Source organism: Micromonospora sp. FIMYZ51 (genome assembly GCF_038246755.1).
Taxonomy (GTDB): domain Bacteria; phylum Actinomycetota; class Actinomycetes; order Mycobacteriales; family Micromonosporaceae; genus Micromonospora.
Genome location: NZ_CP134706.1, coordinates 2,267,570 through 2,323,391 on the forward strand (window position 1 = coordinate 2,267,570; position 55,822 = coordinate 2,323,391).

The 55,822-nt window shown below is 71.7% G+C and carries 53 protein-coding genes (2 of these 53 cut by a window edge); 19 read left to right on the forward strand and 34 right to left on the reverse strand.

Annotation, left to right across the window (positions count from 1 at the left end; genetic code table 11):
* Positions 1-729 carry the 3' portion of a dGTP triphosphohydrolase gene (gene dgt / locus QQG74_RS11045; protein ID WP_341720203.1) on the forward strand. 783 nt of this gene lie to the left of the window's left edge, so the window shows 729 of its 1,512 coding nt (coding positions 784-1,512); its start codon lies beyond the left edge, outside the window; the stop codon is at positions 727-729.
* Positions 730-738: 9 nt separating this feature from the next.
* Here dgt and QQG74_RS11050 read toward each other — a convergent pair whose 3' ends face one another.
* The 8 genes from QQG74_RS11050 to QQG74_RS11085 all read right to left on the reverse strand — a co-directional run bounded on the left by QQG74_RS11050 (position 739) and on the right by QQG74_RS11085 (position 9,988).
* Positions 739-1,380, reverse strand: a complete 642-nt coding sequence (locus QQG74_RS11050; RefSeq protein WP_341720204.1) for a NeuD/PglB/VioB family sugar acetyltransferase — start codon at positions 1,378-1,380, stop codon at positions 739-741.
* A 205-nt stretch (positions 1,381-1,585) separates the two neighbouring features.
* On the reverse strand, positions 1,586-2,557 hold the full coding sequence (locus QQG74_RS11055) for a GNAT family N-acetyltransferase (protein ID WP_341720205.1): 972 nt from the start codon (positions 2,555-2,557) through the stop codon (positions 1,586-1,588).
* Positions 2,558-2,855: 298 nt separating this feature from the next.
* Entirely contained in the window at positions 2,856-4,007 is a 1,152-nt protein-coding gene (locus QQG74_RS11060) for an MBL fold metallo-hydrolase (RefSeq protein WP_341720206.1), read from the reverse strand.
* Positions 4,008-4,058: 51 nt separating this feature from the next.
* On the reverse strand, positions 4,059-5,105 hold the full coding sequence (locus QQG74_RS11065; protein ID WP_341720207.1) for a serine hydrolase: 1,047 nt from the start codon (positions 5,103-5,105) through the stop codon (positions 4,059-4,061).
* An 81-nt stretch (positions 5,106-5,186) separates the two neighbouring features.
* A complete protein-coding gene (locus tag QQG74_RS11070) occupies positions 5,187-6,371 on the reverse strand; it encodes a zinc-dependent alcohol dehydrogenase (protein WP_341720208.1) in 1,185 nt (394 codons plus the stop codon).
* Positions 6,372-6,594: 223 nt separating this feature from the next.
* Positions 6,595-7,359: a succinate dehydrogenase/fumarate reductase iron-sulfur subunit gene (locus QQG74_RS11075; RefSeq protein ID WP_341720209.1), complete on the reverse strand. Its 765-nt coding sequence runs from the start codon at positions 7,357-7,359 to the stop codon at positions 6,595-6,597.
* Entirely contained in the window at positions 7,356-9,293 is a 1,938-nt protein-coding gene (locus QQG74_RS11080) for a fumarate reductase/succinate dehydrogenase flavoprotein subunit (protein WP_341720210.1), read from the reverse strand. The genes QQG74_RS11075 and QQG74_RS11080 overlap by 4 nt, the downstream gene beginning before the upstream one ends.
* Positions 9,294-9,295: 2 nt before the next feature.
* A complete protein-coding gene (locus QQG74_RS11085; protein WP_341720211.1) occupies positions 9,296-9,988 on the reverse strand; it encodes a succinate dehydrogenase cytochrome b subunit in 693 nt (230 codons plus the stop codon).
* A 77-nt stretch (positions 9,989-10,065) separates the two neighbouring features.
* Here QQG74_RS11085 and QQG74_RS11090 point away from each other — a divergent pair, with 77 nt between their 5' ends.
* On the forward strand, positions 10,066-10,998 hold the full coding sequence (locus tag QQG74_RS11090; protein ID WP_341720212.1) for a LysR family transcriptional regulator: 933 nt from the start codon (positions 10,066-10,068) through the stop codon (positions 10,996-10,998).
* Between the two features lie 3 nt (positions 10,999-11,001).
* Here the strand turns inward: QQG74_RS11090 and hrpA are convergent, their stop codons facing one another.
* Positions 11,002-14,964: an ATP-dependent RNA helicase HrpA gene (hrpA, locus tag QQG74_RS11095; RefSeq protein WP_341720213.1), complete on the reverse strand. Its 3,963-nt coding sequence runs from the start codon at positions 14,962-14,964 to the stop codon at positions 11,002-11,004.
* Positions 14,965-15,201: 237 nt separating this feature from the next.
* Here hrpA and QQG74_RS11100 point away from each other — a divergent pair, with 237 nt between their 5' ends.
* Positions 15,202-15,576, forward strand: a complete 375-nt coding sequence (locus QQG74_RS11100) for a cytidine deaminase (protein WP_341720214.1) — start codon at positions 15,202-15,204, stop codon at positions 15,574-15,576.
* Between the two features lie 77 nt (positions 15,577-15,653).
* Here the strand turns inward: QQG74_RS11100 and QQG74_RS11105 are convergent, their stop codons facing one another.
* The 4 genes from QQG74_RS11105 to trmB all read right to left on the reverse strand — a co-directional run bounded on the left by QQG74_RS11105 (position 15,654) and on the right by trmB (position 20,132).
* Positions 15,654-16,013 (reverse strand): YciI family protein, encoded by a 360-nt coding sequence (locus tag QQG74_RS11105; protein WP_341720215.1) that lies wholly within the window; start codon positions 16,011-16,013, stop codon positions 15,654-15,656.
* A gap of 124 nt (positions 16,014-16,137) precedes the next feature.
* Positions 16,138-16,782: a hypothetical protein gene (locus tag QQG74_RS11110; protein WP_341720216.1), complete on the reverse strand. Its 645-nt coding sequence runs from the start codon at positions 16,780-16,782 to the stop codon at positions 16,138-16,140.
* Between the two features lie 121 nt (positions 16,783-16,903).
* On the reverse strand, positions 16,904-19,408 hold the full coding sequence (locus tag QQG74_RS11115) for a DUF3516 domain-containing protein (RefSeq protein ID WP_341720217.1): 2,505 nt from the start codon (positions 19,406-19,408) through the stop codon (positions 16,904-16,906).
* A gap of 100 nt (positions 19,409-19,508) precedes the next feature.
* Positions 19,509-20,132: a tRNA (guanosine(46)-N7)-methyltransferase TrmB gene (gene trmB / locus QQG74_RS11120; protein WP_341721196.1), complete on the reverse strand. Its 624-nt coding sequence runs from the start codon at positions 20,130-20,132 to the stop codon at positions 19,509-19,511.
* A 220-nt stretch (positions 20,133-20,352) separates the two neighbouring features.
* Here trmB and QQG74_RS11125 point away from each other — a divergent pair, with 220 nt between their 5' ends.
* Positions 20,353-20,988: a hypothetical protein gene (locus QQG74_RS11125; RefSeq protein WP_341720218.1), complete on the forward strand. Its 636-nt coding sequence runs from the start codon at positions 20,353-20,355 to the stop codon at positions 20,986-20,988.
* Between the two features lie 328 nt (positions 20,989-21,316).
* Positions 21,317-21,955, forward strand: coding sequence for a class F sortase (locus QQG74_RS11130; protein WP_341720219.1), 639 nt, complete (start codon positions 21,317-21,319; stop codon positions 21,953-21,955).
* On the opposite strand, the gene QQG74_RS11135 is transcribed toward QQG74_RS11130, so the two are convergent.
* The 4 genes from QQG74_RS11135 to QQG74_RS11150 form a co-directional block, all read right to left on the reverse strand.
* Complete coding sequence (locus tag QQG74_RS11135) at positions 21,901-23,172, reverse strand: hypothetical protein (RefSeq protein WP_341720220.1); 1,272 nt, start codon at positions 23,170-23,172, stop codon at positions 21,901-21,903. The genes QQG74_RS11130 and QQG74_RS11135 overlap by 55 nt on opposite strands.
* Positions 23,173-23,367: 195 nt before the next feature.
* Positions 23,368-23,679 carry an antibiotic biosynthesis monooxygenase gene (locus QQG74_RS11140; protein ID WP_341720221.1) on the reverse strand — a complete coding sequence of 104 codons (312 nt, stop codon included), beginning with the start codon at positions 23,677-23,679 and terminating at the stop codon, positions 23,368-23,370.
* Between the two features lie 67 nt (positions 23,680-23,746).
* Positions 23,747-24,544, reverse strand: coding sequence for an exodeoxyribonuclease III (locus QQG74_RS11145; protein ID WP_341720222.1), 798 nt, complete (start codon positions 24,542-24,544; stop codon positions 23,747-23,749).
* Positions 24,545-24,763: 219 nt separating this feature from the next.
* The gene (locus QQG74_RS11150; protein ID WP_341720223.1) at positions 24,764-25,678 is read right to left on the reverse strand and encodes a PAC2 family protein; all 915 of its coding nucleotides are present in this window, start codon (positions 25,676-25,678) and stop codon (positions 24,764-24,766) included.
* A gap of 192 nt (positions 25,679-25,870) precedes the next feature.
* Here QQG74_RS11150 and QQG74_RS11155 point away from each other — a divergent pair, with 192 nt between their 5' ends.
* Positions 25,871-26,668, forward strand: coding sequence for an EcsC family protein (locus QQG74_RS11155; RefSeq protein WP_341720224.1), 798 nt, complete (start codon positions 25,871-25,873; stop codon positions 26,666-26,668).
* 3 nt (positions 26,669-26,671) lie between these two features.
* On the opposite strand, the gene QQG74_RS11160 is transcribed toward QQG74_RS11155, so the two are convergent.
* Positions 26,672-27,520 carry a GDSL-type esterase/lipase family protein gene (locus QQG74_RS11160; protein WP_341720225.1) on the reverse strand — a complete coding sequence of 283 codons (849 nt, stop codon included), beginning with the start codon at positions 27,518-27,520 and terminating at the stop codon, positions 26,672-26,674.
* Between the two features lie 310 nt (positions 27,521-27,830).
* Here QQG74_RS11160 and QQG74_RS11165 point away from each other — a divergent pair, with 310 nt between their 5' ends.
* From QQG74_RS11165 to QQG74_RS11175, 3 genes are all read left to right on the forward strand, one after another.
* Positions 27,831-28,094: a DUF6343 family protein gene (locus QQG74_RS11165; RefSeq protein WP_341720226.1), complete on the forward strand. Its 264-nt coding sequence runs from the start codon at positions 27,831-27,833 to the stop codon at positions 28,092-28,094.
* Positions 28,095-28,108: 14 nt separating this feature from the next.
* A complete protein-coding gene (locus QQG74_RS11170) occupies positions 28,109-29,521 on the forward strand; it encodes an NADP-dependent succinic semialdehyde dehydrogenase (RefSeq protein WP_341720227.1) in 1,413 nt (470 codons plus the stop codon).
* A gap of 194 nt (positions 29,522-29,715) precedes the next feature.
* Positions 29,716-30,684: a TIGR03885 family FMN-dependent LLM class oxidoreductase gene (locus QQG74_RS11175; protein WP_341720228.1), complete on the forward strand. Its 969-nt coding sequence runs from the start codon at positions 29,716-29,718 to the stop codon at positions 30,682-30,684.
* Positions 30,685-30,765: 81 nt separating this feature from the next.
* On the opposite strand, the gene QQG74_RS11180 is transcribed toward QQG74_RS11175, so the two are convergent.
* Positions 30,766-33,378: a glycoside hydrolase family 9 protein gene (locus tag QQG74_RS11180; protein WP_341720229.1), complete on the reverse strand. Its 2,613-nt coding sequence runs from the start codon at positions 33,376-33,378 to the stop codon at positions 30,766-30,768.
* 220 nt (positions 33,379-33,598) lie between these two features.
* Between QQG74_RS11180 and QQG74_RS11185 the strand changes: the two genes are divergently transcribed.
* Positions 33,599-34,327 (forward strand): protein phosphatase 2C domain-containing protein, encoded by a 729-nt coding sequence (locus tag QQG74_RS11185; RefSeq protein WP_341720230.1) that lies wholly within the window; start codon positions 33,599-33,601, stop codon positions 34,325-34,327.
* Positions 34,328-34,333: 6 nt separating this feature from the next.
* Here QQG74_RS11185 and hrpB read toward each other — a convergent pair whose 3' ends face one another.
* The 3 genes from hrpB to QQG74_RS11200 form a co-directional block, all read right to left on the reverse strand.
* Positions 34,334-36,859: an ATP-dependent helicase HrpB gene (hrpB, locus tag QQG74_RS11190; RefSeq protein ID WP_341720231.1), complete on the reverse strand. Its 2,526-nt coding sequence runs from the start codon at positions 36,857-36,859 to the stop codon at positions 34,334-34,336.
* Positions 36,860-36,969: 110 nt separating this feature from the next.
* Positions 36,970-37,161 carry a DUF397 domain-containing protein gene (locus QQG74_RS11195; RefSeq protein ID WP_341720232.1) on the reverse strand — a complete coding sequence of 64 codons (192 nt, stop codon included), beginning with the start codon at positions 37,159-37,161 and terminating at the stop codon, positions 36,970-36,972.
* 44 nt (positions 37,162-37,205) lie between these two features.
* Positions 37,206-38,048, reverse strand: coding sequence for a helix-turn-helix transcriptional regulator (locus QQG74_RS11200; RefSeq protein WP_341720233.1), 843 nt, complete (start codon positions 38,046-38,048; stop codon positions 37,206-37,208).
* Positions 38,049-38,163: 115 nt separating this feature from the next.
* On the opposite strand from QQG74_RS11200, the gene QQG74_RS11205 reads away from it, so the two are divergent.
* The 3 genes from QQG74_RS11205 to QQG74_RS11215 are packed head-to-tail and all read left to right on the forward strand — an operon-like array spanning position 38,164 to position 40,985.
* The gene (locus tag QQG74_RS11205; protein ID WP_341720234.1) at positions 38,164-38,814 is read left to right on the forward strand and encodes a GPP34 family phosphoprotein; all 651 of its coding nucleotides are present in this window, start codon (positions 38,164-38,166) and stop codon (positions 38,812-38,814) included.
* A gap of 51 nt (positions 38,815-38,865) precedes the next feature.
* Entirely contained in the window at positions 38,866-40,395 is a 1,530-nt protein-coding gene (locus tag QQG74_RS11210; RefSeq protein ID WP_341720235.1) for an APC family permease, read from the forward strand.
* Complete coding sequence (locus QQG74_RS11215; RefSeq protein ID WP_341720236.1) at positions 40,392-40,985, forward strand: GNAT family N-acetyltransferase; 594 nt, start codon at positions 40,392-40,394, stop codon at positions 40,983-40,985. Before QQG74_RS11210 ends, QQG74_RS11215 begins: the two co-directional genes overlap by 4 nt.
* 63 nt (positions 40,986-41,048) lie before the next feature.
* Here the strand turns inward: QQG74_RS11215 and QQG74_RS11220 are convergent, their stop codons facing one another.
* Entirely contained in the window at positions 41,049-41,873 is an 825-nt protein-coding gene (locus tag QQG74_RS11220) for a SigB/SigF/SigG family RNA polymerase sigma factor (RefSeq protein ID WP_341720237.1), read from the reverse strand.
* 293 nt (positions 41,874-42,166) lie between these two features.
* On the opposite strand from QQG74_RS11220, the gene QQG74_RS11225 reads away from it, so the two are divergent.
* Both QQG74_RS11225 and QQG74_RS11230 read left to right on the forward strand, forming a co-directional pair.
* A complete protein-coding gene (locus QQG74_RS11225) occupies positions 42,167-42,919 on the forward strand; it encodes a hypothetical protein (RefSeq protein WP_341720238.1) in 753 nt (250 codons plus the stop codon).
* 215 nt (positions 42,920-43,134) lie between these two features.
* The gene (locus QQG74_RS11230) at positions 43,135-43,263 is read left to right on the forward strand and encodes a hypothetical protein (protein WP_341720239.1); all 129 of its coding nucleotides are present in this window, start codon (positions 43,135-43,137) and stop codon (positions 43,261-43,263) included.
* Positions 43,264-43,332: 69 nt separating this feature from the next.
* Here the strand turns inward: QQG74_RS11230 and QQG74_RS11235 are convergent, their stop codons facing one another.
* The 4 genes from QQG74_RS11235 to QQG74_RS11250 all read right to left on the reverse strand — a co-directional run bounded on the left by QQG74_RS11235 (position 43,333) and on the right by QQG74_RS11250 (position 47,145).
* On the reverse strand, positions 43,333-44,322 hold the full coding sequence (locus QQG74_RS11235) for a pirin family protein (protein ID WP_341720240.1): 990 nt from the start codon (positions 44,320-44,322) through the stop codon (positions 43,333-43,335).
* 11 nt (positions 44,323-44,333) lie between these two features.
* Positions 44,334-44,834: a MarR family transcriptional regulator gene (locus tag QQG74_RS11240; RefSeq protein WP_341720241.1), complete on the reverse strand. Its 501-nt coding sequence runs from the start codon at positions 44,832-44,834 to the stop codon at positions 44,334-44,336.
* Between the two features lie 231 nt (positions 44,835-45,065).
* Positions 45,066-45,653, reverse strand: coding sequence for a general stress protein (locus QQG74_RS11245; protein WP_341720242.1), 588 nt, complete (start codon positions 45,651-45,653; stop codon positions 45,066-45,068).
* A gap of 109 nt (positions 45,654-45,762) precedes the next feature.
* Positions 45,763-47,145: a glycoside hydrolase family 6 protein gene (locus QQG74_RS11250; RefSeq protein ID WP_341720243.1), complete on the reverse strand. Its 1,383-nt coding sequence runs from the start codon at positions 47,143-47,145 to the stop codon at positions 45,763-45,765.
* 181 nt (positions 47,146-47,326) lie between these two features.
* Between QQG74_RS11250 and QQG74_RS11255 the strand changes: the two genes are divergently transcribed.
* On the forward strand, positions 47,327-48,265 hold the full coding sequence (locus QQG74_RS11255; RefSeq protein WP_341721197.1) for an FAD-dependent oxidoreductase: 939 nt from the start codon (positions 47,327-47,329) through the stop codon (positions 48,263-48,265).
* Between the two features lie 44 nt (positions 48,266-48,309).
* Here QQG74_RS11255 and QQG74_RS11260 read toward each other — a convergent pair whose 3' ends face one another.
* Complete coding sequence (locus QQG74_RS11260; protein WP_341720244.1) at positions 48,310-50,436, reverse strand: SpoIIE family protein phosphatase; 2,127 nt, start codon at positions 50,434-50,436, stop codon at positions 48,310-48,312.
* A gap of 190 nt (positions 50,437-50,626) precedes the next feature.
* Between QQG74_RS11260 and QQG74_RS11265 the strand changes: the two genes are divergently transcribed.
* Entirely contained in the window at positions 50,627-51,469 is an 843-nt protein-coding gene (locus QQG74_RS11265; protein WP_341720245.1) for a hypothetical protein, read from the forward strand.
* 98 nt (positions 51,470-51,567) lie between these two features.
* Here the strand turns inward: QQG74_RS11265 and QQG74_RS11270 are convergent, their stop codons facing one another.
* On the reverse strand, positions 51,568-51,942 hold the full coding sequence (locus QQG74_RS11270) for a DUF6401 family natural product biosynthesis protein (protein WP_341720246.1): 375 nt from the start codon (positions 51,940-51,942) through the stop codon (positions 51,568-51,570).
* Positions 51,943-52,103: 161 nt separating this feature from the next.
* Here QQG74_RS11270 and QQG74_RS11275 point away from each other — a divergent pair, with 161 nt between their 5' ends.
* Positions 52,104-52,547 (forward strand): hypothetical protein, encoded by a 444-nt coding sequence (locus QQG74_RS11275; protein ID WP_341720247.1) that lies wholly within the window; start codon positions 52,104-52,106, stop codon positions 52,545-52,547.
* Between the two features lie 38 nt (positions 52,548-52,585).
* Here the strand turns inward: QQG74_RS11275 and QQG74_RS11280 are convergent, their stop codons facing one another.
* From QQG74_RS11280 to QQG74_RS11300, 5 genes are all read right to left on the reverse strand, one after another.
* Positions 52,586-52,801 carry a hypothetical protein gene (locus tag QQG74_RS11280; RefSeq protein ID WP_341720248.1) on the reverse strand — a complete coding sequence of 72 codons (216 nt, stop codon included), beginning with the start codon at positions 52,799-52,801 and terminating at the stop codon, positions 52,586-52,588.
* Positions 52,802-52,954: 153 nt separating this feature from the next.
* Positions 52,955-53,212 carry a hypothetical protein gene (locus QQG74_RS11285; RefSeq protein WP_341720249.1) on the reverse strand — a complete coding sequence of 86 codons (258 nt, stop codon included), beginning with the start codon at positions 53,210-53,212 and terminating at the stop codon, positions 52,955-52,957.
* Between the two features lie 143 nt (positions 53,213-53,355).
* Complete coding sequence (locus QQG74_RS11290; protein WP_341720250.1) at positions 53,356-53,817, reverse strand: SRPBCC family protein; 462 nt, start codon at positions 53,815-53,817, stop codon at positions 53,356-53,358.
* Between the two features lie 49 nt (positions 53,818-53,866).
* Positions 53,867-54,283, reverse strand: a complete 417-nt coding sequence (locus QQG74_RS11295; RefSeq protein WP_341720251.1) for a DUF2795 domain-containing protein — start codon at positions 54,281-54,283, stop codon at positions 53,867-53,869.
* A 46-nt stretch (positions 54,284-54,329) separates the two neighbouring features.
* Positions 54,330-55,307 (reverse strand): YihY/virulence factor BrkB family protein, encoded by a 978-nt coding sequence (locus QQG74_RS11300; RefSeq protein WP_341720252.1) that lies wholly within the window; start codon positions 55,305-55,307, stop codon positions 54,330-54,332.
* 151 nt (positions 55,308-55,458) lie between these two features.
* Between QQG74_RS11300 and QQG74_RS11305 the strand changes: the two genes are divergently transcribed.
* A protein-coding gene (locus QQG74_RS11305; RefSeq protein WP_341720253.1) for a ChaB family protein crosses the window boundary here: on the forward strand, positions 55,459-55,822 show its 5' portion. It continues 38 nt past the right edge of the window; only the first 364 of its 402 coding nucleotides appear in the window; the start codon lies at positions 55,459-55,461; its stop codon lies beyond the right edge, outside the window.

Consider the following 55,822-nt stretch of genomic DNA (forward strand, 5'->3'; position numbering starts at 1 on the left):
GTCGGTGTGCTCCAGCAGGGTGCGGTGGCCGCCGAGCTGATGGCCTGGCAGCGCGAGGGGGCGAGCCTGCGCGGGATCACCGACGCCGCGCTTACCACCTCGGCCCGCCGGCCCGGCGCAGCGATCGAACGGCTGCGCCGCCACCTGCACCGCAAGGACAGCTGGATCGCCGACGACGAGGCGTTCGCCGCCGCCGTCGAGCACGTCCGCGAGGAACTGGTCGAAGGGCTGCTCGCCCTGCCGTTCGACGGCTCGATCGAGGCCGAGCAGTACGTGGCACGCTTCTCGGCCCGCTGGACCACCCGGTTCGTCGATGCGATCACCGTCGCCGAGCAGCCGTCGATGCGCTCCGGGCACGTGCTGCTGGCGCCCGCGCAGTGGCACGAGGTGCAGGTGCTCAAGTTCGTCCACCACCGGTTCGTGCTGGCCCGGCCCGATCTGGCGCTGCATCAGCGGGGGCAGGCGCGACTGCTCGGCACGCTTGTCGAGGCGTTGCTGGAGTGGCTGCTCGACCCGGAGGAGGAGTCCCGGCTGCCCCGGCGGCTGCACGACCTGGTGGAGCTGGCCGAGGCGGAGCTGCATCCGCGTACCCAGGACCGGATCGGCAAGGCCCGTGGCCGAGCCATCGTGGACTTCGTGGCCCAGCTCACCGACGGCCAGGCGGTGGCGATGCTGGACGCGCTCTCCGGCCGCTCCGGCGCCCTCTGGACCGACGCGTTCGTGCTCTGAGGGCGCGGCTCAACGCGCCGGTACGCCCTTGACCACGCGGCCCGCTGACACGTCGCGTACCACGCACGCACCGGCGCCGACCGTCGCCCCGGCACCGATGCGCAGCCCTTGCAGCACCACGGCGCCCGCGCCGATCAGCGCGGCGGTGCCGAGGTGACAGTCGCCGGAGACGGCGGCGAGCGGGTGCAGCGAGACGTGGTCGCCGACCACGCAGTCGTGGGCGAGGGTGGCGTTCTGGTTGACGTGCAGGTGCCGCCCGGCGATGACGTTCGTGGTGATCCGGCCGCCGGCGAACACCACCAGGCCCTCGGCCGAGACGAGATCGGCGCCGACGGTGGCGTCCGGATGCACCAGGCTGGCGGCGGGCAGGCCGAGCGCGTCGATCCGGGCGGCCACGGCCCGCCGGATCCGTGGATCACCCACGCCGAGCGTGACATGGGTCTGCGGGGGCAGTTGTCCGAGTGCCCCCAGGGTGCCGAGGTACGGCGCGGTCGCCTCGGCGCGCTTGCGGTTGCGCTCCGCGGGATCGTCGTCGACGAAACCGAGCAGCCGCCAGGTCAGGCGACCGGCCGCCTCGTTGACCGCCGCCACCAGTTGGGCGATCTCCCGCCCGTGGCCACCGCAGCCCACGATGACGAGGTCGAGGGTCATCGTGATCCGATCTTCATTGCTGGTCCTCCGGCCGCTGAGGTGGTCAAGCGAGCAGAGTAGAGAAGTTCGGGGGCAGAAGTGACGGTATTCCGATTTCTGCCGCCGAACAGCCGACCGGGAGGGCCGGGGCCGGTGGGGCGCCGGGACGCCCCGGGATGGCCGGGCGGCGGGGGACCTGGGCCGGCGGGGCGGCCGGGGCGCCCGCTCAGTGGCCGATCATCCGGTGCAGGCGGAGGAACGTCTCGGTGAAGCCGAGCCTCGGCCAGGTACGCGAGGAGAGCAGGTTCGTCACCCGCCAGTCGGTGACCACACTGTCGAACCCGCCGTCGACGGCCCAGTCGACGACCGCCGCGCCGAGCGCCCGACCGGCACCGGCCCGGCGGGCGTGCGGGAAGACCGCAGCGTACCCGAGGAACGCGGCGTTGTCCGGGCGGGCCAGGCCGAGATGGCTGCTCGACTTCTCCAGCGCGCATCCGATGGCCGAGCCGATCACCTCGCCGTCGCGTTCGGCCACGAACGTGGCGTACTCCGGGTTGTCGATGTCGTCCGCCCAGTCGGCGAGGCTGTCCTCAAGCGTGCCGACCCGGCCGGCGGAGAACGTCGGGGACAGGCCCTGATGCGTGGGCAGCTCCAGGTCGAGGCGGGCGAGTGGGGGAATGTCGGCCCGGCCGGCGCGGCGCACCGACACCCCACCGTCCCCGGCTGCGGTCGACAGCCTCGTCGGCGGTCGGACGGCATGCGCGTGCTGCTGGCCGAAGCCCAGCCGGAACCAGGCCCGGACCAGTTCCTCGTCCTGGGCCGGCACCACCACGTAGTGCGCCGTGCGCCCCTCGTCGACCCAGCGGGTCGCGGCGCTCGCGTAGAGGTCGCGCATCACCTCGGCATCGGTGACCGCCTGCCCGGCCGCCTCGACCCAGATGTTCGGCCCCCACAACGGCGACGTCTTCGGGGCACCGAGCAGAAACCCCACCGGCACGCCGGCCCGGAGCGCGACCGCACCGGAGGCGTCCGCAGTCTCGAACGCGGCGGTCAGCTCCGCGACGGCGGCATCGACGGTCTCGAAACGCGGCGACAGCAGCGGCTGGGCGAGCCGGTGCCGGCGGTGCCGGTCGGCCAGCAACGCGCCGCAGGCCGGCACGTCGGCGGCCACGATCGGCCGGATCTCCACGCGCGACATGGCCAGCACGGTAGCCGGGAGGCTATCGAACGGCACCCGCATTTCCCGCCGGTCCCGCCCGCTTGCCGGCCGCGCCGCCATACCGGCCGCCCCCGGCCGCGCCGCACCCCGGCCGCGCCGCACCCCGGCCGCGCCGCACCCCGGCCGCGCCGCACCCCGGCCGCGCCGCACCCCGGCCGCGCCGCCCCGGCCGCGCCGCACCCCGGCCGTGGTGCATACCGGCTGTCGCGCACGCTGGCTGTCCCGCACGCTGGCTGCCCCGCCGCTGGCTGTCCCGCGCGCTGTGCGCCTGTCGACGTCAGGCGATCGCCTGCCACCAGCCGTCGACAGGCGGCGGGTCGTCGACCACCACTCGCTCGCCGGGGCGCGGCACGGCCAGCCGGACGTCCCGCGCCTTGGCCTCGGCCCAGAGCCGGTCGACCGGCTCGGACCAGTCGTGCAGGGCGAGGTTGAACGTCGCCCAGTGCACCGGTACGAAGAGCCCACCGCGCAGGTCCAGGTGGGCGCTGACCGCCTCCTCCGGGAACATGTGGATGCCCGGCCAGGCCCGGTCGTACGCCCCGATCTGCACCAGCGTCACGTCGAACGGCCCGTGCTCCGCGCCGATCTCGGCGTACCCGTCGAAGTAGCCGGAGTCGCCGGTGTAGTAGACCCGGCGCTGGCGTCCGGCGACCACCCAGGAGCTCCACAGGGTGCCGTTGCGGCGTAGCCCGCGCCCGGAGAAGTGCTGGGCAGCGGCGCAGGTGATCTCCAGTTCACCGAGCCGGTGGGTCTGCGCCCAGTCCAGCTCGATGATCCGGTCGGCCGGCACGCCCCACCGATCGAGGTGGGCGCCGACGCCCAGCGGCACCAGGAACGGTGCCGACTGCCGGGCGGTCAACTCCCGCACCGTGGCCATGTCCAGGTGGTCGTAGTGGTCGTGCGAGATCAGGATCGCGTCCAGGCGGGGCAGCTCGTCGAGGCGTACCGGTGGCCGGTGCAGCCGGCGCGGGCCGACCGCCGCGGACGGGGAGCACCTGTCGCTCCACACCGGGTCGAGCAGCACCCGCCGCCCCTCGATCTCGATGAGCGTGGAGGCGTGCCCGTACCAGATCACGTTCAGCTCGCGCGCCGAATCGACCTCGGGTGCCGCGACGGGCCGGACCAGCGGCACGGCGACGCGCGGCCGACGCTGCTGCTTGCCGAAGATCATCTCTCGGAGCAGGTTGCGGTCGGGGGCCGGTGTCATGGTCCGGGTGGCTGCCCGGTTGTGGAACGTGCCGTCGCGGAACTGCGGTGACCGGGCGGCCCGCTCGGCCCGGGCCCCGGCGAGCCGCCCGCCGAGCGCGGCCGGTATCTCCCGGGCGGCCCAGGCCAGGCCGGCCAGCCCGGCCAACGCGGTCAGGCCGGCGACCGACCCGCTGATCCGCCGGCCGGTGGTCGACTGCTTCGGTTCGCTCGGCACCCGCATGGTCCCCCCTCAGCTGCGCCCCGGGGACCACGTTAGCCGCCGATGGCGCGTTCAGCCGCCGTTGCTCGGCCGGTACCGGTGGGCCCGGTGCGCGGTGCCGGTGCCGTCGAGGCGACCGGTCACGTCCAGGAAGCGCCGGCCCATCCGGGCCCGGGCCTGCACGGCGGGGTGGGTGGCACCGAAATCGTCCGCCCCGGCCTGGCCGTCGGCGAAAAGGGCGTACGTCAGCAGTGGCGCACCGGCCGTGTCGAAGATCACCCCGGCCTCGTGCCGGGCATCGGCGAACCATCCGGCCTTGGTGGCGATCCGGGCCCGCTCGGCCGAGGACATCTCGCGCCGGATGCCGTCGGTGAAGGCCACCGGCGAGCGCAGCAGCCGCAGCACGATCTCGGTCGAGGCGGCGGAGAGCAGCGCGCCGCCGACCAGCGCCCGGAGCAGGTCGTGGGTCTCCCGAGGGGTGCTGGTGCCCAGGTAGAAGCGGTTCGGGTTGGCCACCGGCTGCACCTGAGTGTTGGGGAAGCCCTTGGTCACCAGGATCTGGTTGAGCTCGGCGGCCGGGCAGACCAGCCCGCACAGTCGGACGGCGGTGTCGTCCGAGACGGTTAGCAGGTTGGCCAGCACGTGCCCGAGGGTGACCGAGCTGGGGTAGGCGCCGTCCAGGCTGAAGATGCCGTCGCCACCCGGGACGACGATCGCCGCCGTCACGTCCACCCGCTGGTCGAGGGTGAGCAGACCCCGGTCGACCTTGTCCAGCACCGCGACCGCCACGGCGATCTTGTTGACGCTGTACGCCTCGATCCGCCGGTCCGCCGACTCGCTCACCGCCACCAGCGGCGCACCGCCGGCCGGGCCGGCGAGGCTGACGTACGCTTGCCAGTTCCCGCCGGCCCGGGTACGTTCCCGCTGGTAGATGGCTGCGATCCGGGCCGCCACCCGGTCCCGGTCGCTGGTGGCCGCATCGCCGTCGAGCGGTGCGGCCACGGTCGACGCGGCGCGTCCCGGGTCAGCGGTGGCGGGCACCGCTGCCCCGAGAACGGTGCCGGCCGTGGCCACGGTGCCCAGACCGAGCGCGGCCCTGCGGTTCATCCGGGTAGTCACTGATTTCTCCCGTCGGTTCCCTGATGTCTCCTCCGGACACCCTAGGCCGACTGATCGAAATACGTGGTCCCGTCGATGCGGTCACGGCGCGAGCACGACCTTCACACAGCCGTCCTCCTTCTTCTGGAACATCTCGTACGCCTGCGGGGCCTGCGCCAGCGACAGCCGGTGGGTACGCAGATCCTCCACGCCGAGCGGGTCGTCGTCGGCGGCGAGCAGCGGGATGATCTCGTCGGTCCAGCGCCGCACATGGCACTGACCCATCCGCAACTGGATGCCCCGGTCGAACATCTCCATCAGGGGCAACGGATCCACCTCACCGCCGTACACGCCGGAGATGGAGACCGTGCCGCCGCGCCGGACGGCCTTCAACGCGGCCTTGAGCACGACCAACCGGTCCACCCCGACCTTGTCGATCATCGGCCCGGCGAGCTTGTCGGGCAGCAGCCCGGCGGCGGTCTGGGCGGCCTTGCCCAGCGGCGCGCCGTGCGCCTCCATGCCGACCGCGTCGATCACCGCGTCCGGCCCGCGTCCGTCCACCAGCTTGATAAGCGTGTCGGCCACGTCGTCGAGCTGAGAGACGTCGAGCACCTCCACGCCGTGCCGGCGAGCCATCTCCAGCCGCTCCGGCACCAGGTCCAGCCCGATCACCCGCTCGGCGCCAAGGTGCCGGCCGACGCGGGCGCAGAACTGACCCACCGGGCCGAGCCCGAAGACGGCAAGGGTCCCGCCGCGCGGGGTGTCTGCGTACTTCACCGCCTGCCAGGCGGTCGGCAGGATGTCGGAAAGGTAGAGCCACCGCTCGTCCGGTCCGGTCTCCGGCACCGCGATCGGGCCGAACTCGGCGTACGGCACCCGCAGGTACTCCGCCTGCCCGCCGGGCACCGAGCCGTACAGCGAGGTGTAGCCGAACAGGCTGGCACCCTTGCCCTCGGCGGTGACCTGACTGGTCTCACACTGCGCGTACAGCTGGCGCTCGCACATCCAGCAGCTGCCGCAGGAGATGTTGAACGGCACCACCACCCGGTCACCGGGCTTGAGCCGGGTCACCCCGGGGCCGACCTCCTCGACGATGCCCATCGGCTCGTGGCCGAGCACGTCGCCCGGCTTGAGGTACGGCCCGAGCACCTCGTACAGGTGCAGATCGGAGCCGCAGATCGCGGTGGAGGTGATCCGGACGATCGCGTCGGTGGGTTCCTCGATCCGAGGGTCGGGCACCTCCTCGACCCGTACGTCCCGTTTGCCTTGCCACGTCACTGCCCGCATGCCGGCACCTCCTTGTAGTCGGTAACCGACTGCTACCCCCACCACCCCCGCCAACCCCACCACCCCCGCCAACCCCACCCTCACCCCCACCCTCACCCTCTGCGTTGATCATGAGGTTGGCGGCAGTGGTTGATCTTTAAACTGCCGCCAACCTCATGATCAACGGGACGGGGGTGGGGGTGGGGTGGGGTGGGGGTGGGAGGGGTGGGTGGGGGTGGGTGGGTTAGGTGCCGGGGGTGTTGTCGGGGCGCTTGGTGGTGGCGGTCAGGTAGTCGCGGTTCAGGCGGCCGATGGTGCTCAGGGGGATGCCCTTCGGGCAGACCACGGTGCACTCGCCGGCGTTGGTGCAACCGCCGAAGCCCGCCTCGTCGTGCGCGTCGACCATGCCGATCACCCGGGTGTAGCGCTCCGGCTGGCCCTGCGGCAGCAGGGAGAGCTGGGTGACCTTGGCGGCGGTGAAGAGCATGCCGGAGCCGTTCGGACAGGCCGCCACGCAGGCGCCGCAGCCGATGCAGGCGGCCGACTCGAACGCGGCGTCCGCGCTCGCCTTGGCCACCGGCACGGAGTGGGCCTCGGGCGCGCTGCCGGTGGGCGCGGTGATGTACCCGCCGGCCGCGATGATCTTGTCGAAGGCGCCCCGGTTGACCACCAGGTCCTTGATCACCGGGAAGGCCCGAGCCCGCCACGGCTCGATGTCGATCGTGTCGCCGTCGGAGAACTGCCGCATGTGCAGCTGGCAGGCGGTGGTGCCGCGCTGCGGCCCGTGCGCGTTGCCGTTGATCATCAGGCCGCACATGCCGCAGATGCCCTCGCGGCAGTCGTGGTCGAAGGCGATCGGCTCCTCACCGGAGAGGATGAGCCGCTCGTTGAGCACGTCGAGCATCTCCAGGAACGACATGTCGGGGGAGACGTCGTCGACCTGGTAGGTCACCATCCGACCCTTGTCTGCAGGGCCGGACTGGCGCCAGATGCGCAGGGTCAGATTCACTTGTAACTCCGCTGCGTGGGGTGGACGTATTCGAAGTTGAGGTCTTCCTTGTGCAGCACCGACGGCTGCCCGGTGGCGGTGAACTCCCACGCGGCGACGTACGCGAAGTTGTCGTCGTCGCGCTCGGCCTCGCCGTCCGCGCTCTGGTGCTCGGCCCGGAAGTGCCCGCCGCAGGACTCCTCGCGGTGCAGGGCGTCGATGCACATCAGCTCGGCCAGCTCGAAGAAGTCGGCCACCCGGCCGGCCTTCTCCAGCGACTGGTTGAGCCCTTCACCGTCGCCGGGCACCCGCACCCGCTGCCAGAACTGTTCGCGCAGCGCGCGGATCTCGTCGATGGCCTTGCGTAGCCCGGCCTCGGAGCGCTCCATGCCGCAGTGCTCCCACATGATCTGGCCCAACTCGCGGTGGAACGAGTCCACCGTCCGGTCGCCGTTGATCGCGAGCAGCCGCTGGATGCGGTCCTCCACGTCACGGCGGGCCTCGACCGCCGCCGGGTGGCTGGCGTCGATCTTCTCGAAGGGGCCGGCGGCGAGGTAGTTGGCGATCGTGTTTGGCAGCACGAAGTACCCGTCGGCCAGGCCCTGCATCAGCGCCGAGGCGCCGAGCCGGTTCGCGCCGTGGTCGGAGAAGTTCGCCTCGCCGATCACGAACAGCCCGGGGATGGTCGACTGGAGGTCGTAGTCGACCCAGAGGCCGCCCATGGTGTAGTGCACGGCCGGGTAGATCCGCATCGGGACCTCGTACGGGTCCTCGCCGGTGATCCGCTCGTACATCTCGAAGAGGTTGCCGTACTTGGCCTCGATGGCCTTGCGGCCGAGCCGCTCGATGGCGTCGGAGAAGTCGAGGTAGACGCCGAGCTTGGTCGGGCCGACGCCCCGGCCCTCGTCGCAGACGTTCTTGGCGGCCCGGGAGGCGATGTCCCGGGGCACCAGGTTGCCGAACGAGGGGTAGATCCGCTCCAGGTAGTAGTCCCGTTCGTCCTCTCCGATGTCCCGCGGGTTGCGGTCGTCGTCCTTGGCCTTGGGCACCCAGACCCGGCCGTCGTTGCGCAGCGACTCGCTCATCAGGGTCAGCTTCGACTGGTGGTCGCCGGAGACCGGGATGCAGGTCGGGTGGATCTGGGTGTAGCAGGGGTTGGCGAAGTAGGCGCCCTTGCGGTGCGCCCGCCAGGTGGCCGTGACGTTGCAGCCCTTGGCGTTTGTGGAGAGGTAGAAGACGTTGCCGTAGCCGCCGGAGGCGAGCACCACGGCGTCGGCGAACTCGCAGGTGATCTCGCCGGTGACCATGTCCCGGACCACGATGCCCCGGGCCTGGCCGTCGACGACGATCAGCTCAAGCATCTCGTGTCGGGCGTTCATCTCCACGTTGCCCAGGCCGATCTGCCGCTCCAGCGCCTGGTACGCGCCGAGCAGCAACTGCTGGCCCGTCTGGCCCCGGGCGTAGAAGGTGCGCTGCACCTGGGCGCCGCCAAAGGAGCGGGTGTCGAGCAGGCCGCCGTACTCCCGGGCGAACGGCACACCCTGGGCTACGCACTGGTCGATGATGTTCGCCGACACCTCGGCCAGCCGGTGCACGTTCGACTCGCGGGAGCGGAAGTCGCCGCCCTTGACGGTGTCGTAGAAGAGCCGGTGCACCGAGTCGCCGTCGTTGCGGTAGTTCTTGGCCGCGTTGATGCCACCCTGCGCGGCGATCGAGTGGGCCCGGCGCGGGCTGTCCTGGTAGCAGTAGGACTTGACCCGATAGCCCTGCTCGGCGAGGGTGGCGGCGGCGGAGCCACCGGCCAGGCCGGTGCCGACGACGATCACGGTCATCTTGCGGCGGTTGGCCGGGTTGACCAGCTTGGCCTCGAAGCGGCGGCGTTCCCACCGGGTCTCGATCGGACCCTCGGGAGCCCTGGTGTCGGCGATCGGGTCGCCCTCGGTGAAGAGATCCATGGTCAGGACACCAATCCGGTGAGTACGGCGAACGGGACCACCAGGTAGCCGACGCAGAGCACGACGGCGAAGACCAGGGCCACCGCCCGGGCGCGCTGTTCGCCGCGCGGGGTCTGCTGGCCGAGGCTGCGCAGCGCGCTGAACAGACCGTGGCGCAGGTGGAAGCCGAGCGCGACGACGGCCAGGGTGTAGAAGAGGGTGACGTACCAGCGGTCGAGGGCGAAGTCGGCGACCACGTTGGCGTACGGCCGGGCCGGGTCACCGACCGGGTTCAGCGTGCCGGTGGTCAGGTCCAGGATGTGGTAGATCACGAAGAGCAGGATGATCACGCCGCCCCACCGCATGGTGCGGGCCGCGTAGCTGCCCTGGATCTTCTTGCGGTGGGCGTAGCGCACCGGGCGGGCGGCGCGGGCGCGCAGCGCCAGCACGGTGGCGGCCCAGATGTGCAGGACCACGGCGGTCAGCAGACCGATCCGCTGGATCCAGAGGAATCCGGCGCTGGGCAGCAACGGGACGCCGATCTCGCGCAACCACTCGGCGTAGTGGTTGAACTCCATCGCACCCGTGAAGATCTTCAGGTTGCCGAGCATGTGTGCGATGAGGAAAAGCACAAGCAGGATGCCCGTCACCGCCATGACGGCCTTGAGGCCGACATTGGATCGGATGGGCGACCGGGTTCTCGTCGTGACTACCACGCGACCGACGCTAGGAGTACTTCAACCAGTCGTCCAATGCATCGACACCGCAGTCTTGATAGCCATAAGCTATGTAGATGCAGCTCCATCAGCTGAAGTACTTCGTCGCAGTGGCTGAAGTGCGACATTTCACCCAGGCGGCCGACATCGTCGGCATAACCCAGCCATCGTTGAGTAAGCAAATTCACGCGCTGGAGGACACCCTTGGTGCCCCCCTCTTCGAGCGGGTAAGGGGCAACATCACCCTCACCGCCGCCGGGGAGGTGTTGCTGCCGCTGGCCAAGCGGATCCTCGCCGACGTGGAGACCGCGACCCGCGAGGTACAGGAACTTGTCGGCCTGCGGCGCGGCCGGGTCCGCCTCGGTGCCACCCCGAGCCTGGCCACCTCTCTCGCACCGCCGGTGCTGCGCCGATTCCGCGACGCCCACCCCACCGTCGACCTGCGGGTGGAGGAGGGCGGCTCCCAGGACCTGGTCCGCGACCTGCTCCGGGGCGACCTGGACCTGGCGCTGATCATCATGCCTGCCCAGGGCGCCGACCCGGGGCTGCGCGCCGACCCGATCCTGACCGAGAGCCTGGTGGTCGCCTCGGTCGACCCGCTGCCGACCGCCTCCTGCGGCGGCGAGCTGCGCATCACCGACCTGCGCGACCAGCCCCTGGTGATGTTCCGCGAGGGCTACGACCTGCGCGACGCCACGCTCCAGGCGTGCCGGGAAGCGGGCTTCGAGCCCACCCTCTCGGTCGACGGCGGCGAGATGGACGCCGTGCTCAGCTTCGTCGAGGCCGGGCTGGGCGTCGCCCTGGTCCCCGGCATCGTGGTGGCCCGGCGGCCCGGCATCCGGGTCACCCGGCTCGCTCCGCCCGGCGTACGCCGGACCATCGCGGTGGCCCGCCGCCGCGACGTGGTGCCCACCCACGCCGGCCGCGAACTACGCCGCATCCTCCTCGAGTACGTGCACACCGCCACCGCCACCGCCGAACTTCCGCCCGGCGTGGAACCCCTGGCCTGAGGCTCAGCGCCCCTCCGCGTCGTCCATGGCCCGGTAGATGCGCTGCTCGGAGACCGGATACGGAGTGCCCAGCGCCTGGGCGAAGACGTTCACCCGCAACTCCTCGATCATCCAGCGGATCTGCCGTACGGGGGCAGAGTTGCGGCGGGCCGGCGGCAGCGCGGCGAGCATCTCGTCGTACTCCCGCTGGACCACCGCGACGCGGTCCTGCTGAGACTTGTCCCGGGCCGGGTTGCCGGGCAGCCGGTCCAGCCGCCGCTCGATTGCGGTCAGGTAGCGCAGCAGGTCGGGCAGGCGGGCGTACCCGGCCTCGGTGATGAACCCGGCATGCACCAGGCCGGTGAGCTGCTTGCGGATGTCGGCCAGGGCGGCCACCACGGCCAGGTTCCGCGTCGCGCCGAGCCGCTGCTGCACCGCGTACGCGGCGGCGAGCACCGCCCGGACCCGCTCCATCACCGCCAGCACGGTGTCCACCAGCCCGGCGCGGACCTTGTCCCGCAGCGCGGCGAAACCGTCGGCGTCCCAGGCCGGGCCGCCCGCGTCGGCGATCAACTTGTCGATCGCCGCACCGGTGGCGTCCTCGATCAGCGCCTGCACCCCGCCGTGCGGGTTGCGCGACAGCGCCAGTTTCGCCTCGTTGCTCAGTCGCCCCTGGAGGAACTTCGCCGGTGCCGGCACGTTCAGCCGCAGCAGCCGCCGGGTGCCGGCCCAGTGCGCGGCCTCCTGCTCGGCAGCCGAGTCGAACACCTTCACCCCGACCGTGGCGCCCTCGTCCACAAGCGCCGGGTACGCGGTCACCGCGTACCCGGCGCGCACCTGCTCGATGGTGCGCGGCACGGTGCCGAACTCCCAGGTGGTCAGGCCGGTGCGCGCCACGTCCGGCGCGGCGGCGGCCACCACCTGGCGTACCTCGGCCTTCAGTTGGCGTTGCAGGGCCGGCAGGTCCTTGCCCTCGGCGACCGGCTTGTCGTCCTCGCCGAGCACCCGGAAGGTGACCCGCAGGTGCGGCGGCAGCTTGCTCGGCTCCCAGGCCTCCCGGGGCACGGTCACCCCGGTCATCCGGCGCAGCTGCCGGGTCAGGGCGTCCAGCAGCGGCTCCTCGCCGGGCGTGATCGCGGCCAGCGCGGCGCGGGCGTAGTCGGGCACCGGCACGAAGTTGCGCCGCACCGGCTTCGGCAGCGAGCGGATCAACGCGATCACCAGTTCCTCGCGCAGCCCCGGTACCTGCCAGTCGAAGCTCTCCGCCGGCACCTGGTTGAGCAGCGGCAACGGGATGTCCACGGTCACCCCGTCGGCCGGGGTGCCCGGCTCGAACGTGTACGTCAACGGCAGCGCGACCCCGTCGGCCCGCCACTGGTCCGGGTAGGCGGTCTCGTCCACCCCGCCGCGCCCGGCGTTGACCAGCAGCTCCCGGGTGAAGGTGAGCAGCTCGGGCCGCTCCCGCCGGGTCTTCTTCCACCAGCTGTCGAAGTGCCGCCCGGAGACCACCTCGGCGGGAATCCGCTCGTCGTAGAACTGGTAGATCGTCTCGTCGTCGACCAGGATGTCCCGCCGCCGGGCCCGGTGCTCCAGCTCCGCCACCTCGTCGCGCAGCCGCTGGTTGTCCCGCCAGAACTGGTGGTGGGTGGACCAGTCGCCCTCGACCAGCGCGTGCCGGATGAACAGTTCGCGGCTCAGCGTCGGGTCGATCCGGCCGAAGTTCACCTTGCGCGAGGTGACAAGCGGTACGCCGAAGAGGGTGACCTTCTCGTAGGCCATCACCGCCGCCTGCTTCTTCTCCCAGTGCGGCTCGCTGTAGCTGCGTTTGACCAGGTGCTGGGCCAGCGGTTCGACCCACTCCGGCTCGATCCGCCCGTTCACCCGACCCCAGAGCCGGGAGGTCTCCACCAGCTCGGCGGCCATCACCCAGCGCGGCGGCTTCTTGAACAACGCCGAGCCGGGGAAGATCGCGAACTTCGCCCCCCGGGCACCCAGGTACTCGTGTTTCTGCGCGTCCTTGAGACCGACATGGGACAGCAGGCCGGGCAGCAGCGACTGGTGCACCAGCGGAGTGTCGATCTCCTCCGGCAGGTCGGCGGTCGGCGTACGCAGCACCTGGCGCAGCTGGCTGACGATGTCCTGCCACTCGCGTACCCGCAGGTAGTTGAGGTACTCGGCCTTGCACATCCGGCGGAACGCGCTGGAGGACAGGGCCCGCTGCTGCTCGCGCAGGTAACGCCAGAGGTTGAGGTACGCGACGAAGTCCGACTCGGAGTCGGCGAAGCGGGCGTGCGCCTGGTCGGCCTGGGCCTGCTTCTCCGCCGGCCGCTCCCGGGGATCCTGGATCGACAGCGCGGCGGCGATCACCAGCACCTCGGTCGGGCAGCCGTTGCGCTCGCCTTCGAGAACCATCCGGGCCAGCCGTGGGTCGACCGGAAGCTGGGCCAACCGCCGGCCCAGCGGGGTGAGCCGGCGCGCCGGATCGCTCTCGGTCAGGTCGAGCGCGCCCAGCTCGTGCAGCAGGTTGACGCCGTCGGTGATGTTGCGGCGGTCCGGCGGGTCGATGAACGGGAAGGCGGCGATGTCGCCGAGGCCGATCGCGGTCATCTGGAGGATGACCGAGGCCAGATTGGTACGCAGGATCTCCGGGTCGGTGAACTCGGGGCGGGCGGCGAAGTCCTGCTCGTCGTAGAGCCGGATGCAGATGCCGTCCGAGGTACGCCCACAGCGGCCCTTGCGCTGGTTGGCGCTGGCCTGCGAGACCGGCTCGATGGGCAGCCGCTGCACCTTGAGCCGCTGCGAGTACCGGGAGATCCGGGCCGTACCGGGGTCCACCACGTACTTGATGCCGGGCACGGTCAGCGAGGTCTCCGCGACGTTTGTGGCGAGCACCACCCGGCGGCCGGAGTGCGGAGCGAAGACCCGGTGCTGCTCGGCGACGCTGAGCCGGGCGTACAGCGGCAGGATCTCGGTGCCCAGCAGCGCCCGCTTCTGCTGCACCAGCTTGCCGAGCGCCTCGGCGGTGTCCCGGATCTCCCGCTCGCCGCTGAGGAAGACCAGGATGTCGCCGGGACCCTCGGCGGCCAGTTCCTCGACCGCGTCGCCGATGGCCTGGATCTGGTCGCGGACGTTCTCCTCGTCCGCCTCCTGCTCGTCCTCGACGACCTCGACCAGCGGTCGGTAGCGGACCTCGACCGGATAGGTGCGCCCGGAAACCTCGACCACCGGCGCGGGCTCACCGTCGGCGTCGGCGAAGTGCCTGGCGAACCGGTCGGTCTCGATGGTCGCCGAGGTGATGATCACCTTGAGCTCGGGCCGACGGGGCAGCAACTGCTTGAGGTAACCGAGGATGAAGTCGATGTTCAGGCTGCGCTCGTGCGCCTCATCGATGATCAACGTGTCGTACTGGCGCAGCATCCGGTCGGTCTGCAACTCGGCCAGCAGGATGCCGTCGGTCATTAGCTTGACCAGGCTCTGCTCGCCGACCTGGTCGGTGAAGCGCACCTTGTAACCGACCACGTCGCCCAACTCGGTGCCCAGTTCCTCGGCGATCCGGTCGGCGACCGTACGGGCGGCCAGCCGGCGGGGCTGGGTGTGGCCGATCAGGCCGCTGATCCCGCGCCCCAGCTCCAGGCAGATCTTCGGCAACTGGGTGGTCTTGCCCGAACCGGTCTCGCCGGCCACGATCACCACCTGGTGGTCGCGGATCGCGGCGGCGATGTCGTCCTTGCGTTCGCTTACCGGCAGCACGGCCGGGTAGGTGATGGTCGGCACCGCGCTGCGGCGTCGTTCCAGCCGGGCCTCTGCCGCGGCCACTGCGGCGGCGATCTCGGTCAACGCCGACTCGCGCCGCTGCGGATCGCGTAGCCGGCGCACCCCGTCGAGCCGCCGACGCAGCTGGCGCTGGTCCCGGAACATCAGGCTCGGCAGGCGGCGGTGCAGGTCGCGGACGGTGTCGGGCGTGGCGGAGGCGGGTGGATTCTGCATGTCGTCGCCAAGGATAGGCAGCCCGCCGTCGAGCCGCCTCCGGGTTACCCCGGGCCGATCCCTGTCGACCGCCCGGATATCCCCGTCGCCCCTTTGCTCTGCTTCACCATGCGCAACGGTTCCGGCCGGAAACCTGTGCGTGGGTTGAGGCAGTGCATTAGGGGGTGCGTGGTGCACCGGTGCGGTGAGCGGCGGTCTATCGTTGCTCACCGACCGGGAACGAGCACGGGGACGCCGATGACCATGCGGGACACCGACCGGGCGCTGGTGCAGGCCGCCAGCGCGGTGGCCAAGCTGCGCTGCCGCAGCGCCGCCCACACCCTCGCCAGCGCGGCACGCACCGCCGAAGGTCGGGTCGTCTCCGGGGTGAACGTGGTGCACGGAAGCGGTGGCGCCTGCGCCGAGGTGGTGGTGCTCGGCACCGCCGCTACCCAGGGCCTGGAGCAGCTGGAAACCATCGTGACGGTCGGAGATCGCGGGCGCGACGTCGTCGCTCCCTGCGAATCATGTCGCCGGCTGCTGGCCGAGCGCTTCCCGACGCTGCGGGTGATCGTCGGGCCGGCCGATGATCCGCAGGTACGGCCGATCACCGACCTCTCCGCCGCCGGCTGATCCGTGCCGGTCGGCCTCTCCGCCGCTGGCTGATCCGTGCCGGTCGGTCTCCCCGGCGTGAGTCGCCGGCCGGGGGCTCAATCGCCGGTGGCGGCCTCCAGCATCGAGCGCGGGACCGGTACGTTCTCGAAGCGGACGTTGCCCTCGGGCACCATCCAGGAGAACACCTGCGCGATCAGCTGGCCCGCGCGTACCGCCGGATCGTTGCGGTACAGCTCGCGCGCCATGTCAGGGTCGACCGAGAGCACGACGGCGCCCCGGAACTGCTGGTCGTCGTGGTCGAGGAAGGGCCCGGCCGCGAGCACCGCCCCCTGCTCCACCAGCCCGGCCTGATGCGCAAGGTGCGCGTTCTCCAGCAGGTCAGCCGCCTCCTGCGGCAACTCGGGCGCGTCCTGCGGCCGAACCAGGAGCACCACGGTGTGCTGGTCGAAGCGCATGTCCACACCCTAGGCAGGGGCGACACGTGATCCTCGCGATTTCCCCGATAGTGCGTCACGGCCCCACCCTGGACGAGTGGGGCCATGACAGCGCAGCCCTGATCGGATAGCCCCTGAATGCGGATCAGGCGGCGGTGGACCAGATCGCGCGGAACGCGGCGGCCTCGCCGGCCAGCCACTGTTCGACCTGCTCGGGCTTGACGTCGGCGGGCATCCGGTGGGTGGTCCCGCGCCGGACGTCGACCAGGACCGGCTCGGCGTGCGGCAGGACGGCGTCCATGTGCCGGGCCATCAGGTGCAGGGTCGCGAGGACCGCCTCCTCGCTCGGCGGCGCCTCGTCGAAGTGCAGGCGCACCGCCTCGGCGCGGCCGTCGGCGTAGCGGACACCGAAGTGCGGATTGATCTTTACGGGGAGGTCGCCGAGCATGGCCAGGGCGTCGCGGGTCTGCGCCAGGTCGACGTCGGCCGGCGTGCCGAGTGAGTGCAGCCAGGCCGTCGCGCCCGGCACCAGGGCCTGGTAGAGCGGGCGCCAGCGGGGCTTGACCAGATCGACGACCTGGGACACATGGGTGCCACCGGTGTGGAAGGCGACGTCGGCCTTGAGGGCCTTGACGAACTGGCCGTGCGGATTGAACCCGGATCGACTGGCGCGTTGCCGGCGTAGGCCGCCCACGAAGTTGGCCTTGGTGGGGCCGGTGCGGTCGACGTAGCGGGTGAAGCCGAGCAGCGTCGCGTACGGCGTCAGGGGGGTGGAGGTGGGCGCTGTCACGAGCATCCTCCCAGGTCAGTAACCCGATTAGTACATACATTCTAATCGACGGGCCTGACATCGCCCAGGGAAGATAAGGGGCCACCCGGACACTCCGGATGGCCCCTGAAGAAAGGATTTTCTACAGCTGGCCGACGTCGGTGATCCGGACGACTGCGGCGCCCGCCTCGTCCGAGGCGGCCAGGTCGACCTCGGCGCTGATGCCCCAGTCGTGGTCGCCCTCCGGGTCGTCGAGAATCTGCCGTACCGTCCACCGCTCCCGGCCCTGCTCGATCATCAGCAGCGCCGGACCCCGGGCGTTCGGCCCGGTCCCGATCTCGTCGTACGCCTCGAAGTACGGCTGAAGCGCGTCGGCCCACGCGTCGGCGTTCCAACCGGCGTCGGCGTCCAACTCGCCGAGGGCGTCCCAGTGCCGCAGCGCGGCCAGCTCCACCCGACGGAACAGGGCGTTGCGGACGAGGACCCGGAACGCCCGGGCGTTGCGGGTCACCGCGGCCGGTCGGTCGTCCAGGGCGGCGGCGACGTCCGGCAGGTCGCCCGGGTTGCGCAGCCGCTCCCACTCGTCGATCAGGCTGGAGTCGACCTGGCGCACCAACTCGCCGAGCCACTCGATCAGGTCGACCAGTTCCTCGGTCTTGGCCTCCTCGGGCACGGTCTGCCGCAGCGTCTTGTACGCGTCGGCCAGGTACCGCAGAACCAGACCCTCCGAGCGGGACAGCCCGTAGAACTGCACGTACTCGGTGAAGGTCATCGCCCGCTCGTACATGTCGCGGACCACGGACTTGGGGGAGAGCTGGTGGTCGGCCACCCACGGATGGCCCTGCCGGTACATCTCGTACGCGTTGCCCAGCAGCTCGGCCAGGGGCTTGGGCCAGGTCACCTCGTCGAGCAGTTCGAGGCGGGCCTCGTACTCGATGCCTTCGGCCTTCATCGCGGCGACCGCCTCGCCGCGCGCCTTGAACTGCTGCGCGGAGAGCACCTGGCGCGGGTCGTCGAGGATCGACTCGATCACGCTCAGCACGTCCAGGGCGTACGACGGTGACTCGGCGTCCAGCAGCTCGATGGTGGCCAGCGCCAGGGGCGAGAGCGGCTGGTTGAGCGCGAAGTCGAGTTGGAGGTCGACGGTGAGCCGCACCCGCCGGCCGGTCTCGTCCGGCTCCGGCAGCTCCTCCACCACGCCACCGGCCTTCAGCGCCCGGTAGATGGCGATGGCCCGCCGGATGTGCCGACGCTGGGCGGCGGCGTCCTCGTGGTTGTCGGTGAGCAGGTGCCGCATGGCGGCGAACGCGTCGCCGGGGCGGCCGATGACGTTGAGCAGCATCGAGTGGCTGACCTGGAAGCTTGAGGTCAGCGGCTCCGGTTCGGCCGCCACCAACCGCTGGAAGGTCGGCTCGCCCCAGCCGATCGAGCCCTCGGGCGGCTTCTTGCGTACCACCTTGCGCCGCTTCTTCGGGTCGTCGCCGGCCTTGGCGAGCGCCTTTTCGTTCTCGATCACGTGCTCGGGGGCCTGCACCACGACCCGGCCCAGGGTGTCGAAGCCGGCCCGCCCGGCCCGGCCGGCGATCTGGTGGAACTCGCGGGCCTTGAGCAGTCGGGTACGCACCCCGTCGTACTTGGACAGGCCGGTGAAGAGCACCGTACGGATCGGCACGTTGATGCCGACGCCGAGGGTGTCCGTACCGCAGATGACCTTGAGTAGCCCGGCCTGGGCCAGGGTCTCCACCAGCCGGCGGTACTTGGGCAGCATGCCGGCGTGGTGCACGCCGATGCCGTGTCGGACCAGCCGGGACAGCGTCTTGCCGAAGCCCGAGGTGAACCGGAACCCGCCGATCGCGGCGGCGATCATGTCCTTCTCGGCCCGGGTGCAGACGTTGACGCTCATCAGCGCCTGGGCCCGTTCCAGGGCGGCGGCCTGGGTGAAGTGCACGACGTAGACCGGGGCCTGCTTGGTCTCCAGCAGTTCCTCAAGGGTCTCGTGCAGCGGCGTCATCGCGTACGAGAAGAGCAGCGGGACCGGCCGCTCGGCCGAGCGGACGACGGCGGTCGACCGGCCGGTACGCCGGGTCAGGTCGTCGACGAACCGGGTGGTGTCGCCCAGCGTGGCGGACATCAGGATGAACTGGGCCTGGGGCAGCTCGATCAGCGGCACCTGCCAGGCCCAACCCCGGTCGGGCTCGGCGTAGAAGTGGAACTCGTCCATGACCACCTGGCCGACATCGGCCCGGCTGCCCTCGCGCAGCGCCAGGTTCGCCAGGATCTCCGCCGTGCAGCAGATGATCGGGGCGTCGGCGTTGACACTCGCGTCCCCGGTGAGCATGCCGACGTTCTCGGCACCGAAAACCTCGCAGAGCGCGAAGAACTTCTCCGACACCAGCGCCTTGATCGGCGCGGTGTAGAAGGTGGTCCGGTCGTCGGCAAGGGCGGCGAAGTGCGCGGCGATCGCGACCAGGCTCTTGCCGGAGCCGGTCGGCGTATTCATGATCACGTTCGCGCCGGAGACGATCTCGATGACCGCCTCCTCCTGGTGGGGGTAGAGGTCCAGCCCGCGCTCGGACGCCCAACTGGCGAACGCGTCGTAGAGGGTGTCGGGGTCGGCGGTCTTCGGCAGCGCGGCGGTGAGTGTCATGGCCGGTCCATGGTGCCTGGAGCACACCCTCGGACGCCAACCGGCTTGGTGTTAAAAAGGGGCCCTTCCTCTACCTGAGGCGTTAGAAGGGGGCCCTTCCTTACACCTTTGCGTAGCGCAGGTCGGCGACCGGCCGGCCGGCGGCCAGGGCACGTCGCTCGAACCGGGTCACCGGGCGCTGCGCGGGCCGGGGCGCGTAGCCATCGTGCAGGTTGACCAGGCCCGGGTCGCCGTCGAGGGTCGCCCGCATCGACTCGGCGTACTCCGCCCAGTCGGTGGCGCAGTGCAGGGTGCCGCCGACCGCGAGCCGGGAGCGCAGCAGGGCGACGTGCGCCGGCTGGATCAGTCGGCGCTTGTGATGCCGGGACTTCGGCCACGGGTCCGGGAAGAAGACGTGTACCGCGTCCAGCGAGTCGGGCGGCAGCAGCCCCACCAGGTCCAACGCGTCGCCTTCGGCGATGCGGACGTTGCCCAGGCCCCGCCGGTGCACGAGGTCCAGCAGGTTCGCGATTCCCGGGGTGTGCACCTCGACCGCCAGATAGTCTCGATCCGGGTCGGCGGCGGCCATTTCGACGGTCGTGTCGCCCATGCCGGATCCGATCTCGAGCACCAGGGGCGCCTGGCGGCCGAAGAGACCGACGGGATCGAACGGAGCGGCATCGTCGACCCGCAGGCCGTACGTCGGCCACAGCTGTGCCAACGCCGCCGCCTGCCGGCCGCTCATCCGGCCGCGACGTGGGTGGAAGGTACGGATCGTCCGCGCCGGGTGTGGCGCGGCGGCGGCGGGGAACGGTTCGGTCGTGGTCACAGCGAACCGAGCCTACGCGAGGATCGCGGCGGATCGGATGTGATGTACGACCGGGGGTGAGAACATCATCCCGTACGGCAGACCGGGTGGTCCGGCGGTGCCCGGCGACTGCTCCAGCGCGCCGAGAGGGGGCATCGTGGCAGCGACTCGTACCCGTGCAGTCCGATCGGTCACCGCGCTGCCGACCGCCCTGCTGGCCCTGCCCGCCGCAGTTTCCCTGCTCGCCGTGGCCCTGATCGCGCCCGCGACACCGGCGTGGGCGACGAACCAGGTCGGCGCGGGCATCGTCCGCGCCGGGCAGCCGGCCACCGGCAGCCAGCCCGACCCCGCCGGGCAGCCGGGGGGCCAGCCCGGGATGCCCGGTCCGACGGTCTTCGTCGAGGTGACGCCGACCATGGTGGAACCGGGCAACATGGTCGGCATCCGCGCGAGCTGCCACGACAACTCGGTCGGCGACACCGTGGTCTCCGACGCCTTCGGTGAGGTCGCCGTACATCCGCAGCGCGGACTGCTGTACGGCACGGCCATGGTGCGGGACCGGGTACGGCCCGGCAACTACCGGGTCAAGCTGGAATGCCGCGGCGGCGAGTCCGCGTCGACCATGATCCAGGTGGTACGCAAGGTGAAGCCCACCCCGGGGCCGGCGACCGGGTTCGGTGGCGCGGCCGACGGTCTCAGTGCCGGGTTGCTGCTCCCCGGTGGGCTGGCGTTGACCGTCAGCGGCATGGTCCTGTGGATCGTCGCCGCCCGTCGTCGCGGCACCCGCCGGTGAGGCCGCCATGCCCGCCTCCGGTACGCCCCGCCCCGCCGGCTCCGCCCGCCCCGGGCGATCCGACGTCCCGGCCCTGACGCCCCGCCCCGCCGGCCGTCCACCGCGTCCGGGACCCCGTCCGGCCGGCGAGCCGCCGCGTCCAGGACCTCGTCTGACCGGCGAGCCGCCGCGTCCGGGAGCCCGTCCGATCGGCGGCCCGCCGCGTCCGGAGCTTTTCCTGCCGTACGCCGATCAGCCGGCCCCTGATCAGCCGGCCCCTGATCAGTCGGCCCCGACCCCGACCCCGCGCGTCGCGCGTCGTGCCCGGGTTGGCAGTGCCACCGCACCGGTGCGTCGGAAGGGGCGGTCGGAGCGCAGCCCCTGGTCCTTCCCGCTCGCCGTGCTACTGGTGATTGCCGGAGTGTTCGCCACCGGCGCTGGGCTCGGCCGGACCGTCGGCGGACCGCTGGACTGGGCCGCAGCCGTTGGTGAGCAGTCGTCGACCACCAGCACCGCCGCGCGTACCACCGTGCGGCCGGTGAGCCTCTCCGTGCCCGCGATCGACGTCGCCGCCCCGGTACGTCCGGTCGGCGAGGCACCGGACGGGTCGATCGCCGTACCGCCGTTGAGCCGGCACCAGGAAACCGGCTGGTACGACCGTGGACCGGTGCCCGGCGAGCCCGGCCCCGCGGTGATCGTCGGGCACGTGGACACCAAGAGCGGCCCGTCGGTCTTCTACCACCTGGGCAAACTACGGCCCGGCGACAAGATCGAGGTAAACCGGGACGACGGCTCGACGGTGGTCTTCGCCGTGGAGTCGGTGGAGCGTTTCCCCAAGGACCAGTTTCCGGCGGATCGCATCTACGGCCACGACGGGCCGGCCGGCCTGCGCCTGATCACCTGCGGCGGCACGTTCGTCGGCGGCCGGACCGGCTACGAGGACAACGTGATCGTCTTCGCCGCCCTCGACACCGTCCGTGCGCCCTGATCCGAGCTCGCACCGCCGTGACTGTCCCGGTTGGGGCGCTGCGAGGTTGGCGTGAGCAGCAACAGGACGAGCAACATCCACAGGATCGTCGCCGTCCGGTTGGCGGTCAACACGGGCAGGCCCAGCGAGCCACCTGCGACGATGATGAGCAATCCACCAGCAAGGCGAGCGTCCGGCCCGTTGTCCCGGATCCGCCACCAGGCAGCAGCCAACGTGGCCAGCAGGAGGGTGTAGCCGACCACGCCCACCGACCCGGCGACCACAAGTGCCTGCATCCAGCCATTGTCGACAGCCCCCACCTGTCCGGTGACGCCGAGTCCCACCAGCGGCGACGATTGCCACACGACCTCCGCCATTGGCGCAAGAATGGACTCTTCGCCGAAGCGGCCTGCGGTGACGAGCTTGAGCGGATCGGCATTGTTGCTCGGGAACAGTTTGAAGAGCGGGGTTTGGTCGGCCCACGCCGGGAAAGCTCCGGAAAATATCCATGCGCCGGCCATGGCGACCGTGACAGCCAGCGACCGTCGCCACCATCCCATCGAGGGCCGGAGGAGCTGCCACACTGCCACCGGTATACCGCCGAGAAGGAAAATCTTGGAGACGGTGATGATTCCACCGCTGCACAGCACCACCAACACCAGGGCCAGCCGGACGGGTGAGCGTTGGTACAGCCAGATGGCGCCGAGTATTGCCACCGAATACAGGACGCCGGCCTCCGCCGGTTGATTGAAGATGCCCGAGAAACGGCCCATTTGTTCGGCGCCGTGTGCTACCGCCTCGCCGCCACCGGACCACCAGGCGAACAACCATTCGGGCGTGCCGCTGCTCACGCATACCATGGTGAGGAACGCATTAGCGATCATCAGCCATACCACAGTCCGGCACAGTGCGGCGATCATTTGCGTCCGGTCCCCACCTATTTGCCCGAGCGCGGCGGTCACGGCTATGACACACAACGGCAGGATCAGGTTGTCCAGCATGGCGAGTGCGCTGCCGGACTGGTGAGCCGATCCGGCGACGGGAAACAGGGTTCCGATCCCGGCCGCCACCAGAATTACGCACTGAAGGCCGACTGCCAGTACGCCGTGGCTGTTGAGCCGGACGCGGTTCCACACCCCACAGACCAGGATCAGCACCACTGCCGCGTACACGACGGTCTGCTCGGTGCGTATCCCCAGATTAGGGGCGAGGTACGGGCCGAACACGGCGGAAGCCATCAGCACAACCGCTGCTATTGGCCATCGGTCAGACGGTGGTGGGTTCACTCACCATCCAACGAACAGGCCGAACTGCTGCAAGCGGCGAGGCGGGAAATTACTCCTTTCGGGGGAAGAGTCGGCTGCCTGCGGTAAGGATCGAATCAGGATCGGGTGGAAACTGGGAGATTGATTGGTGGTCGACCGGAAAATCGGCTAAGGGACCTGTTGCACCACTTCGAACTCCAGCAGGGTGGCACCGGCGGCGACCGGCGGCCGTTGCTCGGCGCCGGGCGGTGCGGCGTGGGCGGCCCGGGCCGGTCCCGCCGCCCACTGCTGATATGCCTCTTCTGACTCCCAGCGCGTGTAGACGAAGTATCGGCTCTCCCCGGCCACCGGACGCAGCAGCTCGAAACCGAGGAATCCCGGCGAGTTCTCCACCGCACCGGCCCGCGCCGCGAACCGCTTCTCCAGTTCGGCGCCCGCGCCGGCCGGCACATCAATCGCGTTGATCTTCACAACTGCCATGCCACCCACCCTACGCGCGACGAGGGGAACCAGATTCTGGTCCGCCGACGCCCCGGCCGCTAGCCGGTCAGAAGGATTCGACGGAGGGGAGCAGGTCGACGTCGACCACGATGGGGGCGTGGTCGGAGGGGCCCTTGCCCTTGCGGGCCTCCCGGTCCACGTACGCCGAGCGCACCGCGCGGGCCACCGGCGCCGAGGCGTACACCAGGTCGATCCGCATGCCCTTGTTCTGGTGGAACATCCCGGCGCGGTAGTCCCAGTAGGTGAAGGGATGCGGACCCTTCATCGGGGTGGGAACCACGTCGGTGAGGCCCAGGTCGCGGAGCGCGGCGAGGGCCGCCCGTTCGGCGGGGGTGACGTGGGTGGAGGTGGCGAACAGCGCCGGATCCCACACGTCGTCGTCAGTCGGGGCCACGTTGAAGTCGCCGCAGACGGCCAGCGCCGACGCGCCGGTCAGCTCGGTGTCCAGCGCGTCCCGCAGGGCCGCCAGCCAGGCCAACTTGTACGCATAGTGCGGGTCGTCGGGCGTGCGGCCGTTCGGCACGTACACCGACCAGACCCGGAGCCCGTCGCAGGTGGCCGCGATGGCGCGGGCCTCCGGCTCGGGGAAACCGGGTTCGCCGGAAAACCCGACGGTCACGTCGGCCAGGCCGACCCGCGACAGGATGGCCACCCCGTTCCACCGGCCGTCGCTGTGACTGGCCACGGTGTAGCCCAGCTCGCCCACCTCGGCGACCGGGAAGGCGCCGTCCGGGCACTTGGTCTCCTGTAGGCAGACCACGTCCGGCCCGGTCCCGGCCAGCCAGTCGAGCAGCCGGGGCAGGCGGGCCTTGACCGAGTTAACGTTCCAGGTGGCCAGGCGCATGCTGCCAGCCTGCCGCATTCCCGGCCGGCCCGCCCGCCGGGGGCTGGCCGGCGTGTTCCGCAGAACCCACCGGGCCGGCGTGTTCGGCAGGGCTCACCGGGCCGGCGTGTTCGGCAGGGCTCACCGAGCCGGCGTGTTCGGCAGGGCTCACCGGGCCGGCGTGTTAACAAGGGGCCCTTCCTATACACGAGACGTTAATAGGGGGCCCTTCCTTACACGCTAACCGTCGTTGTTGGGGCGGGTTTGTTCGGCGAGGAAGCGTTCCAGCTCGGCGCCGAGTTCCTCCGCCGTGGGCAGCGGGCCGTTCTCGGCGGCGAGCAGGTTCTTCTCACCGCGACCGCGCGCGTACGCGTCGTACTGCTCCTCAAGGGCCTGGACCAGCGCGGACGCCTCGTCGCTCTGGGCCACCTGGCGATCGATCTCGACCCGGACCACCTCGGCGGCCGAGCTCAGTCCGTCGCGGGGCAGCAGCAGCCCGGTGCTGCGCGACACCGAGGCCAGCAGCACCTCGGCGGCGGCCGGGTACTCGGCCTGCGCCACGTAGTGCGGCACGTGTGCGGCGAAGCCCAGCGCGTCCCGCCCGGCCTCGCCGAGGCGGAATTCCAGCAGGTGGCCGACGCTGCCGGGAACCTGCACCCGTTGCAGCCACGGCTCGTAGCCGGCGATCAGCTCGGGCCGGGTGGCGTGCGCGGTCACCCCGGTCGGGCGGGTGTGCGGCACCGCCATCGGGATGGCGTTGAGCCCGACGGTGAGGCGGACGTCCAACCGGGCGGTGAGGCCGGCGACGGCGGCGGTGAACCGCTCCCACTGCAAGTCCGGTTCTGGTCCGGTGAGCAGCAGGAAGGGCGTCTCGTCGTCGTCGTGGAGCAGGTGCAGCTCCAGTTCCGGCGCGTCGTAGCTCTCCCAGTGGTCCTCCACGAAGGTCATCACGGGGCGCCGGGAGCGGTAGTCGAAGAGTTGGTCCAGGTCGAAGCGGGCGATCTGGCGGGACTCCAACGAGTTGAACAGCTGTTCGCGGGCCAGCCGACCGGCGTTGCCGGCGTCGACGAATCCGGTGAGCGCCTGGATCAGGACCGGTTGACCGAGGTCGGGCAGATCGTCGGTGAGTTCGTAGAGCTCGTGTGGGTCGAGCACCGGTGCGGCCTCCCTCAATGCGGGTAACGGGGGCGCCAGGTCAGCGGCGTTCCCGTTCGCCAGAACGTACCCGTCATCCTGGCGCATTCCTGTTTCGCCGGCCCGCCCGGCCCGGCACCGGTTCGCGCCGACCCCGGTACGCCGTTGCCGCGCCCGGGTACACATGGATGAGCGCGATCGAAGGGAGAGGCCATGAGTGATCCCGCGGCCACCGATGGCCAGCCTGTGCCGCCAGCCGCAACCCCGTCCGCCTCGCCTTCGCCAGCCGCAACCCCACCCGCCTCGCCTGCGCCGGTCGGCGCGGCCGACGGGGCCGACGCGCCCGAGGCGCCGCCGGCCACCCTGTGGGACCGGATGCGCCAGGATCCGCAGTACGCGCCGGAGCATCTCGCCCTGGAGGCGGTCCGCCGGCTCGGGCCGGAGGCGGCGGCGTGGCTGCGGCAGGCCCGAGCCGAGCGACCGGACGCCACCGCCGAGGTCCTGGCGGAGCAGGCGGTCCGCCGCTTCGTCAACCGGGCCCGGCTCTCCGGTGCGGTCTCCGGCGCCGCCGGGCTGCCCGGCGCGGTGATCGACGTGGGTGTGCTCGCCTGGACCCAGGCCCGCATGGTGCTGCACATCGCCGCCGCGTACGGGGTGGATCCGAGCCACCCGGACCGGGCCGCCGATCTGCTGGTCCTGCAGAAGGTGCACAAGGTCGCCGCCGGGGCCCGGGTGGCGCTGGGAGTGGCGGCCGGGCGGGAGCGGGCCGGGGCGTTGTTCGGCGGTGGCCAATCGGCCCCGCTGGGCCGGGCGATGCTGCGGCTCGGCGTCCGGCTCGCGCAGATGGCCGGCGTACGCGCGGCGAAGCGCGCCTTTGCCAAGGTCATCCCCGGCGCGGCGATCATCCTCGGCACCTGGGCGAACTCCTCGGCCACCAAGAATCTCGCCGACCGGTCCCGGGCCATGTATCGGCAGGCCGGCCCGCAGGTGCCGCCGCCCCGGCAGGGGTGAGTCTCAGTCGGCGTACCCGGAGGAGCGCCAGGTCACCTCTGCGAGGCGGGACTGGCCCAACGTGTTGGGGTGGAAGTAGTCAAGCGGGTTTACCAGGTCCAGGTTGAACCGGACGCGGTGCACGGCGCCCCGGTCGTATCGGCAGCGGGAGCCGTACGCCCGGCAGGCCGCCGAGAGTTGATCGTTGTACGCGTCGACGCGGTCCCGGAACGCCGCCCGACGTTTCCGGTCGGCGGCTGCGGTCGAGGTCGGGTCGGCCAGCAGCGACGGGCAGATGCCCCGTCGCCAGGCGCGTACCGCGCGCTTGTCGTCGTGGCCGACTTCCCAGAGCCGGTACAGGTCGGGGATGCTGACCACCAGGACCCGGGCCTTCGGCCGGCCCTCGCGCAACACCCGAAGCCCCCGGTCGACCTCGGCCCGGAAGTCGCCCACCGGGGTCATCTCGTCGATCGTGCCCCGGCAGGCGTCGTTGGCACCGATCAGGACGGTCACGTAGTCGGCGCGGTCGCGTACCGCCGCCTCCGCCTGGCCGGCCAGCGCCGCGGCCCGGGCGCCCGGCTTGGCATGGTTGTACGCCTTGCCGCGCAACCCCGGATTGCGGTCGAGCAGCCGGCGGTAGTGGCTGTCCACCCGCAGCCCGTCCCCGGTGGACCAGGAGTTGCGCGCACACGAGGTCAGCACCAGGCAGGAGCCGAATCCGGTGGTGATGGAGTCGCCGAGCGCCGCGACCACCCTGGGTGTGCCGGCCGGGGGTTTCCCGGTCGGTCTGGGCGCGGCCTCCCCGCCTCCCTCGCAGGCCAGCGCGACCAGCGCGAGTAGGCAGACAGCAGCGGTGGTCCAACGTCCAGGCATGACTTCCCCAGCCTCACAGCGCAGAGCGATGGCATGGTGACTGTACGCGCGGCATGGTCGGTGGTCACCTGTGGCTGTCGGAGATGTGGCAGATGCCTGCCGCTGTGCCGACCCGCGTGGTAAGTGCACCGAAGCCCGGTGTTCCTGGCCGGTCGCCGGTCGGGTGGTGATCCTGGTCGGCGGCGCACAGCGGAGAACAGCGGCGGACAGCGGCGCACAGCGGCGCACAGCTCGGCGTGCCCGGGTCGGGCGGCGCCCGAAAGCGGGCGCGGGGACGGTTAGCGCCGTCGGCGCGGGGTAGGTGGGGGTGATGACGAGATCACAGCCCCGGCGTGCCCGCGGCACGGTCGGCCACGCGTACAGCGCCCTGAATCTGCGGCTCGCGCTGGCCAGCTTCGGGCTCGTCAGCATGACCGTGTTCGCGATCCTGGCCTTCCGTGCCGATGTGACCTGGCTGGGCGTCGTCTGCGTCGTCTTCGCGGTGGTCGCCGTCGTCGACCTGGCCGTGATTCAACGTCGCCGCGCCGCTCGCCGCCGGGAGGAGCCCGGGGTGCGGCACTCGCTCTTCGAGTGACTGGAGTTGCCCTGATGACCATCGCCACCACCAACCCCGTCACCGGCCAGGTGCTCAAGACGTACGGTGCGATGTCCGACGAGCAGGTCGACGACGCGATCGAACGGACCGACCTGGCCTACCGGCAGCTACTCGGCACCACCGTCGAGCAGCGGGGGCAATGGCTGACCACGGTCGCGGAGCTACTCGAAGCGGAGCGGGACGACATCGCCCGGCTGATGACCACCGAAATGGGCAAGACGCTCGCCGCCGCCAGGGCCGAGGTCACCAAGTGCGCTGCCGCCTGCCGCTTCTACGCCCGCCACGCGGCCGAGTTCCTCGCCGACGTGCCGGCGGACGCCCAGGCGGTCTCGGCCATCCGGGCGTTTGTCCGGTACCAGCCGATCGGTCCGGTGCTCGCGGTGATGCCGTGGAACTTCCCGCTCTGGCAGGTCATGCGCTTCGCCGCACCGGCGCTGATGGCCGGCAACACCGGGCTGCTCAAGCACGCCTCAAACGTGCCGCAGACCGCGTTGCTGCTGGAGGACGTGTTCCGCCGGGCCGGTTTCCCCGAGGGGGCGTTCACCACCCTGTTGGTCGGCTCCGAGGCGGTGGAGAAGATCCTGCGCGACCCCCGGGTGCGGGCCGCCACGCTTACCGGCAGCGAGGTCGCCGGCCGCTCGATCGCCCAGATCGCCGGCCGGGAACTGAAGAAGACCGTGCTGGAGCTGGGCGGCAGCGACCCCTTCGTGGTGATGCCCTCGGCCGATGTCGAGCTGGCCGCCGAGGTGGCGACCACCGCCCGCTGCCAGAACAACGGCCAGTCCTGCATCGCGGCCAAGCGCTTCATCGTGCACGCCGACGTCTACGACGCCTTCGCCGAAGCGTTCGCGCACCGGATGTCGGCGCTGCGGGTGGGCGACCCGATGGACGACGCCACCGACGTCGGCCCGCTGGCCACCGAGCGGGGCCGCGACGAGGTCGACGCACAGGTCCGCGACGCGGTCGACAAGGGAGCCACCGTGCTCTGCGGCGGGGAGAAGCCGGGCGGTGAGGGCTGGTTCTATCCGCCGACAGTGGTGGCCGACCTGAACCCGGGGATGCGGATCTGGACCGAGGAGGTGTTCGGGCCGGTCGCCGGGCTGTACCGGGTGTCGTCGTACGACGAGGCGATCGAGTTGGCCAACGGCACCTCCTTCGGCCTCGGCTCGAACGCCTGGACCCGGGACCCGCAGGAACAGGAGCGCTTCGCCACCGACCTGGTGGCCGGTTCCGTCTTCATCAACGGCATGACCACCTCCTATCCCCAGCTGCCGTTCGGCGGGGTGAAGAACTCCGGCTACGGCCGGGAGTTGTCGGCCCAGGGGATGCACGAGTTCTGCAACGTCAAGACCGTCTGGGTGGGCGAGGGCGCGGCCGGTGCCGGTGCCGGCGCACACGCCGAATGAGCGCGTAGCTGGCGTGCGGTGCCCGGTGCCGGCGCACACGCCGAATGAGCGCGTAGCTGGCGTGCGGTGCCGGTGCGGGCGCGCCTGCCGCTTGAGCGCGTGGCTGGGCGTTAAGCGGGGGCCCTTCCTATACCGCAGGCGTTAACCAGGGGCCCCTGCTTACATCCAGGCCGGGGTGGGTAGACATCGGCGGCATGACGGCGATCGGTTTCCACGCTTCCCACGAGCAGATCCACCCGCGCGCCCTGCTGGAGGCGGTCATCCACGCAGAGCACGTCGGCTTCGACGCGGCCATGTGCTCCGACCACTTCGCCCCGTGGAGCGAGCGCCAGGGACATTCCGGTTTCGCCTGGTCCTGGCTCGGTTCGGCACTCCAGGCCACCGGGCTGTCGTTGGGTGTGGTCAACGCGCCCGGACAGCGCTACCACCCGGCGATCATCGCCCAGGCGATCGGCACCCTCGGCGCGATGTACCCGGGCCGGTTCTGGGCCGCCCTGGGCTCCGGTGAGGCGGCCAACGAACACATCACCGGGGAAGTCTGGCCCCGCAAGGACGTACGCAACGCGCGGCTGCGCGAGTGCGTCGACGTGATCCGTGCCCTGCTGAACGGCGAGGAGGTCAGCCACGACGGCCTGGTCCGGGTCGACCGGGCCCGGTTGTGGAGCCGCCCGGAGCAGCCGCCGGCCCTGGTCGGTGCGGCGGTGAGCGTGCAGACCGCCCGCTGGTGCGCCGAATGGGCGGACGGGCTGATCACCGTCAACGCACCGACCGAGCACCTGCGCCGGATGATCGACGCCTACCGGAGCGCGGGCGGTCGCGGGCCGCTGCACCTCCAGGTGCACCTGAGCTGGGCGCCCGACCAGGCCGAGGCCGAGTCCATCGCGTACGACCAGTGGCGCAGCAACGTCTTCGCGCCGCCGGTCTGCTGGGATCTGACCATGCCCGAGCATTTCGACGTGGTCTCCGCCGAGGTGCCGATGGCCCGCCTCGCCGAGGTGGTGAACATCTCCGCCGACCTGGGCCGGCACGTGGGCTGGCTGGAGGAGTACCTCGACCTCGGCTTCGACCAGATCGCGCTGCACCACGTCGGGCAGGAGCAGCGGCCGTTCCTGGACGTGTTCGGCGACCGGGTGCTGCCGAAGCTGCGCGGCCGGACCAGCTGACGCGGATCGCCGACTTGACCAACTCATCGGTGGGGTGGGGCCGGGTGGGGCGCCGGTCGCCGACGGCGCCCCACCCGGGGATCAGGAAACGGTGCAGGGTGCGCCGTTGACCGTGATCAGGTGCGGGCCGGGGTTGGCGCCGCTGCCGGTGGTGGCGTTGAAGCCGAACATCTGCGTGCCGCCGGGAGCGATCCGCGCGTTGTACGACTCGTTCTTCGCGGTCACCGTGGCGCCGGACTGCGTGACGTTCGCCATCCACGCCTCGCGGACCTTCGCGTCACCGGTGAACGCGAACCGGGCCGTCCAGCCGTTCACCGCGCTCGTGCCGGTGTTGCGGATGGTCACCTGGGCGGTGAAGCCGGTGCCGCCCTGCCAGGAGCCGTAGTTGGTGTAGGTCACCGCGCAGGTCGGCGCGGGCACCGCGGCGGCGTCGCCCTGGTCGGCCAGGAACGAGGCGATCCAGGTCAGCGCCGAGTTCCAGTTGATCGCCACCTCGTTCGTGGAGTACGAGGCGATGTCGTCGACGTAGCAGAACATCGGCGCACAGCCGGCCAGCAGCTGCTCCACGAACGGGTCCTGGAGGGCCGCGTTCGCGCCACCGGCGATCGATCCGGCGGGCGGCTTCGGCGTGTTCGGGTCGAGCTGGTAGCCGAAGATCCGGCTGTGCTGGTTCTCCGCCGCGTGCTCGCCGTACCCGGTCACGTACGAGATGTTCAGCGCGTTACGGCCGAGGATGTAGTCCATCGTCTGCACCGCGCCGTCGCGGTACTTCGCCTGCCCGGTCAGGTCGAAGGCGGTGGCCAGCACCACGGCGTTGTTGATGATCGCACCGTTGGCGCCCCAGAAGTAGCTGTTCCGGTCCCCGGGCATGGGCAGCCCGTACGCCTGGCGGCGGATCTCGGCGAGGTAGTTGTCGGCGGCGGCGGTGACCGACGCCCGGACCCGGGCCAGGTCGGCGGCGGGCAGCCCGTTGGGCACCGTCGCCAGGTCGAGGCGGCCCAGCGCGGCGACGCTCTGCCAGCCGAAGCCACGGGGGTCGAAGACGTCACCGGTGTGGTGCGGCGACGCGGTCAGGTCGGTCAGGTAGGTGCGCTCGCCGGTGGTCAGGTACAGCTCGGCGGCTGCCCAGTAGAACTCGTCGGTGACGTTGCTGTCGTCGTACGCGCCGCCGCCGTTGCCGTCCGTCGGGCTGGCGTAGCGGGTCGGGTTTGCCTTGGCCGCCGCGTACGCGGTCTTCGCCGCGCTGCCGCAGCGCTGCGCGAACTCCTTGTCGTACGGGGCGAACAGCCGGGCGCACTGGGCGGCGACGGCGGCCAGGTTCAGCGTGGCGGCGGTGGACGGCGGGTGCAGCTCGCGCAGCTCCGGGTCGTCCTCGGGCTGCAACGGCAGGCCGGTCCAGTTCTGGTCGTGGATCTTGTGGTGGGCCATCCCGGCCAGCGGCTTGCCGGCCGGCACCTGCATGCGCAGCAGGAACTCCAGTTCCCAGCGGGCCTCGTCGAGGATGTCCGGCACCCCGTTGTCGCGCTCGGGCACCCGCAGCGTGCCGTCGCCGAGGGCGGCGCCGAACCCGGCGGTGGCGGCGTTCTTGGTCCGCTCGAAGGTGCTCAACAGCTGGTAGGTGGCGATGCCGCCGTTGACCACGTACTTGCCGTGGTCGCCGGCGTCGTACCAGCCGCCGCGTACGTCGAGCCGGTAGTCGCAGACGCCGGGCTGGCAGGGCACGTCGGTGTCGCCCTGGTTGGGGGCGACGCCCAGGTGTCCGGCCGGGCGGGCGTACTCCTCGCCGACCAGGTCACCGTCGATGGCGATGCCGCTGCGCTGGATGTAGAAGAACTGGAGGGCGTCCGAGCGGAGCTGGTCGTAGAGCGTGCCGGAGATGTCGAACGGGTGGCTCACCTCCCCGTCCACGGCCAGCGTCAGGCCCTGCCCCGGCGTGCGGTACGACGAGAAGTCGATGGTGTGCACGTTCTGCGCCGACGCCTGGTCGACCCCGCGCGGCGTGGTGGTGCCGCTGGCCAGCACGGTGCCGCCGGCCGACCGGAGCTGCCAGGGCAGCGCCTCGGTCGCCTCGGTGACCACCGTGGCGTTCTTCGGGCCGTTCGGCAGGTAGCCGACCTGGTTGACGCGCACCGGTGGGCCGGTGTCCGGCTCGTACGGCTCGGGCGGGTTTCCGCCCCGCAGCGAGACGTTGTCCAGGCAGACGGTCTGCGCCTCGGCGCTGCCACCGACCTGGAAGATGAGCTGGGCGCGCGAGTCGTCCTCGGGCGCCACGAAGGTGCGCTCGATGCGCTGCTGCGTCGGCGTGGCGGCGGCCACCACGCTGTAGTAGCCGGTGTAGGGGGCGTTGCCCAGTTGCAGCACGGCGGTGACCGAGGCGCCGGGGGTCGCGGTGACGTCGAAGCCGAGGGTGTATTCGGCCCCGGCGATCAGCGGGACGGCATCCTGACCGATTCCGGCGTCCCAGGGGTTGGCCAGCCCGCCGGCGACGGTGGTGCAGAGCTGGCCGTCGGTCACCCCGAGCGGGCCGGTGCCAAAGGAGAACCAGGGCGACACGCCGTTGCTGAAGTCGCCGTTGTTGATCTGTTCGGGAGCGTCGGCCGGGGGATCGGCATGGGCTGTGCCGGCACTCGGGCCGAGCAGCGCCACGGTGGTCGCTGCGGCGAGCACCGCGAGACGACGTCGGGATGGCGTCACGGATATTCCTTCCGACAGGGCGGGACGGAGGCGTGCCAGTGGTGGCGAAAAGCTGGGAGCGCTCCCAGGTATCGGGCATGTTTCCAGGACAAAGGCAAGCTGTCAATTGATCCTGCCCGATGGTCTCCGGGGTTGCCCGGCAGTGAGATTCGCCGCGCCACGCCCGGTCCTCCTGATCTCCTAGAGACAACCGCGCCCTCCGCCTGGCAGGCTGCGTGCCATGACCCTGAAGCTGCGTTCCGCCGGGACGAGCGACCGCGGGCTGATCCGTAGCGGTAATCAGGACGCGGTGCACGCCGGTGCCTGGTTGGTCGCCGTCGCCGACGGCATGGGTGGCATGGCCGCCGGCGACCTGGCCAGCTCCATCGCCATCGAGGCGATCGCTCCGCTGGACGTGGAGACCCCCGAGCACGCGTTGGTGGCGGCGTTGCAGAGCGGCATCGAGTTGGCCACCGCCCGGATCCGGCAGGCGGTCGCCCAGGACCCGCAGCGGCAGGGGATGGGTACCACGCTCACCGCGCTGTTGTTCGCGCGTACCGGCAGCTGCCTGGCGCTGGTCCACGTCGGCGACTCCCGGGCGTACCTGTTCCGCGACGGGGTGCTCAAGCAGATCACCCGGGACGACACCTTCGTGCAGATGCTCGTCGACCAGGGCCTGATCACTCCCGACCAGGCCGGCAGCCACCCCCGCCGGGCCGTGGTCACCCAGGCGTTGCAGGGCGACGAGATCTCCCCGACGTACGCGACGATGGTGCCCCGCCCCGGCGACCGCTGGCTGCTGTGCAGCGACGGGCTGTCGAACGTCGTCCGGGCGGACACCCTGGCCGAGGTGCTGGCCGGTTACCCGGACCGGGACGAGTGCACGCGGAAGCTCATCGACCTGGCGCTGCGCGCCGGTGGCCCGGACAACGTCACCGTCGTCGTCGCGGACGTGGTCGACGAGGAGTGAGCCTGGTCAGCGCCGCCGGCCGACCGACCGGGTCGGCGGTGCCGTGGTCGGGTCCTCCGGCCACGGGTGGCGCGGATAGCGGCCACGTAGTTCGGCCCGGACCTGCCGGTAGCCGGTGCGCCAGAACGACCCGAGGTCGGCGGTGACCGCCACGGGTCGCCCCGCCGGAGAGAGCAGGTGCAGCAGCACCGGCACCCGACCACCGGCGATCCGGGGCGCCACCGCCCAACCGAAGGTCTCCTGGAGTTTGACCGCGAGCACCGGCGCGGCCGGATCGGCGTAGTCCACCCGGATCCGGGAGCCGCTGGGCACGGTGATCCGTTCCGGGGCCAGCTCGTCCAGCCGCCCCGCAAGTGACCAGGGCAGCAGGCGGCGCAGCGCGCCGGCCACGTCGATCCGGGCCAGGTCCGCGCGGCGGCGCGCGGTGGCCAGCTCCGGGCCGAGCCAGTCGGGCGCACCGGCAAGCAGCGCCGCGTCGGAAACGTCCGGCCAGTCCGCGCCGAGCGCCTGCCGGCAGAACGCCAGCCGTTCGCGCAGCGCCCGCGCCGCCGGGGTCCAGGTCAGCAGGTCGAGACCGACGCTACGCAGGCCGGTCAGCAGGGCGGCGGCGACCTCGGCCGGCGCGGGCCGCGACAGCGGGCGCTCGACCAGCTCGATCGCGCCCAGTCGGGTCACCTCCCGGGCCAGCACGTCGGTACCGGACCAGGCCACCTCCCGGACGGTCCGCAGCGACGGCGCGCCGACCTCGCGGGCGGTCGCCTCGTCGAGCACGGCGGCGAGCCGGATCCGGGCGGTCGGTGCGCCGGGGGAGCGGTCCGCCACCGCCACGGCCAGCCAGTCGGCACCGGCCAGCGCCGAGCCCGCCGCCAGCTCCGCCGCGGTCCCACCGCTCATCAGGTACGCCGAGCCGCCCGGCCGTCGGGACCGGGCCAGCCGTTCCGGGTACGCCAGCCCGACCAGCAGCCCGGCGGCGAGGTCATCGGGCAGCGGCAGTTCCCTCGCCGTCCCCGGGTCGGGCTCCCCGGCGGCGGGTAGGGCGGCCCGCAGCCGGCGTACCTCGGCCCGCCAGCGGGCGGTCGCGGCGGGATCGGTGCCGGCGCGTAGCCGGCGCCAGGCGGCGGCGATGTCGTCGCCGGGGCGGGCCACTGACTCGTCGGCGAGCAGCGCCACCACCTCGGCGGCCCGTTCCGCACCCACCCGCCGGGCGCCGTCGAGCAGCGCCCGGGCCAGCCGGGGAGGTGCCCCGGCGGCGGCGATCGCCCTGCCCCGGGCGGTGATCCGGCCGTCCGCGTCGAGGGCGCCCAGGGTGCGCAACGTCTGCCGGGCCACAGTCATGGCCGCTGCCGGCGGCGGATCGGGCAGGGCGAGCCCGGCACCGTCGGGTGCGCCCCAGGCGGCCAGCTCCAGGGCGAAGCCGGTGAGGTCGGCGGCGGCGATCTCCGGCTCCGGCTGGGCCGGCAGCCGCTCGTGCCCGGCCTCCGACCAGCAGCGGTAGACGTGGCCGGGTGCCTCCCGCCCGGCCCGGCCGGCCCGCTGGGTGGCTGCCGCCCGGGACACCGGCACGGTGACCAGCGCGCCCAGCCCGCGGGCCAGGTCCAGCCGGGCGACCCGGGACAGCCCGGCATCCACCACCGTCCGCACGCCCGGCACGGTCAGGCTGCTCTCCGCCACCGCGGTGGCCAGCACCACCCGTCGCCGTGCGCCCGGTCGCAGGGCGGCATCCTGTTCGGCGCCGTCCTGCCGGCCGTGCAACCGCAGCACGTCGACGCCGTCGTCGCGCAGGTCGGCCAGCCGGCCGGCGACGGTGGCGATCTCGCCGACCCCGGGCAGGAAGACCAGCAGGTCTCCGGTGCGTTCGCGCAGCGCCCGCCGGACCGTGGCCGCCACGTGGTCGAGCAGGCCCCGGTCCACCGGGCCGGCGCCGGGCGGCGGCACCGGCCGGGCCGGCGGCGCCCAGATCCGGGTCACCGGATGCAGGGCCGCCGTGGCGTGGATGATCGGCGCGGGCGTGGTGCCGCCGAGCAGGGCGGCGAAGCGGTCGGCCTGCGGGGTCGCGGACATCGCCAGCAGCCGGAGGTCCGGCCGCAGCGCGGCGCGGGCCTCCACCGTGAAGGCGAGCGCGAGGTCGGCGTCGAGTTGCCGCTCGTGGACCTCGTCGAGCAGCACCGCGCCGACGCCGGCCAGTTCGGGATCGTGGTGCAGCCGACGGACCAGCAGGCCGGTGGTGACCACCTCGACGCGGGTGCGGCTGCCGGTCCGGCGCTCACCGCGTACCGCGTAGCCCACCTGGTCGCCGACCCGCCCGCCGAGCAGGGCCGCCATCCGTCGGGCCGCGGCGCGGGCGGCCACCCGGCGGGGCTGGGCGACGATCACCCGCCCGTCGACCGCGTCGGCCACCGCGAGCGGCGCGAGGGTGGTCTTGCCGGTGCCCGGCGGTGCGACCAGGACGGCGGCGCCGGCCGAGCGGAGTGCCGACAGCACCGCCGGCAGCACCGGCCGGACCGGCAGGTCGAGGGGCACGTCCGAGAGCACGGCCCAGTCTCCCACCGGGCCCGGTGGGGCCGGACCCGCCGGGGTCGGGATCGGTCGGTCAGCGGGAGGCTGGCGAGGAAGGTGTGCCAGCCCCACCCGGTCTGAGTCGGTCAGTCAGCGGGGAGGCTGGCGAGGAAGGCGTGCCAGGCCGACGCCGGGAAGGCCAGGACCGGGCCCCGGCGATCCTTGCTGTCCCGGACCGCGACCCCACCGCCGACGATGGCGACCTCGACGCAGTTGCCGTTGCCCACACTGCGCGTACTGGTACGCCACTTCGCCCCGGAGAGGTCGAGCGCGGTCATCGCGATCCCCTTCGTCGTAACCGAAAGTGACCGCGTGGCAGCGGTCACGTAAAGTAGCGAGAAGCTTCTTTCAGGCGGACCAGGGACGCCGCCGGATCGAGCGCCAGGCGACGCAGCCTCTCGTGCACAAGGCTATACGAGCGCACCTGCGCGACCTCCTCCAGTGCCAGTCCTGTCGTGAGATTTTCCAGGTAAACCACGGCGGCGTCGGCGGCGTCGGCAAAGGTGAGGAGGACGTACGGCGAATTCAGCGCAGGATGTCCACCGGCACTGAACGGAAGTACTTGAATCGTGACGTTCGGTAGCTGAGCGACGGTCTCCAGATGGGACAGTTGGTCGGCCATGACGGCCCGATCACTCACGGGACGTAACAACACCGCCTCGTTCAGCACCACCGACAACTCGACCGGACTGTCCCCGCGCAGCACGTCCTGCCGGCGCAGCCGGGCGGCCACCTTGCGGTCCAGGCCGTCCTCGCCCGCGGTCAGCCGGTAGACCTCCCGGGCGTACGCCTCGGTCTGCAACAGGCCCGGCACCGCCTCGGCCTCGTAGGTGCGCAGGGTGGCGGCCTCGGCCTCCAGTCCGACGTAGAACTCGAACCACTCCGGCAGTACGTCGCTGTAGTGCTGCCACCAGCCGCGTTGTTGCGCACCGCGGGCGATCTCGATGAGCGCCTCGGCGTCGTTGCCGGTGACCTGGTACAGCGCCAGCGCGGCGCGTACGTCCCGTGGCTTGATGCCGATCTGGGCGTTCTCGATGCGGGACAGGTTGCTCTTGGACATGTCCAGTTGCCGGGCGGCGACATCCAGGGTCATCCCGGCGCGCTCGCGCAACTGGCGGAGTTCCCGGGCGATGCGGCGGCGGCGGACGGTGGGGCTCGCGGTCACCCTCCGAGTCTGTCATGGGAATAAGTGCAGGTCGCATCAGCACGGAGTGCAACCGCCAAAAACGGGAGTTGCGTTGCAGTAGCGCTCGGTGCATCCTTTCCCGGGTTAGCGATCAATGGACGGCGGCCGGGGAGGACGTTTGCTCATCGCCGACGAGTTCTTCCTGATCGCGCACAACGACACCCGGGGCAAGGCGAAGCTGCACCCGGCGGCGACCGGTCTCGGTCTGGCTGCCGGACTCCTCGGCGAGCTTGTCCTCTATGGACATATCACTGTCGAGGCTGCGCAGGTCAGCGTGATCGACCGCCGTCCACCGGCCGACGCGCTGGCGCACACCGTACTGGACCAACTGATCGGCGAGGCCCAGCACCAGGCGGTGCGGACCTGGCTCAGCTTCCTCGCCCAGACCTCGGTGGCCTCGGTGGGGGAGCGGTTGGCCCGGGCCGGCGTGCTGCGCCGGCAGGAGACCCGGCGGTTGCTGCGGACCACCGTCACGTACCTGCCGATCGACCTCAACGTGGCCGCCTGGCCGGCCACCCGCCTGCGGGCGGTGCTGGAACGGGCCGAGCCGCCAAGCGTGCCGGACGCGCTGCTGCTCGGCCTGGTCGCCGCCGCCGGGCTGACCCGCGAGGTGCTGTGGAGCGCGGGTCCCCGGGCCCACCACCGGCTCAACCTGATCGTCCCGGCGTTGCCGGCCCCGCTGAAGGAACTCGTGGCGCACACCGAGGCCGCCGTGGGTGCGGCCGTGCTGCGCGGCGCTCCCTGATCCGGCACGCCCTGAACCGGTACCCCCTCCTCTGATGAACCGGAGCAGTTCATGTCCTCGACAGCGACAACCGACAGACCGAGCAACGTCTCCGAGGCGCTGGCCCGTGGGCGGCTCGGCGTGCCGTCGGTGGTCTTCTTCGTTCTCTCCGCGGCGGCGCCGCTGACCGTGGTCGCCGGTGTGGTCACCACCGGCTACGGGGTCGTCGGGGTGCTCGGCATCCCGTTGGCCTTCCTGGTGGTGGCCGCGGTACTGGCGCTGTTCGCCGCCGGCTACGTGGCGATGGCCCGCCGGATGGCAAACGCCGGCGCCTTCTACGCGTACGTCACCCGTGGCCTGGGCCGCCCGGCCGGGGTGGGCACGGCCTGGGTCGCCCTGATCGCGTACAACGCCCTCCAGGTCGGCCTCTACGGCACCATCGGCGCGGCGGCCACGCCGGTGCTGGACCGGCTGTTCGGAATCGAGCCACTGTGGTGGATCGTGGCGCTTGTGGCCTGGGCGCTGGTGGCGGTGCTCGGTCTGCTCCGGGTGGACATCAACGGGATGGTGCTGGCGGCGCTGCTCTGCGCCGAGATCGCCATCATCGTGGTGTTCGACCTCGGCCAACTGGGCAACCCGGCCGGTGGCAACGTCAGCTTCGCCGCGTTCTCCCCGGACAACTTCTTCGTACCCGGTGTCGGCGCGGTGCTGGTGCTGGCGATCCTCGGCTTCGTCGGCTTCGAGGCCGCCGTGGTGTTCAGCGAGGAGAGCAAGGACCCCAAGCGCACCGTGCCGATGGCCACCTACCTGTCGGTGGCGATCATCGCGGCGGTCTACGCGCTCTCCTCGTGGAGCATGACGGTCGCCGTCGGCCCGGACCGGATCGTCGAGGAGGCCGGCACCCAGAGCATCGACCTGATCTTCAACCTGGCCGGGGCGCAGCTGGGCGACACCATGCTCACCATCGGCCAGGCACTCTTCCTGACCTCGGTGCTGGCCGCCATGATCTCGTTCCACAACACCACCGCGCGGTACGCCTTCGCGCTGGGCCGGGAGCGGGTGCTGCCGGCGGTGTTCGGGCGGACCTCGCCGACCACCGGCGCGCCCCGGGCGGCCTCGCTGGCGCAGAGCACGCTCGGCCTACTGGTGATCATGCTGTACGCGGTGAACGGCTGGGACCCGGTCCTGCAACTGTTCTTCTGGCTGGGCACCAGCGGCGGCTTCGGCGTCCTGCTGCTGATCGCGACCACCGCGGTGGCGATCATCACGTACTTCGCCCGCAGCAGCGAACCGGAGACGCTGTGGCGTCGGCTGATCGCCCCGGGCATCGCGGCGATCGCGCTGGTCGCGATCATCGTGCTGGCGGTGCAGAACTTCGCCAACCTGCTCGGGGTCGAACCGGACTCGCCGCTGCGCTGGCTCTTCCCGGCGGTCTACCCGGTGGCCGCGCTGCTCGGTGTGCTCTGGGCGCTGGTGCTGCGGCGCAACCGCCCCGACACGTACGCCCGCATCGGCCTGGGCGCGGAGAGCGCGGCGGCGGGCGTCGTGCCGTCGGCGCCGGTCGCCGAGCCGATGCCGGTCACCACGGAGGTACGGCGATGACGCAGCCGAGCGTCGAGCGACTCGACCTGCCGGACACCCGCTGGGTGGCCGAGCGGATCGCCGAGGCGTTCCTGGTGCTGGACCAGCCCCGCTGGCTGGTGCCGGACGAGGCCAAGCGGGAATCGGTGCTGGCCGGGAACTTCGAGATCATCGTCGACCACGCGATGCGGCACGGCCTGGTGTTCGGCACCGGGGACCGGGCCGGCGTGGCGGTCTGGCTGCCGTCGGTCGGTGAGCCGCTGCCGCCGCCGGAGGACTACGACGCGCGGCTCGCCGCCGCCTGCGGGGAGTGGACGCCCCGCTTCGTGCACCTCGACGAGTTGTTCGACGCCCACCACCCGCACGCCGACCACCATCACCTGGCGTTGTTGGCCGTCCGGCCGGACCGTCAGGGCCAGGGCGTCGGCAGCGCGCTGCTCCGCCACCACCACGCCTGGCTGGACGCCAACGGCGTACCGGGTTATCTGGAGGCGAGCAGCGAGACCAGCCGCGACCTGTACGCGCGGCACGGTTACCAGGTGTCCGAGCCGTTCCGGCTGCCGGACGGTACGCCGTTCTGGCCGATGTGGCGGGAGCCGCTCGCCGGCTGATCCTGACCGCAGACACGACGGTGGCCGGGTCCGACAGGACCCGGCCACCGTCGCCACCCCCTCCTAGTAAGTACCGTCGAGCTGGCCGCGCAGCTTGTTCAGTGCCCGGGCCAGCAGCCGGGACACGTGCATCTGCGAGACACCGATCTGCTCGGCGATCTGCGACTGCGTGAGGTTGCCGTAGAACCGCAGCGTCAGGATCTTCTGCTCGCGCTCGTCCAGCGTGGCCAGCGCGGGGCCCAGGGCCACCCGCAGCTCGGCCAGCTCGAACTCGCTGTCCTCGCCGCCGAGCATGTCGCCCAGTTCGGTCGCCCGGTCGCCGTCACCGGTCGGCGTGGACAGCGACACCGCGTTGTAGGCGCGGGCGCCCTCCAGGCCCTCCAGCACCTCTTCCTCGGTGAGCTTGAGGTGGGCGGCGATGTCGGCCACCGTCGGCGAGCGACCCAGGGTCTGTAGCAGCGAGCTGTTCGCGTCGGAGATGGCCAGCCGCAGCTCCTGCAACCGCCGGGGGACCCGGATGTCCCAGGTGCGGTCCCGGAAGTGCCGCTTCAGCTCGCCGATGATGGTGGGGATCGCGTAGCCGGCGAAGTCGACGCCACGGGTGGGGTCGAACTTGTCGATGGCCTTGATCAGGCCGACGGCCGCGGTCTGGGCGAGGTCGTCGGTGGGCTCACCGCGCCCGCTGTAGCGGTGCGCGAGGTGGTTGGCCAGCGGCAGCCAGGCCTCGATCGCCCGGTCGCGCAGTGCGGCGCGGGACGGGTGCCCGGCCGGCAGTGCGGCCATCGCGTTCAGCAGATCGGTGGCGCTGTCGGAGAGCGCCCGCGGGTCGAGCTTGGGCACCGCGGTTGTCGAGGCGGTCGCCGGCTCGCTAATCGTTTGCGCGGTCATGGTGGTCCTCCCTGCACCTCGTCCGCGGATAAAGACGTGACGCTTTGGTTTAGTGGGGATAGCCGTTCGGAAGTCACCATAGCCTGATCGTCTCCCAGAAATCTAGCCGAACGGACGATGTACTTAAGTTATTTTCGACCACGAAAGCGACAAAGCGGTATCTCCGTCGGCGGGAGGGGTGTCCGCACGGGCGGTCCGCCGGAGGTGACGGCGGCGGATTGTCATCTTTCTGTCGTTGTCCCGTGAGCGGGACCACCCGTAGCGTCACGGGCGGACCCCTACCCGGAGGCGCTGTGCTCGACCCTGCCGTCCCCCAGCTCGTGGTGAACTGCCGCACGCTCTACTTCAGCTGGCTGCCGGCGGACCCGGAGGCGGTGGCGGCGCTGGTCCCCACCGGGCTGCGCCCCCAGGCCGACCGGCAGGTCTTCCTGAACCAGTACGTCGTCGACGACGAGAGCCAGACAAGTGGCTTCGGCTCGTACTCGCTGGCCTACCTCGGGGTGACCCTGGCCGACGCGGACGCTCCCGACGGGGTGACCCCGGGCGGCTGGTGGACGCACTACGTGACCTCGAGCGAGCTGGTGCGCGACTACGCTCTCGCCCGCGGTGCCCCCGCCCTGCCCGGCCGCACCACAATCGACGTGCGGCGGGACCTGGTGGTCACCGAGACCGACATCGACGGTGTGCCGGTGATCCGGACGCAGGTGCGCATCGGTGACACCGGGCACGCCGTGCACAACGGCCACCACCGCTACCTCACCGCGCTGCACGGTCAGCTGGTCAGCAGCATCTATCCGGTGGTCGCCGAACCGGTGAACCCGTTCGAGATCGAGTCGGTGGAGTTCCTCGAGCCGGATCATCCGATCTACGCGCTGCGGCCGGAGAACCCGCTCACCATCGCCTGGGGCTACTACGCCCCCCGCTCGTCCTTCGCGTACCCCGGTGGGCTGACGATCCTGGGTGAGCTGGGGCCCTCACCGGCCCCCGGCGGGCCGGACCCGCAGCGGTCGGCCGTCGGGATCGTGGGCCAGCCGACCGGTCGCTAGGGCCGGGCGCGCGGCCAGGCCGGCACCCGCCAGGCCGGGGCCGACCCGCCGACCGCCCCGGTGTGCTGTGTCACAGGCATCCGTGGCACGGCGAGGTTTCCGCTGGACCAGACGGGTACTCAGAGGCCGGGTGGCACGTGCCGGTGCGGTGCGTAACCAGGTCCCAGCGCCAACGTCGCTGCCCTCCCCACATCGACGAGCGAGGAGGCCACACCATGCCCGGCGAGACGACGAACTCCGTCACCGAGCACCGCGAGCAGGCGGTGGAGAGCGAGCGGGGGGCGCTGTTGGCCGTACTGGTGATGGTCCTGCTCGGCGTGGCCGGCATCTTCGCCGTCTCCTGACCGGGCGACGGCCCGACGACCGGCGCGAGCCCCCCGGCCGGGGCCGGAGGGCTCGCGTGACGGATCAGGTCAGGGGCGGTCGCCCTGGCCGTCGGTGTGCGGCAACCGCTGCGCCGGGATCACCCCGAGCCGACCGGCCTGGAAGTCCTCGAACGCCTGGATCAGCTCGTCCCGGGTGTTCATCACGAACGGGCCGTAGTGCGCCACCGGCTCCCGGATCGGCTGGCCACCCATGATGTAGAGGTCCAGGGCCGGCGTGCGGCTGTCCTGCCGGGCGTTGGCCCGCAACCGCAGGGCGTCGCCCGGACCGTGCACGGCGAGCTGGCCGGTGCGTACGCCGCGCCCGTTCGAGCCGACCGTGCCACGACCACCAAGCACGTAGACCAGGGCGTTGAAGTCCGGCCGCCACGGCAGGTCGACCTGCGCACCGGGCTCGACCGTCACGTGCGCGACGGTGATCGGGGTGTGCGTGGAGCCCGGCCCCCGGTGCCCGGCGATCTCACCGGCGATCACCCGGATCAGCGCGCCGCCGTCCGGCGTGGTGAGCAGCGCCGCCTGGCTGCCCCGGATGTCCTGGTACTTCGGCGGGCTCATCTTGGCCGCCTTGGGCAGGTTGACCCAGAGCTGGGTGCCGTGGAACAGGCCGCCGCTGACCACCAGGTGCTCCGGCGGGGCCTCGATGTGCAGCAGGCCGCTGCCGGCGGTCATCCATTGCGTGTCGCCGTTGGTGATGGTGCCGCCGCCACCGTGGGTGTCCTGGTGCTCGAAGATCCCGTCGATGATGTACGTGACGGTCTCGAAGCCCCGGTGCGGGTGCCAGCTGGTGCCCTTCGGCTCGCCCGGCGCGTAGTCCACCTCGCCCATCTGGTCGAGGTGGATGAACGGGTCGAGTTCGCTCGTCGGTACCCCGGCGAAGGCCCGGCGCACCGGGAAGCCCTCACCCTCGAAGCCGCTGGGCGCGGTGCTCAGCCGTCGGACCGGCCGGATGGTGGTGGTGGACTCGTCGAGTCGGGGCAGCCGGGGCAGGACGAGGACGTTGTCGACGGTGATGGCGGGCATCGGAGGCTCCTCTAGTGACTGTCGCTGAGGGCGGTGGGTGGGGCGGTGGCGGTGTTGCGGTCGGCGCCCTGTAGCCGCCGGCCGAGCCGGGTGAAGATCCGGTCCAGGCAGGCGACCTCGGCATCGTCGAGATCGTCCATCAGGTGGCTGCGCACCGAGTGCAGGTGATGTGGGGCGGCCTCGCGCAGGGCCAACAGCCCGGCGGCGGTGAGCACCGCCTCGCTGCCCCGACCGTCCTGCGGGCAGGGCTGCTTGGCGACCAGACCGCGTCGCTGCATCGACGAGATCTGGTAGGTCAGCCGGCTGGGGGAGAAGACCAGGCGACCGGCCAGCTCGCCCATCCGCAGCCGTTGCCCCGGCACCTCGGAGAGCAGGACCAGCACGTGGTAGTCGGCGAAGCTCAGCCCGCTGGCGACGCGCAGGTCGTCCTCCAGCCGGGTGAACAACCGCTGGCTGGCCTCGATGTAGGCCCGCCAGGCGGTTTGGCGGACGCTGCTCAGGCTCTCGGTCATGGGCCGAGAGTAGCACGGTATTCAAAATTTGAACAACTGCTGCATGGTGCCGCCAGTTGCGCCGATGGCACGGAACTGAAACGGAAGTCGTAAAGCTTTGAAGGGTCCGCCCGCTCGGCGCGCCGCTGCCGGTAGCTGCGGGGCGCCGTGCCGGTCAGCGCTGGTCACTCTGCCGGTCAGCTGTCGGTCACTCTGCCGGTCAGCTGCGGCGGCGCGGCGAGCGGGGCGGGCTCAGCCCGCCGCCTGGGGCGTACGGCCACCCATCGGCGAGCGGCTCAGCAGCTGACGGGCCTGTTCGGCGAAGTCCGCCTCGACCGTGACCGCGTACTGGCTGGCGCGCAACGAGCTGGCGGAGGTGAAGTCGCGTTTCCCGCCGGTCATCGCGTGCGCCACGGCACCGAACACGGCACCCCAGATCGCGCCGATGACCAGGCCGGCGAGGACCACCGCAAGCCAGTTTCCGACGGTGAAGATGCCGAACAGCAGCCCGATGAAGAGACCGAACCAGGCACCCGTACCGGCGCCGATCAGCGTCGCGCGGCCGGTGCTCATCCGGCCCAGCACGGTCTCCACCAGAGCCAGGTCGGTGCCGACGATGGCGGTCCGTTCCACCGGGAACCGGTTGTCGGCCAGGTAGTCCACCACGCGCTGGGCGGACGGGTAGTCCGGGTACGTCCCGATCGTCACGGTCGGCGGCCCGGTCGACGGTCCGTGCCCGTCGGCGCCCGGCGCGGCGATTCGCCCGCCCGGCCCCGAGGGGAGTGTGCCCCCACCGGTCACTCCGGGCTGCCACGCCGAGGGATTCGACTGCCCACTCATCTTCGCCCCCTCCCAGTCGCTCTACCCCGGCGTTCCCCGGGACCCTGGTGCGAAACGGCCCTGGACAGGGCGTCCGCGTCCCAGGATCCCGGGGGACGGGGGCAGCGACCTAGGAGCAGGGGGTGCTGTTGAGCGTGAAGGAGGTGGGGGTGGACAGGTTGCTGCCGGTGAAGGTGCCCTGGAAACCGAGGGAGATGGTGCCGCCGCTAGGTACGTTGCCGTTCCAGGCCATGTTGCGAGCCTGGATCCGGTCGCCCGACTGGCTCCAGTCACCGTTCCAGCCGTTGCTCAGGCGTACCCCGGAGCCGACCGTGAAGGCGAGCGTCCAGCTGCTCAGCGCCGCGCCGCGGTTGGTCGCCCGGATCTCGGCGGTGAAGCCGCCGGTCCACACGTTCGGGGTCCAGGTCACCGAGCAGCCGCCGGTGGGCGGGTTGGACGTCGGCGGCGTGGTGGTGGGCGGCGTGCTGGTCGGCGGAGTCGACGTCGGCGGGGTCGACGTCGGCGGCGCGGTGGTCGGCACCGGACCGGCCGCGATGGCCAGGTCGTACGCCCGCTGCGGCACGAACTGACCGGCGGCGGCGATGCAGCCGTCCGCCTCGCCCGGCAGCTTCACCCAGAGGAAGGCGTCGATGGCGGAGTCGCCGGTGGCGGTGGTGCTCGGCGTGCCGATCGCCCGTCCCGGCGGGTCGCACCACTCGGAGCCGGCCGGACCGTTGCCGTTGCGGCTGGTGTCGATGACCGCCTTCAGCCGGGAGATGCCGGTCGCCGCGATGATCTGCTTGGCGTACGAGACCTCGTCGGCGGTGCGCCGGTAGTTCGACACGTTCACCGAGATGCCATCGGCGCTGTTGGCGATATCGGCGGCGTTCAGCCGGGCGGCGGCCTCACCGGCGGAGAGCCAGCCGCCGTGGCCGATGTCGTAGTAGACCTTTGCGGCGGACGAGCCGCGCTTGAGCGCCTTGCCGGCGTACGCCATCGAGGTCCGCACCTCGGCCTGCTGGTTGGCGTCCATGCAGCTGGTCATGATGGGGAGCACGTCGGGCTCCAGGATGATGGTGGCCGGACGCCCGCCGAGACCCGCGGCGACCTGGTCCACCCACTGCCGGTAGGCGGTGTGGTTGGGCGCGCCGCCCCCGCTGTGGTTGCTGCAATCGCGGTTGGGGATGTTGTAGACCACCAGGATCGGGATCTTGCCCGCAGCCGCGGCAGCGCCGACGAAGGAGTCCACCTCGCCGCGTACGGTCGAGGTGTTGGTGGTCGTGTACCAGCGAGGCTGCGGGACGCTTGCGATCCGGTCCCGGATCACGGCGGCCTTCGAGTCGTTCGGGTTGGCCGCCACCCAGCGGGCGGCACTGGTCTGCGGATCGACGTAGAAGACGGAGTCGGCGGCCGCGGCGGGAGTCGGCCGCAGCGCGCCCACGCCGACCGTGGCGGCGACAGTGATGGCCGTCGCCACCGCGCCGACCACGGCGAACGTGCTTCGGGTTCTCATGCTCTGCTCCTCGGGCACATCGAAGAAATTGCGTGGAAGCGCTCCCACGTTTCCGCCAAGGTACGGGCCGGTTGCCAGGTTGTGAAGACCTTCCGGAAGTTTCCCGCCGTCGATGGCCCGGCGTCGGCCGTCGCCGGCCACGGACACCTACGATCGTCGGATGGGTCCGGACCGGGCGGGTGTGGTGGTGGTCGGTGCTGGTATCGCCGGTGTGGCGTGTGCCGGGGAACTGCTGCGGGCCGGCGTACCGGTGGAGATCCGCGAGCGCGCCCGGGTGCCCGGCGGTCGGCTGGCCACGAAGCGCTTCGACGGTCGCCCCGCCGACCTGGGTGCCGCCTACCTGACCGTCAGCGACCCGGATTTCGCCGAGGTCGTACACGGCTGGCGAGACGCCGGATTGATCCGCGAGTGGACCGACACCTTCGTCGCGTACGGCGAAGGCGGCCGGCGCGAGGTCACCGGGACGATGCGCTGGGCCGCCCCGCGCGGCCTGCGTTCCCTGGTCGAGCAGCTGGCCCGCGACCTGCCGGTGGTGGTGGACCGGCTGGTGCTCGGCGTCGAGCCGGGGCCGGCGGTGCAGGGCCGGCCGTACGCCGCGGTCGTGCTGGCCATGCCCGGGCCGCAGGCCGCACTGCTGCTCGATCCGGCGCTCGCCGCCGCCACCGAGGCGGTCGCACGGCAGCGGTGGTCCCCGACGCTGGCGGCGGTGCTGCGCTTTCCGGCCCGACGCTGGGCGGAGTTCCGGGGTGCCTTCGTGAACGACCACCCGCTGCTCAGCACGGTCTGCGACGACGGAGACCGGCGGGGCGACGGCGCCCCCGTCCTGGTCGCGCACACCACGCCGGAGTTCGCCGCCGGACATCTCGCCCAACCCACCGCCGCCGCACCGGCCATCGAAGCGGCGGTCCGTGACCTGTTCGCCCTGCCCGACCCGGCGGTGCACGTGCACATGCACCGCTGGACCTACGCCAAGCCCGTCGGCAGCGGCGCCGGCCCGGGCTTCCACCTCGATGACGACGGGATCGGGCTGGCCGGGGACGCGTTCGGCGCACCCCGGGTGCAGACCGCCTGGCGCTCCGGCCGGGACCTCGGGCGCGCCCTGGTCCGCCGCCTGACCTGACGCCGGCATTCGTTACGGCCGGGGCCAGCCGACGCCGGCACCCGTTACTCCCGGGGAAGCAGAATCTCGAACCAGACCGTCGAACCCCGCACGGTGGGATCGGTGCCCCAGGCGTCGCTCAGCTCCTCGATCAGGCCCAGCCCGCGACCGCGACTGCTCAGCGTGTCGGTGTGGGCCCGGGTGACCGTGCCCCGTGAACCGGAGTCGGCGACCGAGACGAGCAGGCGTTCGGGACTGAGGTCGATCTCCACCCGGGCCGCCGTACCGGCGTGCAGCAGGGCGTTTGTGGTCAGCTCGCTCGTGCACAGCACCGCCGCGCCGATCACCGACTCGGCCACCCCCCACCGGTTGAGCTGGTCGGTCATCCAGTGCCGGACCCGGCTCGGCGCGGTCGGCTCGGCCGGTACCTCCATCCGGGCCGACCGGCTGGGCCGCAGCGCGTACTCGACGGCCAGCACGGCCACGTCGTCCTCGGTCGCCCCGGGCACCGCGGCGGTGGCCGTGGCGCACAACGCCCGGGGGTCGCCGCTGTGCGCGTTCGCCACCGACTCCGCCAGCCGGGCCAGGCCGTGCGACAGGCTCTGCCGCCGCCGTTCCACCACACCGTCACTGAACAGCAGCAACGTGTCGCCGGGCGTGAACGCCACGGTACGGGTCCGGGGACGACAGCCGACCCCGAGCGGTGCGCCGGGCGCCACGTCGAGGTACTCGGCGCTCGGCGGGCCGGACGGTGGGCAGCGCCGCAGCAGCGCCGCCGGGTGGCCGGCACTGGCCAGGGTGAGCTGCTCCCGGTCGACGTCGATGACGCCGAACACCACGGTGACGAAGAGTTCGTACGTGCCGGCCTCGGCACCCAGGCTGCCCACCAGCCGGTCGAGCCCGGCGAGGACCTGGTCGGGGCGGGGGTCGTTGAGCGCCAACGCCCGCAACGCGGCGCGTACCTGGCCCATCCGGGCGGCGGCCTGCACGTCGTGCCCGGCGACGTCGCCGAGCACCACCCCCAGGTGGCCGGTGGGCAGCACGAAGGCGTCGTAGAAGTCGCCGCCCGCGGCGTTGCCGTCGACGCCCGGGTCGTACCGCGCCGCGACCCGCAGCCGGGGCAGCACCGGCAGGTTCTCCGGCAGCATGCTGCGCTGCAACAGTTGGGCCGTACCGTGCTGGGTCTCGAAGCGGCGGGCCCGCTCGGTGGCCTGCCCGATCAGCTCCGCCGACGCGGCCAGCAGTGCCCGCTCCGGCGCCGACCAGGTGTGCGCGGTGCGGTAGCCGACGGTCAGGCCGCCCCGGACCACGGACGCCCGCAGCGGCACCGAGGCGAGCGCCCGGACCTTCTGGTCGTGCCGGTCGGCGGCGATCTCCCGCAGCGGCTGGCCGTCCTCCACGAAGATGGCCCGTCCGCTGCGGGCGCTCACCACCGCCGGGGCCGACCAGTCCGCCGCACCGCGCCGCCACAGCGGGGGAAGCCGCTCGTCGGCCTCGTCCACCAGCTCGCCCCGGACCCGCCGGACCATTCGCCAGCCACCGCCACCACCCTCGTCCACGGCGAGCGAGACCCGGTCGGCGTCGAACGAGGTGAGCGCGTAGCGCAGCGCGACCCGCGCCACGTCGTCAAGGGTGAGGGTGCCGGAGAGCGCTGCGGCCAGGTCGCTGAGCCCCTGCAACTGCCGGGTGGCCGGGTTGGTCTCGGCGACCACGGAGAGTACGCCGGCGATCCGGCCCCGGCTGTCCCGGATGGCGGAGCAGGCCCGGATGTAGACGGCCTGATCGAGGTCGCCGACGTCCCGGCGCAGCGGAAGCGGAACCGCGCGATCCAGAAAGGGCTTGCCCGTGTGATACGTGTGCTCGACGACGTCACCGACCCCCGGGATGCGCCACACCTCCGCGAAGCCCTCGGCGGCGGGCCGCCCGAGGGCCTGCGGATGCTTGTCGCCGATCAGCTCCGCGTACGCGTCGTTGTAGAGCAGCAGCAGATCGTCGCCGAGATGCAGGGCCATCGGGGCGGGCGAGGCGAGCACGATCTCGACTGCGGCGCGGACGGTGACGTCCCAGTCCTCGGGCGGGCCGAGCGCCGTGCCGGCCCAGGGGTGCCGGTCGACGACGGTCGTGGCGTCCGAGACCGACTCGCCCGGCACGGGGCCTGCTGGCGTGGGGACTCGCCCGACCGTTCCTGGCATGACCGCAGCCTAACCCGACCCGTTCAACCGGCGTTTACGATCATGTTCCGATCCGCCGAGGTCGGGACAAAAGGCCAGGTCAGGGTGGTTCTGTTGCGGCCTGTCCGAGAAAAAGTAGGGGACCGGCGCGGCGTGCCGTCCCGGCGTTGGGGTAAGCGCGCGGGGCAAACCATGCGACAGGAGGGACATCATGCCGGAGACCCTTGCGGCCAGGCAGGTCGACATCGGTACCGCCGTGGCCGACATGTGGCGCTCGGTGCTGCTGTTCGTGCCGAGGGCCATCGCGTTCATCGCGATCCTGGTGATCGGGTGGCTCATCGCCAGAGCCGTGCTCAAAATCGTCGACACCGTCCTGGAACGGGTGGGGTTCGACCGGGCGGTCGAACGGGGCGGCATCAAGCGGGCGCTGGAACGGACCAAGTACGACGCCAGTGACATCCTGGCGAAGCTGGCGTACTACGCCGTGCTGCTGTTCACGCTGCAGTTCGCCTTCGGGGTCTGGGGCCCCAACGCCATCAGCAACCTGATCGCGGGCGTGGTGGCCTGGCTGCCGCGAGCCTTCGTCGCGATCGTCATCGTGGTGATCGCCTTCGCGATCGCCAACGCGGTGCGGGACCTCGTCAGCGGGGCGCTGGGCGGCCTGTCGTACGGCAAGGTGCTTGCCGACCTGACGGCGTTCTTCATCATCGCGCTTGGCGTGATCGCCGCGCTGAACCAGGTGGGCATCGCCACCACCGTGACCACACCCGTGCTTGTCGCGGTGCTCGCCACGGTGGCCGGCATCCTGATCGTCGGGGTCGGTGGTGGTCTGGTCCGGCCGATGCAGAACCGCTGGGAGGGCTGGCTCCATCGGATCGCCGAGGAGTCGCGCGCGGTCCGGGAACAGCAGCAGGGTGCCGCGGCCGGCCGCAGCGACATGCAACGGCAGATGGCCGACCGGGCGGGCGCCGAACCCGGCCGGGAGATGGCCGGCGGGCGGGGCACCTACCAGTCCGGAAACATGGGCGACCAGCCCCAGCAGTACCGGCAGTGACGGGCCTGATCAGGTCCGCGCGACCCGGGACGGGTGTCCGCCGTTTGGCGGGCGCCCGTCCGTCGTCACGGAACCGGCGGCTGCGGCGTCGGCGTGCCTCAGGGAACCGGCGGCTGCGGCGTCGGCGTGTCCAGGCTGGCGCTCAGCGCGCAGACCGCGAGCAGGCGCACCAGCACCCAGTCCGCCTCCGGCCAGTACACCGGGTCGGTGGGCGGCTGCCAGCCGTGTTCCTCGGCGACCGACCGGATTCCCTCGGCGTAACCGGCGAGCGTCGCGGCGGTCAGCGGCCGTCGGTCGCCGTGCAGGCTCTCCCGTACCGCGGCGGCGTGCTGATCGACAGCCGCGCGTAGGCCGGGCAGGTGGCTGGCGGCGGCGAGCCCGTCGAGGCCCACCGCGTTGGTGAGTGCCACCAGGGTGGACCGCGTCGAGTCGACGGCGGTGGGGGCGGAAACCCGGTTCGACGGCACGCGCATGGGGAACGAATGTATCCAACCCGTACCGGCCGTGCCCTCGGCCGCTCGGCTGGTGCGGGCGGTACGCCGGTCGCCGGTTGACTGACCGGCGGGATCGAGCCGGCATGGACCGGACAGCAGAACGGGACGAACTGCAACATGGCCGGCATTGGGAGGTACCCATGGACCCGTCCACCGACGGACCGGACGAGCGGCACCGGCGGCCCGCCGGAGTGAGCGACGACACGGTGGCGGCGCTGGGCAAACTCAGCGAGGCCCTGGAGTGTGTCGAGCGGGCGCGCGGCCATCTCTACTCGCTGCACCAGCTCATCGGGCACGCCGACCTCATGCTCGACGACGCGGTACGGATGTTCCGCGACGCCGGACACCCGGTGATCGCCGACCGGATCGCCGACGAGCTGATCGGGCGCAACGTCATCGCCGGCCGGTGGACGTTCCAGATCGTCGAGGACTTCGACGACGGCTACCACGCGCTCTTCCGCGACGTGGACCGGGCGGCCCGCGAGCAGTTGGTGGGCGGCCGGCGGCACCTCTACGAGGCGGAGATGAAGGAACGCCGCCGGACCCGGGGCCGGCCCGGTCACGAGGCGCGCCCGGGTGAGTAACCCCGGACGCCGGCGCGGACCCGGCTGGCCGGTAGCTGTCAGTCGGCGGAGGACGTGCCGGCGGCCGGGCGGCGGCGAGCGGCGTCGTCGGCGATGATCACGGTCGCCACCATCAGGGCGACGCAGAGGCTGAACAGCCAGGAACTGTCCGAGACCAGCTTGGCGGAGACGGGGGCCTGCACGGCGGCGAGAAGGAAGCCGAGCCATGCCAGGCGACGCTGGCGCGTGGTGAGGTAGCCGGAGCCCTGATGCATTCCGAAAGTCTTGCGCGGGACGCCGCGATTGCCGTCAGCCGAACGGCCGATTCTGGCCGACCTGTCCGCAACGTCACCCATTCGGCCCACTGTCACCGCTGCTGCCCGGATGAACGCCGCACGGTGAGCTGCGGACCGGGCCACCGCTGCCGGTCAGAGGTTGTCCGGGCCGGTGCGACCGGTGGTGGAGGGGCGGTACGCGCGGTCCGGGTCGGTGGGCTCGCGACCGCTGCCCGGGATCTCGGCGCCGCGGTCGACCGGCTCGGGGCCGTGCCCGAAGGCGGCCTCCTCACCGGCGTCGTTGGCGGTCACGTCGTCGGCCTGCCCGTCGAGCGACGACCGGGCGACGGCCCGATCCAGTTCCTTCGCCGACAGCCGATCCTCGTTACGCCACACCCTGTCCTCGCTCATGCCCTAACCCGTACCCCCACCCCACCCCCACAAACCGGCCCCTCGCAGCTGTTGACCATGACGCTGGCCGAGCTGGCGACGTTTTCATGATCAACGCAGCTGGCCGCCGACGGTGCGGCGGCCAGCTGAGACGGGTACGGGGGTCAGGGCTGGGGGCGGTCGACCTTTCCGCGCCAGGCACCGGTCTCCTGGCCACGGCGCTCGATGAACTGCTTGAAACGGTGCAGGTCACCCTTTGCCCGGCGATCGATCACGCCGAGCTTGTCACCGGCCTGCTCCACCACGCCGTGCGGGTCGAACTCCAACTGGAGGCTCACCCGGCTGTTGTGCTCGTCCAGCCGGTGGAAGGTGACCACCCCGGCGTGCTGGGTGCCGCCGGTCGAGCGCCAGGCGACCCGCTCGTCGGGCAGCTGCTCGGTGATCTCGGCGTCGAACTCGCGCTTGACGCCGGCGATCTCGACCGTCCAGTGGGTCATCGTGTCGGAGAGCTGGCGGACCTCCTCCACACCCTCCATGAAGTGGGGGAACTCCTCGAACTGCGTCCACTGGTCGTACGCCGTCCGCACCGGGACGGCCACATCGACATGCTCGGTAACGCCACTCATCAGCATCCCTTTCTGCGCATGCGGGCTCGACGGACCGGGACGGTCCGCCTTACCAGCGCGTCGTCTCGTTCTTGTGTCCGAGCGCCGCCCACACCTCGGACACCGTCTGGTAGTGGGTGTCCTCGGGCAGTCGCTCCAGCTCGGCGAGCACGTCGTCGGGTGCCTCGTTGTCCCGCGCGTTGGCGAGCAACGTGGCCCGGTCGCCGGGCAGCGCGGTCATCGTGATGAACCGCCCGAGCCGGCTACGTGCCTCGACGTCGGAGGAGGTCATGCCCTGCGGGCTGCCGCTGCGCAGGTCGCCGGCCGGCGCAGTGGTCGGCTCCGGTTGGTCCTCACCCGCAGGCTCCGGCACCCGGAACTCGTCGACCCGGGAACCTCCGGTCCCCGGCCCCTGCACGAGGCCGTTGACCTCCTGGCTCATCTGCTCGTCGACCCTCGGTGAGTGCTTGCTGTTGCCGCGTTCCATACCTTCTGCGCTACCCGAGCGCGCCTTTGGTAAACCCGGCAAGCCGTCACGAATCGGCCCGTGCGCGCGGTGCCAGCACCGGTTCCTCGGTGTCGGTCGCACCCGACTGGAGCAGCCGGCCGCGCTGAAGTTCGGCGTTGATCTGCACGCCGAGCATCAGCGCCGAATTGGACAGGTAGAGCCAGACCAGGAAGGCGATCACCGCGCCCAGGCTGCCGTAGGTGGCGTCGTACGAGCCGAAGTTCGCCACGTACAGGCCGAAGCCGAAGGAGCCGAGCGCCCAGGCGAGCAGGGCCACCGCCCCGCCGGGGGTGAGCCAGCGGAACCTCGGCTGGCGGACGTTGGGTGCGGCCCAGAACAGCAGCGAGAGCAGCAGCATCGCGATCAGCGCCAGCGCCGGCCACTTGGCCACGGACCAGGCGGTACGCGCCGCGTCGCCGGCACCCACCAGGTTGCCCACCGCATCGGCGACCGGGCCGCTGACGATCAGGCCGGCGGCCACCGTGGCGAGCAGCACCAGCGACAGTGCCGCGAGACCGAGCTGCGTCGGGCGCAGCTGCCAGACCGGCCGCCCCTCGGTGACCCCGTAGATCGCGTTCGACGCCCGGGTGAACGAGGCGATGAAGTTCGAGGCCGACCAGAGCGCGCCGAGCAGGCCGAAACTGAGCAGGACCCCGGCCGAGCTGTTCTGGTCCACCACCGCCCGGATCACCCCGACGAATCTCTCGTCCGCCACCACCGAGCCGGCACCGATGTCCCGGGCCAGGTCCAGCACCGTGTCGACGGTGCGTTCCCCATCGGAGACCAGCCCGACCAGGGCGACCACCACGACGGTGGAGGGGAACAGCGCCAGCACCCCGTAGTAGGTGAGCGCGGCGGCCCAGTCCGTGCAGTTGTCCCGCAGATAGTTGCGCCCGCTGCGGACCAGCACGCCGCGCCAGGTGGGCCAGTGCAACTGGCGGATGCCCGGCAGCGGTGACACCGGCGCGTCGGTGGTCGAGGTCTCGGGGGTCGTCGTCGCCATGTACCGCTCCTGTCGCCGGCCGGCACGTGCGCCGCGCGCCGGTGCCGGCGCCGGTACCCGGCACGGTCCGCCGGCAAACCGGGCCGGCGGTTTGTCGGTGCCGCCGTGGGGAACGCCAGGGGGAATGGCTCGCACACGGAGGAGGATCGAGATGCCCGGGCGCGAGGTACTGCCCAGCACGCTGCGGCGCTCCCCGGAGAAGGCGCAGCGCACCTGGGAGAAGACGCACGACTCCGCAGTCGAGACGTACGGCGAGGGGGAGCGGGCCCACCGGACCGCCTTCGCCGCCGTGAAGCACGAGTTCGAGAAGGTGGGCGACCACTGGGAGCCGAAGGGCCGCAAGGGGCCGAGCGACAAGCAGGCCGCCGGCGGCGGTCCGGCCCGGCGGGCACCCACCGCCGGTGGTGTCGACGCCAACGCCAACAAGGAACACCTGATGGAGGTCGCCCGCAAACTGGACGTGCGGGGGCGATCGAGCATGACCAAGCCGGAACTGGTCAGGGCCATCCAGAAGG

Bases quoted from the DNA above. Each gene is read 5' to 3' on its own strand.
- QQG74_RS11050 (WP_341720204.1), bottom strand. From the start codon at position 1,380: ATGACCCTCGACCTCGTCATCGTGGGCTGCGGTGGCCACGGGCGGGAG.
- QQG74_RS11055 (WP_341720205.1), bottom strand. From the start codon at position 2,557: ATGTCGCGCGTGGAGATCCGGCCGATCGTGGCCGCCGACGTGCCGGCC.
- QQG74_RS11060 (WP_341720206.1), bottom strand. From the start codon at position 4,007: ATGCGGGTGCCGAGCGAACCGAAGCAGTCGACCACCGGCCGGCGGATC.
- QQG74_RS11070 (WP_341720208.1), bottom strand. From the start codon at position 6,371: ATGCGGGCAGTGACGTGGCAAGGCAAACGGGACGTACGGGTCGAGGAG.
- QQG74_RS11080 (WP_341720210.1), bottom strand. From the start codon at position 9,293: ATGGATCTCTTCACCGAGGGCGACCCGATCGCCGACACCAGGGCTCCC.
- QQG74_RS11090 (WP_341720212.1), top strand. From the start codon at position 10,066: ATGCAGCTCCATCAGCTGAAGTACTTCGTCGCAGTGGCTGAAGTGCGA.
- hrpA (WP_341720213.1), bottom strand. From the start codon at position 14,964: ATGCAGAATCCACCCGCCTCCGCCACGCCCGACACCGTCCGCGACCTG.
- QQG74_RS11100 (WP_341720214.1), top strand. From the start codon at position 15,202: ATGACCATGCGGGACACCGACCGGGCGCTGGTGCAGGCCGCCAGCGCG.
- QQG74_RS11105 (WP_341720215.1), bottom strand. From the start codon at position 16,013: ATGCGCTTCGACCAGCACACCGTGGTGCTCCTGGTTCGGCCGCAGGAC.
- QQG74_RS11115 (WP_341720217.1), bottom strand. From the start codon at position 19,408: ATGACACTCACCGCCGCGCTGCCGAAGACCGCCGACCCCGACACCCTC.
- trmB (WP_341721196.1), bottom strand. From the start codon at position 20,132: ATGAGCGGCCGGCAGGCGGCGGCGTTGGCACAGCTGTGGCCGACGTAC.
- QQG74_RS11135 (WP_341720220.1), bottom strand. From the start codon at position 23,172: ATGGCTTCCGCCGTGTTCGGCCCGTACCTCGCCCCTAATCTGGGGATA.
- QQG74_RS11140 (WP_341720221.1), bottom strand. From the start codon at position 23,679: ATGGCAGTTGTGAAGATCAACGCGATTGATGTGCCGGCCGGCGCGGGC.
- QQG74_RS11145 (WP_341720222.1), bottom strand. From the start codon at position 24,544: ATGCGCCTGGCCACCTGGAACGTTAACTCGGTCAAGGCCCGCCTGCCC.
- QQG74_RS11155 (WP_341720224.1), top strand. From the start codon at position 25,871: ATGAGTGATCCCGCGGCCACCGATGGCCAGCCTGTGCCGCCAGCCGCA.
- QQG74_RS11160 (WP_341720225.1), bottom strand. From the start codon at position 27,520: ATGCCTGGACGTTGGACCACCGCTGCTGTCTGCCTACTCGCGCTGGTC.
- QQG74_RS11165 (WP_341720226.1), top strand. From the start codon at position 27,831: ATGACGAGATCACAGCCCCGGCGTGCCCGCGGCACGGTCGGCCACGCG.
- QQG74_RS11170 (WP_341720227.1), top strand. From the start codon at position 28,109: ATGACCATCGCCACCACCAACCCCGTCACCGGCCAGGTGCTCAAGACG.
- QQG74_RS11175 (WP_341720228.1), top strand. From the start codon at position 29,716: ATGACGGCGATCGGTTTCCACGCTTCCCACGAGCAGATCCACCCGCGC.
- QQG74_RS11185 (WP_341720230.1), top strand. From the start codon at position 33,599: ATGACCCTGAAGCTGCGTTCCGCCGGGACGAGCGACCGCGGGCTGATC.
- QQG74_RS11195 (WP_341720232.1), bottom strand. From the start codon at position 37,161: ATGACCGCGCTCGACCTCTCCGGGGCGAAGTGGCGTACCAGTACGCGC.
- QQG74_RS11205 (WP_341720234.1), top strand. From the start codon at position 38,164: ATGGACGGCGGCCGGGGAGGACGTTTGCTCATCGCCGACGAGTTCTTC.
- QQG74_RS11210 (WP_341720235.1), top strand. From the start codon at position 38,866: ATGTCCTCGACAGCGACAACCGACAGACCGAGCAACGTCTCCGAGGCG.
- QQG74_RS11215 (WP_341720236.1), top strand. From the start codon at position 40,392: ATGACGCAGCCGAGCGTCGAGCGACTCGACCTGCCGGACACCCGCTGG.
- QQG74_RS11220 (WP_341720237.1), bottom strand. From the start codon at position 41,873: ATGACCGCGCAAACGATTAGCGAGCCGGCGACCGCCTCGACAACCGCG.
- QQG74_RS11230 (WP_341720239.1), top strand. From the start codon at position 43,135: ATGCCCGGCGAGACGACGAACTCCGTCACCGAGCACCGCGAGCAGGCG.
- QQG74_RS11235 (WP_341720240.1), bottom strand. From the start codon at position 44,322: ATGCCCGCCATCACCGTCGACAACGTCCTCGTCCTGCCCCGGCTGCCC.
- QQG74_RS11240 (WP_341720241.1), bottom strand. From the start codon at position 44,834: ATGACCGAGAGCCTGAGCAGCGTCCGCCAAACCGCCTGGCGGGCCTAC.
- QQG74_RS11245 (WP_341720242.1), bottom strand. From the start codon at position 45,653: ATGAGTGGGCAGTCGAATCCCTCGGCGTGGCAGCCCGGAGTGACCGGT.
- QQG74_RS11250 (WP_341720243.1), bottom strand. From the start codon at position 47,145: ATGAGAACCCGAAGCACGTTCGCCGTGGTCGGCGCGGTGGCGACGGCC.
- QQG74_RS11260 (WP_341720244.1), bottom strand. From the start codon at position 50,436: ATGCCAGGAACGGTCGGGCGAGTCCCCACGCCAGCAGGCCCCGTGCCG.
- QQG74_RS11265 (WP_341720245.1), top strand. From the start codon at position 50,627: ATGCCGGAGACCCTTGCGGCCAGGCAGGTCGACATCGGTACCGCCGTG.
- QQG74_RS11270 (WP_341720246.1), bottom strand. From the start codon at position 51,942: ATGCGCGTGCCGTCGAACCGGGTTTCCGCCCCCACCGCCGTCGACTCG.
- QQG74_RS11275 (WP_341720247.1), top strand. From the start codon at position 52,104: ATGGACCCGTCCACCGACGGACCGGACGAGCGGCACCGGCGGCCCGCC.
- QQG74_RS11280 (WP_341720248.1), bottom strand. From the start codon at position 52,801: ATGCATCAGGGCTCCGGCTACCTCACCACGCGCCAGCGTCGCCTGGCA.
- QQG74_RS11285 (WP_341720249.1), bottom strand. From the start codon at position 53,212: ATGAGCGAGGACAGGGTGTGGCGTAACGAGGATCGGCTGTCGGCGAAG.
- QQG74_RS11290 (WP_341720250.1), bottom strand. From the start codon at position 53,817: ATGAGTGGCGTTACCGAGCATGTCGATGTGGCCGTCCCGGTGCGGACG.
- QQG74_RS11295 (WP_341720251.1), bottom strand. From the start codon at position 54,283: ATGGAACGCGGCAACAGCAAGCACTCACCGAGGGTCGACGAGCAGATG.
- QQG74_RS11300 (WP_341720252.1), bottom strand. From the start codon at position 55,307: ATGGCGACGACGACCCCCGAGACCTCGACCACCGACGCGCCGGTGTCA.